The 56,973-nt window shown below is 68.2% G+C and carries 55 protein-coding genes, 1 tRNA gene and 1 pseudogene; 33 read left to right on the forward strand and 24 right to left on the reverse strand.

Going from position 1 to position 56,973, the window contains the following annotated elements; genetic code table 11:
* The 4 genes from ABZ420_RS28290 to ABZ420_RS28305 all read right to left on the reverse strand — a co-directional run.
* A partial coding sequence (locus ABZ420_RS28290; protein WP_357128817.1) for a hypothetical protein occupies positions 1-432 on the reverse strand: 432 nt, incomplete at its 3' end.
* Between the two features lie 14 nt (positions 433-446).
* Positions 447-767 carry a hypothetical protein gene (locus ABZ420_RS28295; RefSeq protein WP_357128820.1) on the reverse strand — a complete coding sequence of 107 codons (321 nt, stop codon included), beginning with the start codon at positions 765-767 and terminating at the stop codon, positions 447-449.
* Positions 768-1,271: 504 nt separating this feature from the next.
* Positions 1,272-1,517 carry a hypothetical protein gene (locus ABZ420_RS28300; protein ID WP_357128823.1) on the reverse strand — a complete coding sequence of 82 codons (246 nt, stop codon included), beginning with the start codon at positions 1,515-1,517 and terminating at the stop codon, positions 1,272-1,274.
* 487 nt (positions 1,518-2,004) lie between these two features.
* Entirely contained in the window at positions 2,005-2,364 is a 360-nt protein-coding gene (locus ABZ420_RS28305) for a hypothetical protein (RefSeq protein WP_357128826.1), read from the reverse strand.
* Between the two features lie 183 nt (positions 2,365-2,547).
* Here ABZ420_RS28305 and ABZ420_RS28310 point away from each other — a divergent pair, with 183 nt between their 5' ends.
* Positions 2,548-3,048, forward strand: a complete 501-nt coding sequence (locus tag ABZ420_RS28310; protein WP_357128829.1) for a hypothetical protein — start codon at positions 2,548-2,550, stop codon at positions 3,046-3,048.
* A 49-nt stretch (positions 3,049-3,097) separates the two neighbouring features.
* Here the strand turns inward: ABZ420_RS28310 and ABZ420_RS28315 are convergent, their stop codons facing one another.
* The 3 genes from ABZ420_RS28315 to ABZ420_RS28325 all read right to left on the reverse strand — a co-directional run bounded on the left by ABZ420_RS28315 (position 3,098) and on the right by ABZ420_RS28325 (position 6,186).
* Complete coding sequence (locus ABZ420_RS28315) at positions 3,098-4,393, reverse strand: bifunctional o-acetylhomoserine/o-acetylserine sulfhydrylase (protein ID WP_357128832.1); 1,296 nt, start codon at positions 4,391-4,393, stop codon at positions 3,098-3,100.
* A gap of 48 nt (positions 4,394-4,441) precedes the next feature.
* Positions 4,442-4,957 (reverse strand): OsmC family protein, encoded by a 516-nt coding sequence (locus tag ABZ420_RS28320; RefSeq protein WP_357128835.1) that lies wholly within the window; start codon positions 4,955-4,957, stop codon positions 4,442-4,444.
* Between the two features lie 83 nt (positions 4,958-5,040).
* Positions 5,041-6,186 carry an AI-2E family transporter gene (locus tag ABZ420_RS28325; protein WP_357128838.1) on the reverse strand — a complete coding sequence of 382 codons (1,146 nt, stop codon included), beginning with the start codon at positions 6,184-6,186 and terminating at the stop codon, positions 5,041-5,043.
* Positions 6,187-6,330: 144 nt separating this feature from the next.
* On the opposite strand from ABZ420_RS28325, the gene ABZ420_RS28330 reads away from it, so the two are divergent.
* A complete protein-coding gene (locus ABZ420_RS28330; protein ID WP_357128841.1) occupies positions 6,331-7,779 on the forward strand; it encodes an SDR family oxidoreductase in 1,449 nt (482 codons plus the stop codon).
* A 7-nt stretch (positions 7,780-7,786) separates the two neighbouring features.
* On the opposite strand, the gene ABZ420_RS28335 is transcribed toward ABZ420_RS28330, so the two are convergent.
* Positions 7,787-8,851, reverse strand: a complete 1,065-nt coding sequence (locus ABZ420_RS28335; RefSeq protein ID WP_357128844.1) for an alpha/beta hydrolase family protein — start codon at positions 8,849-8,851, stop codon at positions 7,787-7,789.
* Between the two features lie 232 nt (positions 8,852-9,083).
* Here ABZ420_RS28335 and ABZ420_RS28340 point away from each other — a divergent pair, with 232 nt between their 5' ends.
* The 4 genes from ABZ420_RS28340 to ABZ420_RS28355 all read left to right on the forward strand — a co-directional run bounded on the left by ABZ420_RS28340 (position 9,084) and on the right by ABZ420_RS28355 (position 14,506).
* Entirely contained in the window at positions 9,084-10,505 is a 1,422-nt protein-coding gene (locus ABZ420_RS28340) for a condensation domain-containing protein (protein WP_357128847.1), read from the forward strand.
* A complete protein-coding gene (locus tag ABZ420_RS28345) occupies positions 10,502-12,223 on the forward strand; it encodes an MFS transporter (RefSeq protein WP_357128850.1) in 1,722 nt (573 codons plus the stop codon). Before ABZ420_RS28340 ends, ABZ420_RS28345 begins: the two co-directional genes overlap by 4 nt.
* Positions 12,220-13,125: a glucosyl-3-phosphoglycerate synthase gene (locus ABZ420_RS28350; protein WP_357128853.1), complete on the forward strand. Its 906-nt coding sequence runs from the start codon at positions 12,220-12,222 to the stop codon at positions 13,123-13,125. The genes ABZ420_RS28345 and ABZ420_RS28350 overlap by 4 nt, the downstream gene beginning before the upstream one ends.
* Positions 13,126-13,210: 85 nt before the next feature.
* Positions 13,211-14,506: a VWA domain-containing protein gene (locus ABZ420_RS28355; RefSeq protein ID WP_357128856.1), complete on the forward strand. Its 1,296-nt coding sequence runs from the start codon at positions 13,211-13,213 to the stop codon at positions 14,504-14,506.
* Positions 14,507-14,616: 110 nt separating this feature from the next.
* Here the strand turns inward: ABZ420_RS28355 and ABZ420_RS28360 are convergent, their stop codons facing one another.
* Positions 14,617-14,892, reverse strand: coding sequence for a hypothetical protein (locus tag ABZ420_RS28360; protein ID WP_040865712.1), 276 nt, complete (start codon positions 14,890-14,892; stop codon positions 14,617-14,619).
* Between the two features lie 294 nt (positions 14,893-15,186).
* Between ABZ420_RS28360 and ABZ420_RS28365 the strand changes: the two genes are divergently transcribed.
* The 5 genes from ABZ420_RS28365 to ABZ420_RS28385 all read left to right on the forward strand — a co-directional run bounded on the left by ABZ420_RS28365 (position 15,187) and on the right by ABZ420_RS28385 (position 20,812).
* Positions 15,187-15,480 (forward strand): hypothetical protein, encoded by a 294-nt coding sequence (locus ABZ420_RS28365; protein ID WP_040865713.1) that lies wholly within the window; start codon positions 15,187-15,189, stop codon positions 15,478-15,480.
* Between the two features lie 207 nt (positions 15,481-15,687).
* The gene (locus ABZ420_RS28370) at positions 15,688-17,097 is read left to right on the forward strand and encodes a DUF1254 domain-containing protein (protein WP_357128859.1); all 1,410 of its coding nucleotides are present in this window, start codon (positions 15,688-15,690) and stop codon (positions 17,095-17,097) included.
* 164 nt (positions 17,098-17,261) lie between these two features.
* A complete protein-coding gene (locus ABZ420_RS28375; RefSeq protein ID WP_357128862.1) occupies positions 17,262-18,668 on the forward strand; it encodes a DUF1254 domain-containing protein in 1,407 nt (468 codons plus the stop codon).
* A 180-nt stretch (positions 18,669-18,848) separates the two neighbouring features.
* Positions 18,849-20,078, forward strand: a complete 1,230-nt coding sequence (locus ABZ420_RS28380) for a cytochrome P450 (protein WP_357129020.1) — start codon at positions 18,849-18,851, stop codon at positions 20,076-20,078.
* 8 nt (positions 20,079-20,086) lie between these two features.
* The gene (locus tag ABZ420_RS28385; RefSeq protein WP_357128865.1) at positions 20,087-20,812 is read left to right on the forward strand and encodes a TetR/AcrR family transcriptional regulator; all 726 of its coding nucleotides are present in this window, start codon (positions 20,087-20,089) and stop codon (positions 20,810-20,812) included.
* Positions 20,813-20,819: 7 nt separating this feature from the next.
* Here ABZ420_RS28385 and ABZ420_RS28390 read toward each other — a convergent pair whose 3' ends face one another.
* Entirely contained in the window at positions 20,820-22,847 is a 2,028-nt protein-coding gene (locus tag ABZ420_RS28390) for a TerD family protein (RefSeq protein ID WP_357128868.1), read from the reverse strand.
* An 85-nt stretch (positions 22,848-22,932) separates the two neighbouring features.
* Here ABZ420_RS28390 and ABZ420_RS28395 point away from each other — a divergent pair, with 85 nt between their 5' ends.
* Entirely contained in the window at positions 22,933-23,433 is a 501-nt protein-coding gene (locus ABZ420_RS28395; RefSeq protein WP_357128871.1) for a hypothetical protein, read from the forward strand.
* A 19-nt stretch (positions 23,434-23,452) separates the two neighbouring features.
* On the opposite strand, the gene pabB is transcribed toward ABZ420_RS28395, so the two are convergent.
* Positions 23,453-25,669, reverse strand: a complete 2,217-nt coding sequence (gene pabB / locus ABZ420_RS28400; protein WP_357128875.1) for an aminodeoxychorismate synthase component I — start codon at positions 25,667-25,669, stop codon at positions 23,453-23,455.
* Between the two features lie 80 nt (positions 25,670-25,749).
* On the opposite strand from pabB, the gene ABZ420_RS28405 reads away from it, so the two are divergent.
* From ABZ420_RS28405 to ABZ420_RS28415, 3 genes are all read left to right on the forward strand, one after another.
* Positions 25,750-26,814 (forward strand): phosphotransferase family protein, encoded by a 1,065-nt coding sequence (locus ABZ420_RS28405; RefSeq protein ID WP_357128878.1) that lies wholly within the window; start codon positions 25,750-25,752, stop codon positions 26,812-26,814.
* A 72-nt stretch (positions 26,815-26,886) separates the two neighbouring features.
* Positions 26,887-27,417 carry a DinB family protein gene (locus ABZ420_RS28410; protein ID WP_357128881.1) on the forward strand — a complete coding sequence of 177 codons (531 nt, stop codon included), beginning with the start codon at positions 26,887-26,889 and terminating at the stop codon, positions 27,415-27,417.
* A gap of 144 nt (positions 27,418-27,561) precedes the next feature.
* Complete coding sequence (locus ABZ420_RS28415; protein WP_062969657.1) at positions 27,562-28,692, forward strand: NDMA-dependent alcohol dehydrogenase; 1,131 nt, start codon at positions 27,562-27,564, stop codon at positions 28,690-28,692.
* Between the two features lie 6 nt (positions 28,693-28,698).
* On the opposite strand, the gene ABZ420_RS28420 is transcribed toward ABZ420_RS28415, so the two are convergent.
* A complete protein-coding gene (locus tag ABZ420_RS28420) occupies positions 28,699-29,046 on the reverse strand; it encodes a DUF1801 domain-containing protein (RefSeq protein ID WP_357128884.1) in 348 nt (115 codons plus the stop codon).
* A gap of 102 nt (positions 29,047-29,148) precedes the next feature.
* Complete coding sequence (locus ABZ420_RS28425; protein WP_357128887.1) at positions 29,149-30,342, reverse strand: serine hydrolase domain-containing protein; 1,194 nt, start codon at positions 30,340-30,342, stop codon at positions 29,149-29,151.
* A 42-nt stretch (positions 30,343-30,384) separates the two neighbouring features.
* Here ABZ420_RS28425 and ABZ420_RS28430 point away from each other — a divergent pair, with 42 nt between their 5' ends.
* The 3 genes from ABZ420_RS28430 to ABZ420_RS28440 all read left to right on the forward strand — a co-directional run bounded on the left by ABZ420_RS28430 (position 30,385) and on the right by ABZ420_RS28440 (position 32,172).
* The gene (locus ABZ420_RS28430; RefSeq protein ID WP_357128890.1) at positions 30,385-31,218 is read left to right on the forward strand and encodes a serine hydrolase domain-containing protein; all 834 of its coding nucleotides are present in this window, start codon (positions 30,385-30,387) and stop codon (positions 31,216-31,218) included.
* A 95-nt stretch (positions 31,219-31,313) separates the two neighbouring features.
* On the forward strand, positions 31,314-31,847 hold the full coding sequence (locus ABZ420_RS28435; protein ID WP_040865831.1) for a DUF3145 domain-containing protein: 534 nt from the start codon (positions 31,314-31,316) through the stop codon (positions 31,845-31,847).
* Positions 31,848-31,947: 100 nt separating this feature from the next.
* The gene (locus ABZ420_RS28440) at positions 31,948-32,172 is read left to right on the forward strand and encodes a hypothetical protein (RefSeq protein ID WP_357128893.1); all 225 of its coding nucleotides are present in this window, start codon (positions 31,948-31,950) and stop codon (positions 32,170-32,172) included.
* 46 nt (positions 32,173-32,218) lie between these two features.
* On the opposite strand, the gene ABZ420_RS28445 is transcribed toward ABZ420_RS28440, so the two are convergent.
* Positions 32,219-33,421, reverse strand: a complete 1,203-nt coding sequence (locus tag ABZ420_RS28445; RefSeq protein WP_357128896.1) for a helix-turn-helix transcriptional regulator — start codon at positions 33,419-33,421, stop codon at positions 32,219-32,221.
* Positions 33,422-33,668: 247 nt separating this feature from the next.
* Here ABZ420_RS28445 and ABZ420_RS28450 point away from each other — a divergent pair, with 247 nt between their 5' ends.
* Positions 33,669-34,043, forward strand: coding sequence for a hypothetical protein (locus tag ABZ420_RS28450; RefSeq protein WP_357128899.1), 375 nt, complete (start codon positions 33,669-33,671; stop codon positions 34,041-34,043).
* Positions 34,040-34,381, forward strand: coding sequence for a hypothetical protein (locus tag ABZ420_RS28455; RefSeq protein ID WP_357128902.1), 342 nt, complete (start codon positions 34,040-34,042; stop codon positions 34,379-34,381). Before ABZ420_RS28450 ends, ABZ420_RS28455 begins: the two co-directional genes overlap by 4 nt.
* Positions 34,382-34,393: 12 nt before the next feature.
* Here ABZ420_RS28455 and ABZ420_RS28460 read toward each other — a convergent pair whose 3' ends face one another.
* Positions 34,394-35,236: a methyltransferase domain-containing protein gene (locus ABZ420_RS28460; RefSeq protein WP_357128905.1), complete on the reverse strand. Its 843-nt coding sequence runs from the start codon at positions 35,234-35,236 to the stop codon at positions 34,394-34,396.
* 333 nt (positions 35,237-35,569) lie between these two features.
* Between ABZ420_RS28460 and ABZ420_RS28465 the strand changes: the two genes are divergently transcribed.
* On the forward strand, positions 35,570-36,388 hold the full coding sequence (locus tag ABZ420_RS28465) for a methyltransferase domain-containing protein (protein WP_357128908.1): 819 nt from the start codon (positions 35,570-35,572) through the stop codon (positions 36,386-36,388).
* Positions 36,389-36,509: 121 nt separating this feature from the next.
* On the opposite strand, the gene ABZ420_RS28470 is transcribed toward ABZ420_RS28465, so the two are convergent.
* Together ABZ420_RS28470 and ABZ420_RS28475 are read right to left on the reverse strand one after the other, a co-directional pair.
* Positions 36,510-37,232 carry a hypothetical protein gene (locus ABZ420_RS28470; RefSeq protein ID WP_357128911.1) on the reverse strand — a complete coding sequence of 241 codons (723 nt, stop codon included), beginning with the start codon at positions 37,230-37,232 and terminating at the stop codon, positions 36,510-36,512.
* Between the two features lie 81 nt (positions 37,233-37,313).
* Positions 37,314-37,895, reverse strand: coding sequence for a GNAT family N-acetyltransferase (locus tag ABZ420_RS28475; protein ID WP_357128914.1), 582 nt, complete (start codon positions 37,893-37,895; stop codon positions 37,314-37,316).
* 307 nt (positions 37,896-38,202) lie between these two features.
* Here ABZ420_RS28475 and ABZ420_RS28480 point away from each other — a divergent pair, with 307 nt between their 5' ends.
* The 3 genes from ABZ420_RS28480 to ABZ420_RS28490 all read left to right on the forward strand — a co-directional run bounded on the left by ABZ420_RS28480 (position 38,203) and on the right by ABZ420_RS28490 (position 40,268).
* Positions 38,203-38,670, forward strand: a complete 468-nt coding sequence (locus ABZ420_RS28480; protein ID WP_357128917.1) for a hypothetical protein — start codon at positions 38,203-38,205, stop codon at positions 38,668-38,670.
* A 387-nt stretch (positions 38,671-39,057) separates the two neighbouring features.
* Positions 39,058-39,531 carry a hypothetical protein gene (locus ABZ420_RS28485; RefSeq protein WP_357128920.1) on the forward strand — a complete coding sequence of 158 codons (474 nt, stop codon included), beginning with the start codon at positions 39,058-39,060 and terminating at the stop codon, positions 39,529-39,531.
* Between the two features lie 32 nt (positions 39,532-39,563).
* Positions 39,564-40,268: a hypothetical protein gene (locus ABZ420_RS28490; protein ID WP_357128923.1), complete on the forward strand. Its 705-nt coding sequence runs from the start codon at positions 39,564-39,566 to the stop codon at positions 40,266-40,268.
* Positions 40,269-40,448: 180 nt separating this feature from the next.
* Here the strand turns inward: ABZ420_RS28490 and ABZ420_RS28495 are convergent, their stop codons facing one another.
* The 5 genes from ABZ420_RS28495 to ABZ420_RS28515 all read right to left on the reverse strand — a co-directional run bounded on the left by ABZ420_RS28495 (position 40,449) and on the right by ABZ420_RS28515 (position 43,156).
* Positions 40,449-40,796, reverse strand: a complete 348-nt coding sequence (locus ABZ420_RS28495) for a hypothetical protein (protein WP_357128926.1) — start codon at positions 40,794-40,796, stop codon at positions 40,449-40,451.
* Positions 40,797-41,418: 622 nt separating this feature from the next.
* Positions 41,419-41,490, reverse strand: a tRNA-Val gene (locus ABZ420_RS28500).
* 17 nt (positions 41,491-41,507) lie between these two features.
* The gene (locus ABZ420_RS28505; RefSeq protein ID WP_040865836.1) at positions 41,508-41,972 is read right to left on the reverse strand and encodes a peroxiredoxin; all 465 of its coding nucleotides are present in this window, start codon (positions 41,970-41,972) and stop codon (positions 41,508-41,510) included.
* Positions 41,973-42,049: 77 nt separating this feature from the next.
* Entirely contained in the window at positions 42,050-42,472 is a 423-nt protein-coding gene (locus ABZ420_RS28510; RefSeq protein WP_357129023.1) for a DUF3052 domain-containing protein, read from the reverse strand.
* Between the two features lie 126 nt (positions 42,473-42,598).
* Positions 42,599-43,156: a hypothetical protein gene (locus ABZ420_RS28515; RefSeq protein WP_357128929.1), complete on the reverse strand. Its 558-nt coding sequence runs from the start codon at positions 43,154-43,156 to the stop codon at positions 42,599-42,601.
* 213 nt (positions 43,157-43,369) lie between these two features.
* On the opposite strand from ABZ420_RS28515, the gene aceE reads away from it, so the two are divergent.
* From aceE to ABZ420_RS28550, 7 genes are all read left to right on the forward strand, one after another.
* Positions 43,370-46,285, forward strand: a complete 2,916-nt coding sequence (aceE, locus tag ABZ420_RS28520; protein WP_357128932.1) for a pyruvate dehydrogenase (acetyl-transferring), homodimeric type — start codon at positions 43,370-43,372, stop codon at positions 46,283-46,285.
* Positions 46,286-46,296: 11 nt separating this feature from the next.
* A complete protein-coding gene (locus ABZ420_RS28525) occupies positions 46,297-47,631 on the forward strand; it encodes a helix-turn-helix domain-containing protein (RefSeq protein ID WP_357128935.1) in 1,335 nt (444 codons plus the stop codon).
* A 128-nt stretch (positions 47,632-47,759) separates the two neighbouring features.
* A complete protein-coding gene (locus tag ABZ420_RS28530) occupies positions 47,760-48,674 on the forward strand; it encodes an ACP S-malonyltransferase (protein ID WP_062969631.1) in 915 nt (304 codons plus the stop codon).
* Positions 48,675-48,794: 120 nt separating this feature from the next.
* A complete protein-coding gene (gene acpM, locus ABZ420_RS28535; RefSeq protein ID WP_357128939.1) occupies positions 48,795-49,094 on the forward strand; it encodes a meromycolate extension acyl carrier protein AcpM in 300 nt (99 codons plus the stop codon).
* Between the two features lie 10 nt (positions 49,095-49,104).
* The gene (locus ABZ420_RS28540) at positions 49,105-50,355 is read left to right on the forward strand and encodes a KasA/KasB family beta-ketoacyl-ACP synthase (protein WP_062969630.1); all 1,251 of its coding nucleotides are present in this window, start codon (positions 49,105-49,107) and stop codon (positions 50,353-50,355) included.
* A 122-nt stretch (positions 50,356-50,477) separates the two neighbouring features.
* On the forward strand, positions 50,478-51,911 hold the full coding sequence (locus ABZ420_RS28545; protein ID WP_357128942.1) for a carboxyl transferase domain-containing protein: 1,434 nt from the start codon (positions 50,478-50,480) through the stop codon (positions 51,909-51,911).
* Positions 51,912-52,101: 190 nt separating this feature from the next.
* Positions 52,102-52,587 carry a helix-turn-helix domain-containing protein gene (locus ABZ420_RS28550; protein ID WP_357128944.1) on the forward strand — a complete coding sequence of 162 codons (486 nt, stop codon included), beginning with the start codon at positions 52,102-52,104 and terminating at the stop codon, positions 52,585-52,587.
* A gap of 72 nt (positions 52,588-52,659) precedes the next feature.
* Here the strand turns inward: ABZ420_RS28550 and ABZ420_RS28555 are convergent, their stop codons facing one another.
* Positions 52,660-53,346, reverse strand: a complete 687-nt coding sequence (locus tag ABZ420_RS28555; protein WP_357128948.1) for a nitroreductase — start codon at positions 53,344-53,346, stop codon at positions 52,660-52,662.
* A gap of 174 nt (positions 53,347-53,520) precedes the next feature.
* On the opposite strand from ABZ420_RS28555, the pseudogene ABZ420_RS28560 reads away from it, so the two are divergent.
* A pseudogene (locus ABZ420_RS28560) lies at positions 53,521-54,096 on the forward strand (N-6 DNA methylase); the annotation flags it as partial.
* A gap of 1,209 nt (positions 54,097-55,305) precedes the next feature.
* On the opposite strand, the gene ABZ420_RS28565 reads toward ABZ420_RS28560, so the two are convergent.
* On the reverse strand, positions 55,306-55,929 hold the full coding sequence (locus ABZ420_RS28565) for a TetR/AcrR family transcriptional regulator (RefSeq protein ID WP_357128951.1): 624 nt from the start codon (positions 55,927-55,929) through the stop codon (positions 55,306-55,308).
* A gap of 225 nt (positions 55,930-56,154) precedes the next feature.
* Here ABZ420_RS28565 and ABZ420_RS28570 point away from each other — a divergent pair, with 225 nt between their 5' ends.
* Positions 56,155-56,967 carry an SDR family NAD(P)-dependent oxidoreductase gene (locus ABZ420_RS28570; RefSeq protein ID WP_357128954.1) on the forward strand — a complete coding sequence of 271 codons (813 nt, stop codon included), beginning with the start codon at positions 56,155-56,157 and terminating at the stop codon, positions 56,965-56,967.
* The last annotated feature ends 6 nt before the right edge of the window (positions 56,968-56,973 follow it).

The raw sequence follows: 56,973 nt of genomic DNA on the forward strand, positions 1-56,973 counted from the left end.
TTGGCTCACGAGGTGCTGGTAGAAGCTGTTCTCTGGCGACTCCAGCGAGATGCCCCACAGGCCGACGGTGACCTTCCGGCCGACTACCACCGAGTATCCGTCCTCATCGATGCCGAGATCCTCGACGATCGCTGGCACCAGTTCGTCGAGTTCGTCATCGGTCACGTAGACGGCGAGACGGCATTCAACTGGGACGCGCGCCGGATCGTATGCGTCGCCCCACGCGCGCTGAGCGAACTCATCGACCGCGGTGACCGGTCCGAAGCTGGTAAAGCACGGGATACGGTTCACCCCGCGGATCCGGTGGGTGCTCTCCTCGAGCGCCAGCGCGACCGGGTGGATGCCCTCGCCGTCGAGGGCGCCGGGCCCGGTCGCGTCCGGCAACCCGAGTCCTACCGCGAACTCCCACACTTGGCGTTCGTCGTCGTCCACGTACAACCTTCCTGCTATTTCTTCGATGAGCTCTCGACGCGGCAGTGCTTGACCTTCCGCCCCTTGGGCGCGGCCGCTTGCGCCTTGTTCCAGGCGTCCTTCTCGGCTGCGTCCTTGGTCTTTCCCGTTCCTGTGTACTTCTCCGGGCCGGTGGCGTCGGTCCGGTCCAGATTCTCGAAGTAGCAGGACAATGTCACGGTCCACTTGACGGTGAGTTCGAACTGCCAGTGCGGGTGCGCCGCGTCGACGGGTTCGGCCGCAATGGTCGGTGTCTCCGCCTGTGTGATGCCGACCCCAGCTGTTGATCCGCCTGCGATGCACGCTGCACTCAGCACGATCGCAGTCACAACTCGCCGCCCAGCCGAACTGGTTCGCATGTCGTCCCCCTTCGTTGCAGATATCTCCATCACTGCTCTTGGACGCCAGTGCCGCACAACAGGTTCCATTAGTGACTGGTGTCACAAGGTCACACCCCAGGTGCCGTAGACGAGGTAATGCCTGATAACTACCGTTATCGGGCAATATGCAGATCGGCGGCGCCGCTGGTGCGCAGTCCGGGTGCCGATTCAAGCCTCCGTCCAACGGGAGCCGGAGTGCGGAGCATTCTGAGCAACCGACCGGGATGAAAAGAGTTGCGTCGCTTCGTGTGTAGCGATCAGGGGCTGGTTTCAGGGGCATGGTGCTGTGAGGATCGGTGAACTGTGGTTCGGTGCCGTTTCGGGGTGGGAGGTCGGTGTAGTTTCAGGACAGACGGTGTCGCGGGTGGTGGTGCCCACGGCGTTCACCGCGGTGTTGTCGACGGGGCTGGCGGTGGCGGTGAACTACGCGACCGGCGGTAATCACTCGGTGTGGATGTGGGTGGCCGTGGCGGTGTTGACCGTCGGGGTGTTCGCCGCGTCGCTGTGGATGCAACGGGCCCGGTCCTCGGCCGACCCACAGCCGGCCAACAAGACCGCGCCCGCGACGACGCCCACCACGCGCAGCGACGCGCCTGGGCTCAAGCCCCCGTCGACGAACAACAGCGCCGCGCCGAACTTCCACCCGACCAGCTCGAGCGGGAAAACCGCGCCCGCGACGAGATCCACCCCCAAGACAGTCCCCCCGCCCTCGCGGGAGGAAATCGCCGCCCAGCGTGCCGAACAACAACGCCAGCAGCGTGAGGCCAATCGGCAACGCCGCGCGAGCGATGGGACACCCCGATCTACGACCACGGGCCCACTCAGAGCCCCGGATACGGCCTGTAAGCGTCGGTCGCCCCCCTCAGGTCGCCGCGCCCTCCCTCACGGGAGGGCTTGCCACACAACCCCGACCGCGCAGTAGGCCAGCTCGGAGAGACCCCGGCGAGCGAGCCATGGCCCACAACTGCAATGGATGCGCGGCAAGTAGCCGATGACGGCGCTGTAGCGTGCCATGCCGCACGCAGATGATGTGACGGTTACCCGGTCTCCGGTATCGGGTGAAACTCGCGGGAGATAGCGCGAGAGCGCCTAAGGGCTGGCCCGCCGCGCTACCTCCGAGATCCGTGTTCGGTTTCGGGGCACAGCCCGCGAGTACCACGATCCGATCTGAGAGTCAAAACCGCGTGAAACCTGTGAGCAGTGGCCGTACCGCCGCCTGGCCGGCCGGTCCGGAACGCAGCCCAGCGAGCACCTCCTCGGACATCTCACCGTAGGTCTCGAACGACTGCACTGTGCAGTGGGCCATCACGTCTTGGATGTAGGGATCAGACATCTTCCAGTGCGCGAGCACGGCTTCGGAGTCGGGATACAGCTGGAAGCTGTGGGCCAAGCCGCGTTCTTCGTCGAGAAATACCTGCACCATCAGCTGCGGGCCGTGTTCTTCGACGAACGTCACGGCCCGCCGCACGGCCGCCTGGAACTGTTCGAGGTGGCCGTCGGTGATCCGCATGGTGTTGTGAAACAGGATGCTCATTCCTCGATCATCAAACCTCGAGAACTGTTGAGGTCAAGCCGAACCGGCACCGAACTCCAATGATTCACTCCCCAGCGAAAGGCCGAGAACCTGCGCCGATACTTCAAACCATCCCCGCAGGCGATGCGCGAGCTGACCTCGATCCTGGGCCCGGGAGCCGAGCGCCGCCGCTGACCACAGCCGATGGGCACACTGGACCATCCTGCGGTCAGCGTGGCGCTCGATGCCCTCGCGGCCGTTGACTCGAGCCTCGCCCCGATCAGCGTCATCGTCCGGGAGGAGATCGTCGCAGTCCTCGTCGACGGCGACCGGGGCCGCTATATCGTGTTCGTCCACCCCGACGGCGACCAGTGGGCGACGCGCGGAACGATGTTCGGCGTGCCCCGTCCGGCCGGGCCTCGGCAGGAGCACACCCCGGCCTGGGAGGCGCTGCAACGACTCGGCACCCGGTTCCGGTCGGCCACCGCCGACCGGTTCGGTGATGGCTGGTACGCGGTGATCGGCCGAGCCGCCCACGACGCGGTGTACCTTTCGGTTACGTCCTCGTTCGAGGAATGCATCGTGCCGATCGGCGCGGATGGTCTCGCGTTCGCGGTCATCCGCGCGACCGGCAGCGAGACACCCCGGGTTACCGTGACCACTCGCGACGGGCGAGCGGTCACCGTCGCGCCGCTCGCGGCCTGACCGGAAGTCACCCGACGCCCCGGGGCCGATCACCCCGGGGCACACCGCGTCAGGAGGCTGCGGCGAATCCGGCGCGCAGGTCGGCGAGGATGTCGTCGATTCCCTCGATGCCGACGGCGAGGCGGACCAGGCCGGGGGTGACGCCCGCGGCCAGCTGCTCTTCTGGTGTGAGTTGTGAGTGGGTGGTGGAGGCGGGGTGGATCACCAGCGAGCGCACGTCACCGATGTTGGCGACGTGGCTGTGCAGCCGCAGTGCCTCGACGAACCGCTTGCCCGCGTCTACGCCGCCGGCCAGTTCGAAGCCGATCACCGCGCCGGCGCCCTTTGGTGCGAGGGCGCGGCCGCGCTCGTACCACGGGGAGGACGGCAGGCCCGCGTAGGACACCGAGGTGACTTCCGGACGGCCGGTGAGGAATTCGGCCACCGCCTGTGCGTTCTGCACGTGCCGTTCGATGCGCAGGCTCAGCGTCTCCAGACCCTGGCTGATCAGGAACGCGTTGAACGGCGAGACCGCCGCGCCGAGGTCGCGCAGCAGTTGCACGCGCGCCTTGAGCGCGTAGGCGGGTGCGCCGAGCTCGGCGTACACGACACCGTGGTAGCTCGGGTCGGGTTCGGTGAAGCCGGGGAACCGGCCACCGGTCCAGTCGAACTTGCCGCCGTCCACGATCACGCCCGCGATGGCCGCGCCGTGGCCGCCGAGGTACTTGGTGGCCGAATGCACGACGATGTCGGCGCCGTGGGCCAGCGGCTGGATCAGGTACGGCGTGGCGACGGTGTTGTCCACGATCAGCGGGACGCCGTTGTCGTGGGCGACGCCCGCGATCCCCGGGATGTCGAGGATGTGATTCTGCGGGTTGGAGATCGTTTCGCCGTAGAGCGCCTTGGTGTTCGGGCGGATGGCGGCCTTCCACTGCTCGAGGTCGTCGGGATCGTCGACGAAGGAGACTTCGATGCCGAGCTTGGGCAGCGAGTAGTGGAAGAGGTTGTAGGTGCCGCCGTAGAGCCGGGGACTGGAGACGATGTGGTCGCCCGCTCCGGCGATGTTGAGGATCGCGAAGGTCTCCGCGGCCTGCCCGGAGGCCAGCAGCAGTGCGGCGACGCCGCCTTCCAGTGCGGCGATACGCTGCTCCACCGCGTCCTGGGTGGGGTTCATGATCCGGGTGTAGATGTTGCCGGGCTCGGCCAGACCGAACAGCGCCGCCGCGTGCGCGGTGTCGCGGAAGGTGTAGGAGGTGGTCTGGTAGATCGGCAGCGCGCGGGCGTTCGTCGTGCCGTCCGGAATCTGTCCGACGTGGATCTGCTTCGTCTCGAAGCTCCAGTTCTGGGACAGGTCGGGTTCGGTCATCGGGGAGGTCCTCCTTCTGGTGGGTGATCGATCGGGGTGGGGCGGCGGCTAATCGGTGATCAGGGTGGTGTCGACCGGGGTGCGCCCGGTGGTGAGATCCAGCACGGGGCAGTGCGCGTCGACGGCCTGCTGGAGTTCGGCATAGCGCTGCTCGGTGTCGGGTCCACTGATGCGAACGGTCACCCGCACCGCTTGGAACCCGGCGCGGATGTTGTCATCCAAGCCGAAGAATCCGCGGACGTCGAGATCGCCTTCGGCGCTCACCGACAAATCATCGATCGTGATGCCGAGGCGCTGCGCCCAGAACCGGTAGGTCACCACTTGACACGAGATGAGCGACGCCAGATACACCTCGACCGGATTGGGCGCGGTGTCCGCGCCGCCGAGCGCGGGCGGTTCGTCCACACGCACGGTGTACTTGCCGAGGGTGATCGCACTGCCCACCGTCCCCTCCGTGGTTCCGGAGGCACGGAACACCACCAGCGCGTTCGCCGCGTCGTCCGCGACGGCCCTGGCCGTCGCGTCGGCGATGTCGTTGAGCGGGGTGCTCACATCAGTTGTCATGTCCACTGACGCTAGGAACCGCGGCGGGCGACGGCGAGAGTTACATTCGGACTGAGTGCAACGATGGCCTTCCCGCGACGCGGTCAGTCCGCGGTCTCGCTCTCCGGCTCCGGCTCCGGCGGCGGCGCGGTGGCCGCGTCGATCTGCTCGCCGACGTACCGCAGGACGACCGCGGCCATCGCGACCACGGGCACGGCCAGGAACGCGCCGACGATCCCGTACAGCGAGCCGCCGGCGGTGACCGCGAGCAGCACGATGACCGCGTGCAGCTGCATGCTGCGGCTTTGCAGCACCGGTTGCAGCACGTTGCCTTCCAGCTGCTGCACGGCGATGACGATGCCGAGCACGATCAGCGCGGTCACGAAACCGTTGCCCACCAACGCGACCAGCACCGCCAGCGCTCCCGCGACGAACGCGCCGACCATCGGGACGAATCCGCCGAGGAAGGTGATCACCGCGAGAACCAGTGCCAGCGGCACTCCGAGGATAACCAGCCCTGCGCCGATACACACCGCGTCGACCAGGCTGACCAGCGCCTGTGTGCGGATGAACCCGCCGAGCACGACCCAGATCCGGCCGAGCACCTCCTCCAGGTGCTTGCCGCCGCGGCTGCCGGAAACGCCGTGCAACCAGGGCAGGAAACGCGGTCCGTCCTTGACGAAGAAGAACACCAGCACCAGCACAAGGAACAGGGTGACCAGCACCGACGTCGCGGTGCTCACGCCGCTGAACACGCCGCTGGCGATCTGCTCCGAACTGGACTTGAGCCGGGAGACGATCGCGTCCACGGCCGAATCCAGTTGCTCGTCACGGATTCTCAGTGGCGGCCCTTGTAGCCAGTCGCGCACCTGTTCGACACCGGCGCTCGACTTGTCGGCCAGTTCCGGCGCCTGATCCACGACCGACGGCACGATCAGCGCGATGATGCCGGCCAGCACGCCGATGAAACCGAGCACCGCGATCGAGGCGGCCGCGGCGGGCGGCAGGCCGCGCGCGGTGAGCCAGCGCACGGGCGGCCACAGCACGGTGGCGACGACGATCGCCAGCGCCACCGGCAGGATCACCACCCACAGCCGGGCGACCAGGAATCCGAGCACCCACGCGCCCGCCGCGATGGCGACGATGCACAGCGCCCACTTGGCCAGCCACACCAGGCCCGCGCCGATGACGTCGCCGCGATCACGCGGTGCGGGCTTGTCCGGTCCGTGGCTTTTGCTACGTTCGCTCACCGGCCCAGTCTGGCACGTGAGGACCCGATCGATCAGGGCTCGCGGCCGCACCCGGGCCGCACAGCTCAGGAACGCGCTGTTTGATCCGGCAGCCCGGGGTCATCACCTGAGCAGGCCATCGAAAGGGCGGTTGCCGTGCGGTGTGTGGTGTTCGGTGCGACCGGCTACATCGGCGGCCGCCTGGTGCCCGAGCTGCTGCGCGCCGGGCACACGGTGCGGGTGCTGGCTCGCACACCGGGCAAGCTCGCCGACGCGCCCTGGCGCGATCGCGTCGAGGTGGTGGCCGGTGACGTGACCTCCGTCGCCGACGTGCGCGCCGCACTGGACGGCCAGGACGTGCTGTACTACCTGATCCACTCGCTGACCCGGGCCGACTTCGCCACCGTGGACCGGGAGGCCGCCACGCTGGTCGCGGCCGAGGGGGCGGACGCCGGGCTGACCAGGATCGTCTACCTGGGCGGCATCGTGCCGGACGCGCAACGGCTGTCGCGGCACCTGGCCTCCCGCGCCGAGGTGGGCGAGATCCTGCGGGCGGGCTCGGTGCCCGCCTTGGTGCTGCGGGCCGCGGTGATCATCGGTTCCGGCTCGGCCAGCTTCGAGATGCTGCGCTACCTGACCGAGCGCCTGCCGATGATGGTCACCCCGCGCTGGGTGCGCAACCGGATCCAGCCGATCGCGGTGCGCGACGTGCTGTACTACCTGACCGAAGCGGCGGCGCTGCCCGAAGGCGCCGGCGGCGCGTTCGACATCGGCGGTCCGGACGTGCTGACCTATGTGCGGATGATGCGCGGCTACGCCGAAGTGGCTCAGCTGCCGCGACGACTGATCGTGCCGGTGCCGGTGCTGACGCCGTGGTTGTCCGCGCAGTGGGTGAATCTGGTGACCCCGGTGCCCCGCGCGATCGCCGTGCCGTTGATGGAATCCCTGATCAACGACGTGGTCTGTCACGACCACGCGATCGCCGGCCTCATTCCCGACCCGCCGGAAGGACCGACCGGTTACCGGCGGGCGGTGATGCTGGCGTTGCAGAAGATTCGTGATCTGGACGTGCCGACCAGGTGGTCGGACGCCCGTTCGCCGGGCGCGCCGTCGGATCCATTGCCCACCGACCCGGAGTGGTCGGGCGGTTCGCTCTACCGGGATGTGCGCGAACGGCACACCGACGCCGACCCGGCGACGCTGTGGCGGGTGATCGAGGCGATCGGGGGCGAACACGGCTGGTATTCGTTCCCGCTGGCCTGGTCGCTGCGCGGATGGATAGACCGGCTGGCCGGGGGCGTCGGGCTGGGCCGTGGCCGCCGCGACCCGCACCGGTTGCACGAGGGCGAGGCGCTGGATTGGTGGCGGGTGGAGCGGCTGGAGCGACCGCGGATGCTGCGTTTGCGCGCCGAGATGCGGGTGCCGGGCCGCGCGTGGCTCGAGCTCACGGTCGAGCCGGACGGCCCGGGCGCCACCTATCACCAGTGCGCGTTGTTCGAACCGCACGGGCTGGCCGGGCACCTGTACTGGAAATCCATCGCGCCGTTCCACGCGGTCATCTTCGGCGGGATGGCGCGCAACATCACCGGCGCGGCGGAATCGTCCCGCACGTAACGACCCGCTAACCCGGAGCGGGGGAGTCCTCGATCGCCAGCGCCGCGGCGATCACCGGCCAGGAGTTGTGCAGGTCCTGCTGCCAGTAGCCCCAGGAGTGCGTGCCGAAGGGGCGGAAGTCGAAGGTGGCGGGGATGGCCAGTTCGCCCAACCGCTTGCTCAGGTCGTGTGCGCACCGGTCGATGACCGCCTCCAGAAATCCGCCGGTGACGAGCTGGCTGATCAATTTCTCGCCGTTGCCGTCGATGCCCGGCCCGTCGGGGGTGTCGAGCGGGCCGGGTATGCCGGTGCCGGTGGAGACGTAGATGGCGGTGCCGCGCAGTTGTTCGGCGTGCAGGTAGGGGTCGTTGGCGGCCCATTGCGGGTCGGTGGGCGGCCCCCACATGTTGAGTGTGTTGCCGCGCCAGCGGGTGACGACGGCGGTGACCATGGCCTGGCCTTGCGGGTCGCTGGTGCGCACGCACCCGCTGTAGGACCCCAAGGCGCGGTAGAGCCCCGGTGCGGCCAGCGCGAGCTGGAACACCGAGGTGGCCGCCATGGAGATTCCGGCGACGGCGTTGGCGCCGTTGCCCGCGAAGGTGGCGTCGATCAGGGGCGGCAGTTCTCTGGTGAGGAATGTCGTCCAGCGTTGCCGGCCGAGCACCGGGTCGTCCACCCGCCAATCCGCGAAATAACTTCCCTCGCCACCCATGGGCACGACGACGTTCACTTGTTTGTCGCGGAAGAAATCCTCGATATCGGTCTGCTTCGGCCAGTTGCTTCCTCCGGTGCCGCCGCTGGCTCCGTTGAGCAGATACAGCACGGGCGCCGGTCTCGAAATATCCGGCGCGCGAATTACTTTCACCGGGACCGTCGTGCCCATCGCGGCGGAATAGACCCGCACGTCGGTCAGGCGGCCGGTGTCCTGGCCTACTTCGAGCACCCGTGATCCGTCGGAGGTCACCGGATCGGACGGATCCGTCTGCGCTGTCGCCGCAGGCCAACTGGGTAACAGTGTTGTGGTGGCGAGCGCGAGCGCCACGGCGATCGAAGTGACGATCGCGCCCGGCGTGCTTGCCGTCCGAGCCCGCACGCGAGACCTCCGAATTCGGTTCGTGCACTGTAATGCTGGCGAACGTAGGGCGCGATCACGCTGTCCGGCAAGCGCGGACGCGCATTCTTGGGAAACTCGACGAGGCGCCGGAGCCGCGGTCTGGTGGTGGTCACAAAATTCGGCGGCAGCCATGGTGGTCCCATGATTTTTGTCGTTGACTTTCAAGGGGTCGGTCGAGGATTCTCCTCACCCGCACGAATCGAGAACACCTGTGGTCAATTTCGGTTTCATCGACGAATGGCATCCTGCGGCGGGAAAGCTCACCAGTTGGCGGGCGGCACCGGAATCGCTCGCCGCGGCTCGCCGCGCCCCGGCGCATCCGGCGCCACCGTCCCATCAGCAGGAGGAGTATCTGCGCACCGCGCACCGCAATGCGAACGCGGGCTTGCGCGTTTCGCGAGTGTGCATGATCGCGTTCACGATTCCCGGTGCGCCGGACCACGCCGCGATGACACGCACGGTCGAGGCCTTCCTGCGCAGGCACGACACGTTCTGGAGCTGGTTCGCCATCACCGCGGCGGATCGGGTGCAGCGCCGTGTTCTCGACCCCGGCGACATCCGGATGGTGCCCACCGAGCACGGTCTCTACGCCGACAGCGACGCCATCCGGGCGCACGTCCTCGCCGAGACGCCCGGTCCGCTGGACTGGGACTGCTTCGGTTTCGGGATCATCGAACACGCGGAGTCGTTCACGATGTACGCGGCGGTGGATCACTTGCATACCGATGGCGTGGCACAGGCGCTGTCGTGTGTGGACCTGTTGACGCTCTACGGCAGCGAATTGTCCGGCGGCAGCCTGACTCCCGCGCCGGTGACCGGTCACATCGCCTACTGCGAGCGGGAACGCCGCCGCAGCGCCGAGCTGACCGCCGAGTCACCGCAGATCGCGGTCTGGCTGGAATTGTTGCGGCGCAACGGCGGTGACGTTCCCGGCTTCCCCGTGGACCTGTGGGTCGACGACGACGAGCACGTCCGGGGTGCGCAGGTGACCACCGTCCTGATCGATGAACCGGGTGCGCTGCGTTTCGAGGAGGTCTGCCGGGCACACGACGGCCGGTTCACCGGCGGGCTGTTCGCCGCGGCCGCGCTCGCGGAGATCGAACTGGCGGGCGGCGATTGGTATTTCGGTCTCACACCGGTGAACACGCGCCGCACCGAGGGGGAGGCCGCCTCGGTCGGGTGGTACACGAATCTGATCCCGGTGGCTTTTCCGGTGGGCGCCGATCAGTCGTTCACACAGGTGGTCGCCGCTGCCCAGGCGGCCTACGACCAGGGCAAGGACCTGACCGACGTCTCCCTGCACCGCGCGTTGCAACTCGCGCCGCCCGGACTCGGGATCCGCACCCGGCCCGGTTGGACCGCCCGCATGCTGTCCTACCTGGACATCCGCAAGATGGCCGGTGTCGAGATGTTCGACAAGATCGACGGCGGCATGTTCGCCAACCGCGGCAGTTCGCGCGAGGTCTACATCTGGGTCAACCGGTTCAACGATGTCACCACGCTCAGTCTGCTGTTCCCCGATACCCCGCAGGCGCACGAGGTGATATGTCGCTACGTCACCGCCATGCGGACGATCGTCGCCGACGTCGTGGCGAACGGCGACCGCGCGGTGCGGGTCGGCGCCCTTCCATGAGCACGGGAGCGCGCATCGTCACCGGCCCGGCACCGGTGGTCGCCGGCTCGGCGGCGTGGGCAGCGCTGGGCGCCTGCCTGCTCGCGGTGTTCATGCAGATGCTGGACATGACGATCGTGAACACCGCTCTGCCCGGCATCGCGCGGGATCTGGCGGCGCCCGGTTCGGTCCAGGTGTTCGTGGTGGCCGGCTACAGCCTGGCTTTCGCGGGCACGCTGATGACCGCCGCGCGCATCGGGGAGTCGATCGGGCGGCGGCGCGTCTTCCTCGGCGCCATGGCGGGGTTCACTGCCGCCTCGGTGTGGTGCGGCCTGGCGCACCTGCCGGGCGAGCTGATCGCGGCGCGTGCCGTGCAGGGCCTGGCGGCCGCCGCGATGTCCGCGCAGGTGATCGCCATCATCAGCGCGGTGTTCCCGAAGGGCGAGCAGCCGTTGGCCTTCGGGCTCTACGGCGCGGCCGCCGGCCTCGCGGCGATCGCGGGCCCGCTGCTCGGCGGGGCGGTCATCGCCTCCGATCCGTTCGGTCTCGGCTGGCGCGCGGTCTTCCTGCTGAACGTGCCGCCGTGTGTGCTCGGATTGCTGCTGGCGCACCGGCATCTGCACGTGGGCAAGCCCGCGACCAGGGAACGGCTGGATGTCGCCGGCGCACTACTGGTGACATGTGGGCTGGTGGCTCTGCTGTATCCCCTCGCCGCCGGACGCGAACAGCGATGGCCGCCTTCGCTGTTCGGTCTGTTCGGTGCCGGGCTCGCGCTGCTCGCGGTGTTCGTCTGGCATCAGCGCAGGCGGCTGCGGGCCGGGGAGAGCCCGCTGCTGCGGATCGACCTCTTCGCGGACCGCGGTTTCGCGGTCGGCTCCGTGCTGACGCTGCTGTTCTTCGGAATCTTCACCGCGTTCTTGTTCACCGTGTCGGTGACGGTGCAATCGGGGCTGGGGTTCACCGCCCTGCGGACCGGAATCCTGGTGCTGCCCTTCGCGATCGGCGGGGCGTGCGGCGCGCTGGCCTCACCGATCCTGGTGACGCGGCTGGGCAGCCGTGGGCTGACCCTCGGTGTGCTGCTGTTCGCGGCCGCCATCGCCGTCGTCGCGCTCACCGTCCACCCCGCCGACGCGTCGATCGATCTGCGGCGGCTCGCAGTCCCGGTGTTCGCCGCCGGAGCCGGGATGGGACTGTTCGCCGCGCCGCTGCCCGCGGCGATGATGACGGGCGTCGCCGAGCGGGCGACCGGCTCGGCGTCCGGAACGGTGCCGACCGTGCAGCAGATCGGCAGCTCGCTGGGGGTGGCGGCGCTCGGCGCGCTGTTCTTCCGCCGGGTCGACGCCGACACCGACCTTGGCGTCGGGCACGCGAAAGCGGTTCTGGCCGCATCGCTGACGGATTCCCCGACGACGACCGCGCAGCGCGACCGAGTAGTGACCTCGTTCGCCGATTGCGCCGACACGGCCTTGCGTTCGCCGACCCCGCGGCTCGACGCGCACACCTGTCCTGGCGCGGGGGCGGATCTGGCCGGACAGATCGCCGCCGCGCACACCTTTCTCGCCGCCTGCGTCACCGTGCTGTGGGTGGTCGCGGGGACCGCGCTCGCGCTCGTCGTGCTCAGTCTGGCGCTGCCGCCGCGGAACGGGGAGTCGGGAGCGACGGCGCCCGGCGAGGTGGGGGACACGGCCACCGCGAACAACACGACGGGCCACGGTCCGGGAAAGGACGCTCCCACATGAGCTCATCGGCGTCCGGTGTCGTCCTCTACGACCGCACGTGGTCGTACGGCGAGTTACTCGACCGCAAGCGGCACCGCAGCGTCTCGGTGGTCATCCCCGCCCTGAACGAGGAAGGCACCGTGGCGGGCGTGGTCGCCTCGATCCGCGACCTGGTCGGCACGCTGGTCGACGAGTTGATCGTGCTCGACTCCGGTTCCACCGACCGGACCGCCGCCAGGGCGCGAGCGGCGGGCGCGACCGTCTACTCCCGCGAGCAGGCGCTGCCCGCCGTGCCGCCGTGTCCGGGCAAGGGCGAGGTGCTCTGGCGGTCGTTGGCGGTGGCCTCGGGCGACTTCATCGTGTTCGTCGACGCCGATCTCGTCGCTCCCGACCCGCGGTTCGTGCCATCGCTGCTCGCGCCGTTGCTCTCCGACGACGAACTGCGCCTGGTGAAGGGGTTCTACCGCCGCCCGCACGGTGACGCGCCGGACGGCGGCGGACGCGTCACCCAGCTGGTGGCCCGGCCGCTGCTCACCGCGCTCGCCCCGGAGCTCGCCGAGTTGCGCCAGCCGCTCGGCGGCGAGTACGCGGCCACCCGGGAACTGCTGCGGGCGTTGCCGTTCGCGCCCGGCTACGGCGTCGAGATCGGTCTGCTGATCGACACCTGGCGCAGGCACGGCGCGGGCGCCATCGCGCAGGTCGACCTCGGCACCCGCGCGCACCGCAATCGCCCGCTGCACGAGCTGGCCGAGATGAGCAGGCAGGTGATCGCGACGCTGCTCGGCAGGCTCGGCATCCCCGACTCGGGAGCGGCGCTGACGCAGTACCTCCCGCACGGCTCGAGCTGGCGCATGGCGCCCGGCGCGGTGCCCGCGGCCGACCGGCCGCCGATGGCGACGCTGACCGCTACGGGTATTCGATGACGCGGCGAACGCCCCGCATCCTTGCGGTGGTGGACTTACGCTGATCCCGGTGGCGATTTCGGAGTGACGACGGCTGGGAGTCTCGGTGGGCGCGGCATTGGTCAAAGGTCAGAACGGGGCATTGGATGTGGCGCGCGTGCTGGTGTCGGTGCGCACCGAGGCCGCGATCGATGTGTCGGCGCTGCTGGTGACCGAAGCGGGGCGGGTGCGCTCGGACGCGGATTTCGTGTTCTTCAGTCAGCCGAGCGCACCGGGCGTGTCGCTGGGGCAGGGAACGCCCGGCGCGCTGTCGGTTTCGCTCAGCGACCTGCCGGTGGACATCGCGCAAGTACGCGCGGTGCTCACTCTCGACGATCCGGCGCAGACCTTCGGCGGGTTCGCGCCTCCGGTCGCCACGGTCGCCGACGCGGCGGGAAACGTGCTCTACGAGTACCGCATCGAGGGCTTGGGCAGCGAATCCGTGGTGATCGCACTCGAACTGTATCGCCGCCAGGGGGGATGGAAGGTGCGAGCGGTCGGGCAAGGTTATGCGGGCGGATTCGCCGCGCTGGTCACCGATCACGGCGTGAGCGTGGACGACGCCCCGGCGGTAGAGGCCTTGTCCGCGAACCGAGCCGAGCCGGGCCGGGCGGCAGGGCCCACCCCGGCGACCGACGTGTTCACCGTTCCCGGCGAGGCGCAGCTCTCCTTCGAGAAGCGGGCGAAGCTGGACCTGCGCAAGCGCGAGGTCGCGAAAGTCCTCATCGACAAGAACGCTTTCGGCATCCGCGCGCGCGTCGTCCTGGTCGTCGACAAGACCGGCAGCATGAACCGGCAGTATCGCGACCAGGTGGTGCATCGCGTCGTGCAACGGATGATCCCGGTGGCCACCCAGCTCGACGACGACGGCACCCTGGAGGCGTACCTCTACGCCCGCTCCTTCGCCAAACTGCCCGACATCACGGTCGAGCGCTGTGAGGAGTGGGCACGAACCTATCTGCACCTCACCGGCACCCACGGCGGCATCGACTACGACGCGCTCGGCGCCCGTAACGAGGAGCTGCCGATCATGCGCGACATCATCGACTCGTTGCGCCCCGGCGGCCGCCCCACCCTCGTGCTGTTCTTCACCGACGGCGGCTTCGCCAAGAAGCGCGAGATCGCCACACTCATGCGGGAGGCCTCGCTGCTGCCCGCGTTCTGGCAGTTCGTCGGCCTCGGGCGCGCCAACTACGGTCTGCTGCGCACCCTGGACGAATTGTCCGACCGGGCGGTCGACAACGCGGGGTTCTTCGCACTCGACGACATCGATCAGGTCGACGACGCGCAGCTCTACGCCCGCTTGCTCGGCGAGTTCCCCGACTGGCTGCGCGCGGCGCGAAACGCGAACATCCTGCGCTGAACGCGCGTGAGCGTCATCGCCGCAACGGGCCCGCAGCTGCCCTGCCCACGGCGCATCACCCGCTCGTTATAGCGAGAAGCTATGTCAGGCGGTGATCGCTCCGCTGCAGCTCAGCCGATGACGGCGTTCATGATGGTGCCGGCGCTGGTGGCGATCACCCCGCCGATCATGGCTCCCGCCACCATCTTCGGCGACTCGAGCCCGCCGCCGGTCCACTTCTCCCAGGCGAAGCGCCCACCGGCGTAGATGATGCCGCAGATGCCCGACAGGAGTACGAACCACGTCAGGTAGCGGACCAGTTGGAGGAACTTGTCGGAGATCGGCGGCGCTTCTGGGGTGGGATTGCCGATCTGCGCCAAGGTGTCGAAAGCGGCGGCCATGATCATCGTCGTTCGCTCATTCTGGATTCGGGACAGGGGCAGGTGAATCGCTGAGAAGATCGTATCCGTTCGCTCGCCCCGATGCAGTCAGGTCGGTGCAGCGCAGGGAAGTTCGTGTTTTCCCTGCCCGCACCCGGGTAGCCGAACGCGTGTCCGGCCGCGGCGGATCCGCACCGTGCGCACACCGCGGCGGGCCGCATGCCCGTATCCTGGGCGTGGCCGAATTCATCGGTGGTCGAACAGTTTTCGCATAGCGGCTGGTCGACGCAGGGTTGCATTCGAGCGTAGAGGGAGTAGACGGTGAGCATCATTCTGGCGTCGGTCGGCGATTCGTTCACGACGTTGGCGCAGATCGGCAATCCGACCCCGGAGGCTCCGCCCCTGGCGGACAAGCTCTTACAGTTCGTGCGGTATCTGACCTGGTTCGCGCTCGCGTCCGGCATCGTCAGCATCATCTACGCGGGCGGCAGATTCGCCTGGGAGAAGTGGAGCGGCGGCGGATTGCAGTCGCCGAAGATGATCGCGGGGGCGATGCTCGGCGGGGTGGTCGCCACCAGCGCGGGCACCATCATGAACACCGTTCTGGAGTTCTGACCGCAGGCGGTCGCGGCGATCCTGGCGGCGCGCCTTCGTCGGTGACGACGAGCGTGCCGTGAAGGGATCGCCGCCACCGGGGACTCCGCCGAACTCGGCTCCTCCTCCTGCGATTGCCTCGCTGACCTGCGATTTCCGCTGCGGAGGGCGGTTATACTCCGGTGCGGATCTCGCGGTGCCCGATAGGATCGGAGGCGGAGCAGGATCATGGACGACTGGACCGAGGGCGAGCTCACGGTGTCGCGGCGCACGGCGCTGGGCATCGCGGCGACATCGGTGGCCGCGTTCGGATTGGCGGCATGCGGCGAGGCCGAGCACAGGAATCCCGTCCCCCGGGACGCCGCCACGATCGCCAAGGACGCCTACGAATTCGGCTACCCGCTGGTGCTGATGGACGTCACCCGGATGGCGGCGGAGGCCTCCACGCCCGTCAACCGGTTCGAGCACGCGTCGTCGTTGCCCACCCCGGCGCAGCGCGAGGTGGTGCGGCTGGACCGGGATACCTTGCGGTCGACCGCGTGGCTCGACCTGGCGAACGAGCCGATGGTGCTGAGCGTGCCCGCGATGGACCGGGGCCGGTTCTGGCTGGCGCAGGTGCTGGACGCCTGGACGAACAATGTGCACAACCCCAGCGGGCGTCGTCCACAGGCGCGGTCGGCGTTGCCGCCGTACACCTACGTGCTGACCGGCCCGGGCTGGTCGGGTGACCTGCCCGCTGATTTGACCCCGTTGCCGATGCCCACGCCGACGGTGTGGCTGATCGTCCGGATCCAGGTCGACGGCGAGAGCGATCTGCCCGCTGTGCGCTCCCTGCAACAGCGGTTGCGGCTGGCTCCGTTGAGCGCGTGGGTGGCAGGCACCGAGCCGCCGCCCGCCCCGCCCCGGGAGGGGATCGCGCAGCCACCGCCGGAATGGGTCGACGAGATGGACCCGAAGGTGTTCTTCGATCGAATGTGCGCGTTGATGGCGGTCGATCCGCCCGCGCGTGCGGACGAGCCCGCCATGCGGCGCTTCGAGACGATCGGCATCCGGCCGGGAGGCGCGGTCGAAGGCCTCTCGGACGTCGAACTCGCCGCCGCTGTGGACACCGCCCAGCAGCAGATCCCGGTTTATCTGGGCGCCCGGACGGTCAACGAGAACGGCTGGGTCATCGATCCCGATGTCGGCCGGTACGGCACCAACTACTTGCTCCGCGCCGCCATCGCCAGGGTGGCCCTCGGCGCCAGTCTGGCGGAGAACGCCTTCTATCCGACGCTGTTCGCCTCGACCGGCACCGGCGACGGCGGCACGGGCCGATTCCGGCTGCACTTCGCACCGGGCCAGCTACCGCCCGTCGACAACTTCTGGTCGCTGACCGCTTACGACGCCGACAACTACCTGGTGCCCAACCCCGCGGAGATCTACGCGGTGGGCCATCCGGAGCCGGTGACGCTCAACCCCGACGGGTCCACCGATATCGCGTTGCAGTACACCGACCCCGGCCCTGCTGTTCCGGCCGGGAATTGGCTGCCCATCCCCGAATCCGGTCAATTCTCGCTGACCCTGCGGATGTACGCGCCGAAGGAGGAGGCCATCCACGGGAGTTGGCGTCCGCCGCCGCTGGTGCCGGTGCTCTGACCCGCACTCCGCCCCGCCGCACGTCCCGGCCGCGCGCCGGTGCCCGGCGCGCTGCGACGCGAGGACCGCTCAGGGCGCTGACCAGCTATTTTCCCGCCGGAGGTGGTTATACTCCGGAACGGACCCGGCTCGGCGACCGATCGGATCGGAGACGGAACAGGATCATGGACGACCGGACCTACCGTGAATCCGCGCTGTCGCGGCGCACCGTGCTGGGGATGGCGGCGTCGGTGGCCGCGCTCGGCGCGGCGGCGTGTGGCGGATCGGACGAGGGCGACTCGGCCCACCCGACGGTGACCAGTGAGGCCGGAGCGATCGCCAAGGACGCCTATGTTTTCGGCTTTCCGCTGGTGCTGATGGACGTCGCCCGGATGGCCGCGGAGGCGTCCACGCCGGTCAACCGGTTCGAGCACGCGACATCCTTGCCGACCCACGAACAACGGAACGTGGCGCGGCCGGACCCGGACACGCTGCACTCGACCGCGTGGCTCGATGTGACGAACGAGCCGATGGTGCTGAGCGTCCCCGCGATGGAGGGGGGCCGGTTCTGGCTGGCGCAGGTGCTGGACGCCTGGACGAACAACGTGCACAACCCGAGCAGTGTCCGGCCGCAGGCGCGGTCGGCATCGGCGCCGTTCACCTACGTGGTGACCGGCCCGGGCTGGTCGGGTGCCCTGCCGGAAGGTCTCACGCCCTTGCCGATGCCAACGCCGACGGTGTGGCTGATCGTGCGTATCCAGGTCGACGGCGAGAAGGACCTCTCGGTCGTGCGCTCGATGCAGGAGAGGTTGCGGCTGGTTCCGTTGAGTGCGTGGAGGGCGGGCGCCGAGCCGCCCGCGAGCGCGCCGCCCAGCGGGCAATCGGAGACGCGACGCCCGGTCGATCAGGTCATGGGGATGAACGCGCGCGATTTCTTCGATCGGATGTGCGCGGTGCTTGCGGTCGATCCGCCCGCTCCCGAGGACGAGCCCGCCATGCGCCGTTTCGCGGCGATCGGCATCCGGCCCGGCGGCGCGGTCGAAGGCATCTCGGAAGGTGAACTGACCGCCGCGGCCGACACCGTGAAGCAGCAGCTCCCGGTGACGCTGGGCACGAATACGGTCAACGACAACGGCTGGGTCTCCGACCTCGGGGCGGGCCGGTACGGCACCGACTATCTGCTACGAGCGGTCACCGCGTTCGGCGTGCTCGGCATCCCGCTGCCCGAGGACGCGCACTACCTCTTCACGGCGGTCCCCGCCCGCTCCGGTCCCTTCCGGCTGCACTTCGCCTCGGGAGAGCTGCCTCCGGTGGACGCGTTCTGGTCGCTGGCCGTCTACGATGCCGCCGATTACCTGGTGTCCAATCCGGCCGGGATCTACTCGGTCGGTCACCATGTGCCCGTCGTGCTCAACCCGGACGGCTCCCTCGACCTCACGCTCCAGCACGATGATCCGGGTTCCGGCGTCCCCGACGGCAACTGGCTGCCCATCCCGGAATCGGACCCGTTCTCGGTGACCCTGGCGTTGTTCGCGCCGAAAGCGGCCGTCTTGCAGCGGCGTTGGCAGCCACCGCCGCTGATCACGCTCTGACGACCGGTCTGCGTGTCACCCCGGCGAGGCGATGCCGGGCGTTGGGCGAGGCAGAAAAAGTTAACAGGTTTTACTAAACACTGTTCACGAAGCCTGGTTCTGTGGTTGCATCTCCTTGACCGTGTCCTCTGCATCGTTGTCAGGTCTGCGCCCAGACCGCCGTAGGAGTTAGCCGTGACCGTGACCACGCCCTCGATCCCCACGGGATTCGACTTCACCGACCCCGACCTGCTGGCCACCCGCCTGCCCATCGGGGAGTTCGCCGAACTGCGCCGCACCGCCCCCGTGTGGTGGTGCGCGCAGCCCGATCGGGCCAGCGGGTTCGACGACGGTGGCTACTGGGTCGTGTCCAAGCTCGCGCACATCAAGGAGATCTCGAAGAATCCCGAGGTGTTCTCCTCGCACGAGAACACCGCCATCATCCGGTTCAACGAGGAGACCACGCGCGAGCAGATCGACATGCTCGGCGACATGCTGCTGCTCAACCTCGATCCGCCCAAGCACACCAAGACTCGCCGCATCATCTCCAAGGGCTTCACCCCGCGCGCGGTGGAGAGCCTGCGCGCCGCGCTGACCGAACGCGCCGCGCGGATCGTGCACGAGGCGAAGAAGTCCGGCAGCGGCGACTTCGTCGAACAGGTCGCCTGCGAACTGCCGTTGCAGGCCATCGCCGAGCTGCTCGGCATCCCGCAGGAGGACCGGAAGAAGATCTTCGACTGGTCCAACCAGATGATCTCCTACGACGATCCGGAGTTCGATGGCGATCACCACGCCGCCACCGCCGAGGTGATGGGCTACGCCTGGAACATGGCCGAGCAGCGGCGTGCCTGCCCGGCCGAGGACATCGTCACCCAGCTGGTCAACGCCGACATCGACGGCGAGCACCTCGGCTCGGACGAGTTCGCGTTCTTCGTCATCCTGCTGTCGGTCGCGGGCAACGAGACCACGCGCAATTCGATCACCCACGGCATGAAAGCGTTCGTGGACCACCCCGAGCAGTGGGAGATCTACCGGCAGCAGCGCCCGCGCACCGCGCCCGACGAGATCGTCCGGTGGGCCACGCCGGTCACCGCGTTCCAGCGCACCGCGACCCAGGACACCGTGCTCGGCGGCCAGGAGATCAAGAAGGGGCAGCGGCTCGGATTGTTCTACAGTTCGGCCAATTTCGACGAGGAAGCCTTCGCGGATCCGTTCACCTTCGACGTGCTGCGCGATCCCAACCCGCACGTGGGTTTCGGTGGCACCGGCACGCACTACTGTGTCGGCGCGAACCTGGCCAGGCTGCAGATCGATCTGATGTTCAACGCCATCGCCGACGTGATGCCCAACCTGCGGCAGGTCGCCGAGCCGGTGCGGCTGCGGTCGGGCTGGCTGAACGGAATCAAGCGCTGGGAAGTCGAATACGCTTGAATCGATCGGTGCAACAGTCCAAACCACGGGGTCGGGCGCCGGTGGTGACCGACACCGACATCCGGCGGGTGGCCAGCGCGCTGCTGGTCGAACGCGGGCCCGATGCGGTCACCCTGCGCGCCATCGCGCGCGAACTCGGTGTCACCGCGCCCGCGCTGTATCGGTACTACAACTCGCTGGAAGATTTGCTGGAGCGACTGCGGCTGGACTTCTGCGCCGACCTGGCGGCGGAACTGACCGCCGAGATCGCCACGCTGCCCGACGACGGCGCCGTGCAGTTCTTCGCCATCTGCCGTGGCTTCCGGCGCTGGGCGCTGACGCACACCAGGGAGTTCACCCTGGTGTTCGCCTCGCCCGGCGCCGGGCAGGCCCGCGCGCTGCGCCGCTTCGACGAGCCCTTCGGCCGGGTCTTCCTGGCCGCGGCGGGCAGGCTGCTGGCCACCTACGACATCGTCACGCCGTCCACCGACGTCATTCCGCCGGAGCTGCGCGAGGACCTGGTGCACTTCCAGACCGAACTGCTGGCGGCGCTGTCGGAGTCGAGCCAGAAATTCCCCGCCGAGAAACTGGATCTCGGGGTGACGTATCTGATGATCCAGATCTGGGCGCGGCTCTACGGGCACGTCACACTCGAGGTCTTCGGGAACTACCCGATCCCGCTGGACAATCCTGAGATTCTGTTCGACGCGATGCTCGCCGATCTGGGCCGCACGGCGGGCTTGCTCACCGAGTGAGACCGGGCTAGATGCGGGCGCCCTTGGCCCGGTTGCACGCGCGGCACAGGATCTGGAGGTTCGCCGCACTGGTCGCGCCGCCGCGGCTGAGCGGGATGATGTGGTCGAACTCCAGGTAATGCCCGTCGCCGCATTCGACGCACCGGCCGCCGTCACGCTGCCACACCTGCGCCTTCACTTCCTGCGAGATGCTGCGGGTATCACGCTGGCCCGGAGTGAGGACGAGACGTTTGGCCACGCGCAGCGCGCCTTCCAGCGCGGCCGAGACGTAGTCCGGATCGTCGACGGCGAACGTCGCGCCGCCGCGCGCCGAGGTGGCCGCGATCACCACCGCGCCTTGCTCCGTGTGCACGGAAACCACCCGTGACCAAGGCATCTCGATACCGGTGTCGGCGCCGACGAAACGCAGCTTCTTGTTGCTGCCGATCAGCCTGCCCTCGGTGAGCTTCGGACCGCGCGCGAGCTGACGGACGTGCGTCGCGGGCAGGTCGAGGTGCACCGTCTCCTCAGGGTCCAGGTGCAGCCCGGGCGTGCGGACCACCGGCAGGTCGCCCGTGCGCAACCGATAGAGGGTGTTGCCGCGATGCATCCGTCTGCGCAGGTCATCGATCAGCGGTCCGCCGAGGCCGAGTTCGGTGACCGCCTGCTCGAACAGTTCCAGCTCCGCGTGCCTGACCTCACCGTCGGCGAAGGCGAAGGTGACCAGCCGCTCCACATAGCTGAGCGCCGCGTCGCGCAATGCCGCGCGTCCGGCTTCGGCGTCGATCCGCTGATAACGCAACGACGCCCACAGCGCCGCCCACTCGGGGCCACGCGGACCGTGGCCGGTGAGCACCCGCCAGGCCCGGGTGTGCCAATGGACGAGGTATTCCTCGATCTCCTCGGCACACCTCTGGCACGGGGCGAACCCGCCGAAGAACTTGCGGCGCAACGGGCTTGCGCAGCGAGCGCAGTGGCGGTCGCCGCGCGGAGGGGGCAGATACCGGTCCTCGGTCCATCCTGCGCCGTCCCACCAGCGCATGCGCTGCGGGTTCTCCGGATCCGGGTGCCAGTCCGCGCGTTCGGGGTCCGGGGGCGGTGGGGGAGGTGCGCTTTCGGGGGTGTAGCGGTTGAGATCGACCGGACGGGGAGTGTGCGGGAGGGGAGCGGTGTCCGCGCGGCCGAGCACTTCGGTGCGTGGCCATGCGGGTGTGCCGGGGCGTGGCGCTTCGGGTCCTTCGGATCGCCCGGGTGGGTTCTCGGCCTGGTGGTCGTGCTCGCGGACGCGTTGCACCGGAGCGTGTTCGGCGGCGACGTTCGGTGCGTCCGTTCGCTCGGCCGCGGCGGATTCCCCGTTCCTGCGCGACTGGCCGGAGGAGAACGACCCGTGCGGGACGTGCCGGGGCTGAGCGAAGTCGTGGCGATCGGCCCGTTCGGCCGAGCCGAGGCCGGAGTCGGCGGCGGCCTGAAATCGTTCTCGAGCCGGTGCCACCGCGGCCGATCGGTGCACCCGGAACGGGTTGGTGGGATGGGTGGTGCGCGCGGGCGCCGACGGGTCGTCGACCCGCACGCCGAACTCGCCGACCAACCCGGCCAGCCCACTGGACCAGCCCTGGCCGATCGCGCGGAACCGCCACTGCCCGTCGCGGCGGTAGAACTCGCCGAACATCAGCGCCGAGACCGCGTCCGCGTCGTCGATCTCGAACGCCGCGACCACCCCGTCGACCGAGTGCACGGCGACGGTCAGCTCCCGGATGTCACCGAAGGTGCTTCCCTCCACCGATCCGGAGACGACGATGCGCTCGACGTCCGCTTCGGTGCGCGGCAGCGAGACGCTCAGCCGCGCGGTGCCCGGCGCGGGTTCCTGATCGAGCGTGACGGCCTGGGAGACGTGCCGCGGCGCGTTGTAGAACACCAGGTCCCGATCCGAGCGAACCGTGCCGTTCGCGTCCAGCAGCAAGGCGTGCGCGTCCACCGCGTGCTCCGATCGCCATGAAACAACCACGGCTAGAAGGGATGTCGGTACCGCTGCGTTCGCGCCCTTGCTGAGTTTCATTGTGCTCGAACTATGCCACGCCCCTCCGACACGCCGAACGCGCGAGGGGAGGTCCTTCGGCGGGGCGTGCGGCACAGTGTTCCCCATGACGAACCCGAAACGCCCGGGTCGTAAGCCGCCGACCCCGAGACTGCCCAGCGGGCGCGTGCCCGGCCCCGCCGACGTCCTCGCCGCCGCCCAGGCGGCGGTCGAAGCGGCGCAGACGGCCGCGGGCCAAGCACTGGAAGCCGCCCAGCTCACCGCGACCTCGGCGTTCGACACTGCGGTGCGGCTGCCGCCCGCGTCCGCGCAATTGGCCGCGCAACTGCCCGGCCTCATCGAGAACCTCTCGACCGCGATCGAGCGGCTCAACTCCACCATCGATCGGCTCGACCGCACCCTGGCCCTGGCCGATCCGGCCTTCGCGGCCTACGACCGGCTGCTGCCCCGGCTGGAAGCGATGATCTCGCTCGGTGAGGACGTGCTCGGGCGGCTGGCGAAACTGCCCGGCATCGCCTTGCTCGGCAAGCTGGCCGGCCTGAGCGCAGCCGAGGAACAACCCGCCGAGCAGCCCGCCCGGCGAAAACCGACGAAGCGGCGCAAATAGTCGAGAAGGACGCTCGCGTTCAGCGGTGCGCGTAGTCGGCGGCGGCACGCAACGTGGCGGCCGCCTTGAGCAGGACCTCGTGGTACTCGTCGGCCGGTTCGGAGTCGAGCACGATGGCGCCGCCCGCTCCGATCCGCCAGCGTCCGCCGTAGCGCACGGCGGTGCGGATCACGATGTTGAGGTCCGCGGTGCCACCGAGCCCGAGGAAGCCGATCGTGCCCGAATAGACCCCGCGCGCTTCGGTTTCCAGCTCGTCGATGATCTCCATGGTGCGCAGCTTCGGTGCGCCGGTCATCGAGCCGCCGGGAAAACAGGCGCGCAGGCAATCGACCACGCCGATCTCCGGGCGCAGCCTGCCGCGCACCGTCGAGACCAGTTGGTGCACGGTCGCGTACTGCTCGGTGGCCATCAGCTTCGGGACATACACACTGCCGATCTCGCAGACCCGGCCCAGATCGTTGCGCAGCAGATCGACGATCATGAGATTCTCCGCCCTGGTCTTCGGGCTGTCGGCCAGCTCGCGGCGCAGGCGCTCGTCCTGCTCGGGTGTCGCGCCGCGCGGCGCGGTCCCCTTGATCGGCTTGCTCTCCACGATGCGGCGGCGGTCGACCTTCAAGAAGCGCTCCGGCGACGAGCAGGCGATGTCGAGGTCGTCGAAGCGAAGGTAGGCGGCGTACGGGGCGGGGTTGCACCGGCGCAGCGTGCGGTAGAAATCGAGGCCGTCGGCCGCGGCGGCGGGGATCGTGGCGCTGTCGGTCAAGTTGATCTCGTAGGACTCGCCGGCGTGCAACCGCTCCTGGCAGACCGCGATGTCGGCGAGATAGCGCTCCCGGCCACGGGTGAGCAGTGGCTCCACGGCGTCATCGTCCGGCGGCACTTCGAGCGGCGGCGGATTTGTCCAGGTCGGGAGGGTGTTCAGGGTTTCGCGGGTGTCGCGCAGCCAGTCGGCGGCGGATCGGGCGGTCTCCACGTCGTCGCTCAGCGCCAGCAGGTGCGTGCGCCCGCCGACGTGGTCGACCACCACCATCCGGTCGGCGAAGATCCACTGGGCGTCCGGGGTCGGGGCGCGGTGAACCGCGTTCCCGCCGCAGTCGGCTTTCACCTCGTAACCGAGATAACCGACGTAGCCGCCGACGAAATCGAAGGGCAGATCGGGCAATTCGAGCCGGCGCGCGCGCAGCTCGGCGGCCAGGAAATCGAGGATGCCGCCCGGCGCGGTGCGCCGATGCCCGTCGGAGGACTCGACGGTCACCTCGCCGTCGCCCACGCGATAGCGCAGCACCTCGGCCAGTGGACCGCTCGCGTCGCCCAGGAAGGAGAACCGGTCGGCTCCGGGCTCCACATGCTCGCTGTCCAGCCAGAACGCCGTCGGGGAGTTGCCGTACAACTGCACGAACGCGCGCTCGGTATCGATCGGCCGTTCGAGCACGGCCCGCTGGAGCCGGTAGGTCCGCGGCACGGAACGCATCGGGCCCGTGCGCCCAGCGGATGACCCGCGATCGAGTTCGACGGCCGCGGCGGGAAACTGCTCGGCCGCGAGCGGCACGGGCGAGGCCGCGTCGGGAAGGGGGAATCGTGCCGCGACCGGCTCCGCCACGCGATCACGCGCCGGGGCGATCGACGGGTTCCCCACCGTGGAGGCACGCCTGCTTCGATGCGCGGCGGTGAGCTTCGCGAAGTTGCGCAGCAGCGCCGCGCCGAACTCGCTCGCGATCGATTCCGGATGGAACTGCACGCCCCACTGCGGGCGCGCGCGGTGCCGAACACCCATCACGACGCCGTCACCGGACAGCGCGGTGACCTCCAGATCGTCCGGCAGCGGTCGCAGCGCGCACAGAGAGTGATAGCGCACCGCGGTGAAGCCCTGTGGAATCCCGGCGAACAGGTCGCGGTCGTCGTGCTGGATGCGGTCGAGATAGCCGTGCCTGGCGGCGGGCGCCTCGGCGACCACGCCGCCCGCCGCGACCACGATGCCCTGGTGGCCCAGGCACACCCCGAGCAGCGGCAGGTCGCTCTCGCCGATCACCGCCGCGGAGATGCCCATGTCGCGTGCCACGCCCGGCCGTCCCGGTCCGGGCGAGACCACGACGTTGTCGAAGCGGCCCAGATCGAGTTCGGCGACCGTGCGCGCCTCGTCGTTGCGCACGACCGCCGGCTCGGCGCCGTTCACCTCGCTGATCAGCTGGTAGAGGTTGTAGGTGAACGAGTCGTAGTTGTCGATCAACAGCGTGTGCATGGTTCTGGAAACCCTACGCCGCACCGGTCGGAGCTAACTGTTGTCGTCTGCCTTCAGTTGGGGTCGGCGGGTGGTGCACAATGTGGGGCATGTCTGTTGCGCAACCGGTCGATGTGGATCCCGCCGTCGTCGACTTCGCCGTCGTCGGAAAGTGGATGGATGAGCAGGGTCTGTCCGGGGATGAGTTCGAGGATGTGATCGCGCTCGGTGGCGGAACGCAGAACATCATGCTCCGCTTCACGCGCGGCGGCCGCACGTACGTACTGCGCCGTGGCCCGAAGCACCTGCGCGCCAAGAGCAACGACGTGATCCGGCGCGAGGCCAGGCTGCTCGGCGCGCTGGGCGGCACCGAGGTCCGCGCGCCGAGGGTGATCGCGGCCTGCGCCGACGAGTCGGTGCTCGGCGCGGTCTTCTACCTGATGGAGCCGATCCACGGCTTCAATCCGCAGAACGAACTGCCCGAGTTGCACGCGGGCGATCCGGAAGTTCGCAGGCAGATGGGCCTATCGGCGGTCGAAGCCATCGCGCGGCTCGGTGCGCTGGACTACCAGGCGCTCGGCTTGGCCGACTACGGCAAGCCGGAGGGCTTCCTGGAGCGCCAGGTGCCGCGCTGGCTCGGTGAGCTGGAGTCGTATTCGGCCAACGAGGGCTACCCCGGTCCGGAGATTCCCGGCGTGGCGGCGGTGGGCGAGTGGCTGGACCGCAATCGCCCCGCGCGGTGGACCCCCGGCATCCTGCACGGTGACTGCCACCTGGCGAACATGATGTTCGAGTTCGACGGCCCGCAGGTGGCGGCGATGGTCGATTGGGAGATGTCCACCATCGGCGACCCGCTGCTGGACCTGGGCTGGCAGATCGCCACCCGCCCGGAGCCCGGCACCACCGGTGCGGCGCTGGTCGGCAAGCTCGGCGCGGTCGGCGGTCTGCCGACGGCCGAGGAGATGATCTCGCACTACGGGCAGTTCTCCGATCGCGACCTGAGCGCGATGCCCTGGTACACCGTGCTGGCCTGCTTCAAGCTCGGAATCGTCCTGGAGGGCACGCACGCCCGCGCCTTCGCGGGCAAGGCCCCCAAGCAGGTCGGTGACTTCCTGCACGCGATCACGCTGGAACTCTTCGAGCGAGCGCAGCGGCTGACGGAGTGACTGTCGGGATGTGCCCGATAGTTGACCGGATATCGGTGGAAGGCGCTGTCCGGCCGCGCCTAGGTTGAGCGCATGCCGATCGTTCCCGATGTCAAGGACTGGACCTGGGTGCTGAGCCGCCCCTGTCCCGAATGCGGTTTCGACGCCGCCGCGACCGCCTACGAAGCCGTGCCCGCGCTGATCCGGGAGACGGCCGTCCGTTTCGCCGCGGTGCTCGACCGCCCCGGCGTGCGCGCGCGGCCGGACGAATCGACCTGGTCGGCGTTGGAATACGGCGCGCACGTGCGCGACGTGTGCCGCATGTCCGCCACTCGCCTGGGCCTGATGCTGACCGACGACTCCGAGGGCGAGCCGCCGCGTTTCCCGAACTGGGATCAGGACGCGGCCGCGGTCACCGACCGCTACAACGAGCAGGATCCGGCCGTGGTGGCCGGGGAGTTGGCCGAGGCCGCCGAGCGGGCGGCGCGGGCTTTCGAATCGGTGCCACCCGAGCGGCGCGGCCTGCGCGGTGCGCGCAGTGACGGAGCGGAGTTCACGGTGGAGTCGTTCGCCCGGTACATCCTTCATGATCTCCTGCACCACGTGCACGACGTGCAGGGGTGAACGCAGCGCCGAACTGTAACGCGTTCGGCGTCGATGTCACGCTTTGCCGACGAATTTTCCGACCGGCACTAGAACGCGTTACATTTTTCTCGTACTGTGGGTGCAGTCACATGAAAGCACGTGCATGCGAGAGGGTCGACAGGAATGAAGACGAAGGGCGCGATCCTGTGGGGGATCGACCAGCCGTGGTCGGTGGAGGAGATCGAGGTCGGTGACCCGGTCGCCGGCGAGGTGCAGATCCGGATGGAAACCGCCGGGATGTGCCACTCCGACCACCACATCGTGACCGGCGCGACCCCGATGCCGTCCTTCCCCGTCATGGGCGGGCACGAGGGCGCGGGCGTGATCACCAAGCTCGGCCCGAACTGCCCGGCCGACCTACAGGTCGGCGACCACGTGATCCTGTCGTTCATCCCCGCCTGCGGCCGCTGTCCGGCCTGCGTGGCAGGACACATGGCGCTGTGCGACCTGGGCGCCGGCCTGCTGATGGGGCAGGCGATCAGCGACGGCACCTACCGCATCCAGGCCCGCGGCGAGAACGTCATCCCGATGTGCCTGCTGGGCACCTTCGCGCCGTACATGACGGTGCACCACACCTCCGTGGTGAAGATCGATCCGAGTATTCCGTTCGAGGTGGCCTGCCTGGTCGGCTGTGGCGTCCCCACCGGTTTCGGCTCCTCCACCCACGTGGCGCAGGTGGCGCCGGGCGAGACCGTGGTGATCGCGGGCATCGGCGGCGTCGGCATGAGCGCGTTGCAGGGCGCGGTGCTGTCGGGCGCGTCGAAGGTGGTGGCCATCGACCCGAACCCGTGGAAGCGCGAGCAGGCGCAGAAGTTCGGCGCCACGCACACCTACGAGAGCATGGCCGCCGCGATCATGCCGCTGCTGGAGGCCACCGAGGGCCGGATGGCCGAGAAGGTCATCCTGACCATGGGCGAGATGCACGGCGAGTACATCGAGGAGGGCCTGATCCTCACCTCGAAGGCGGGCACCCTGGTGGTCACCTCGATGGGCCGGATGGACGAGAACGACGTCAAGCTGAACAGCTTCCTGCTGTCGATGTTGCAGAAGACGGTGAAGGGCTGCATCTTCGGCGGTGGCAACGCCCGCCAGGACGCGCCGCGCCTGCTGTCGCTGTACAAGGCCGGCCAGCTCAACCTGGACGACATGGTCACCCGCAGCTACTCCCTGGAAGAGATCAACCAGGGCTACCAGGACATGCTGGACGGCAAGAACATCCGCGGAATCATCAAGTACACCGAAGCCGACTGGTAGAGCGCCTCACCGCCGCTCGGCGAGCGCGGTGACGATCCGTGCGATCAGGTCGTACGGCACCGGTTCGCCGAGCCGGAACCGCAGCGTTCCCTTGCCCGCCCGGTACGGCTCGAGCTCGCGTGTCAACGCGGGATCGCCGCCCGGGATCGGGTAGAGGCTGACGTGCTGCTTCCACCCCGCGAAGTGCACGACGTTGCGGCCGTGCAACCGGAAGGTGGGGATGTCGTAGCTGATCGCCTCGGTGGCCTCCGGCAGGGCGTCCTGGATGGTGCGCCGGATCGCGTCGAGGATGCCGCGCGCGTCGTCGGGGAACGCGGCGAGATACGCGTCTACGGTGGCCGGTTGTTCTGCCACGAGATCCCTCCAGGTCGGTAACTGGTCGGCCCGTGCTTCCCGAGTGTAGGCAGCCTCGTGCACCGGACAAGGGATCGCGAGCGGTCCGGCGCGCCGCCGGGCTCAGATCCGGCAGCGCAGCAGGGCTTCGCGCAGGTTGCGGCTGCGGATGTCGTCGAGGACGGCGAGGCCGAGCCGGTTCATCGTGTAACCGAAGCCCAGGCCGGTGGCCGGGTCGGCGAAGCCGAACGAACCGCCGAGGCCCGTGGTGCCGTAGGCGCGTTTGTCGGAGCCGAAGCGGAAGCTGCCGCGCGACTTGCGGAAGCCGAGGTGGTAGCGGCTCTTGGTGTGCAGCACCAAATCCTCGGCGGGGACGTCGTCGGCCGTGCGGTCTGTGGCGAGCCGGTCCAGCAGCGCGTCGTCGATCGGGAGCGCGCCGGTGCGACCGGCGGCCGCGCCGTACACCTTGGCCAGCGCGCGGGCGTTGCCCACCCCGTTGGATCCGGGTAGTTCCACCTCGAGGAACTCGCGCCGGGTCGCCCGCGCCGGAGCCCCGCAGCGCGGGTTGGTCAGCGCCGCGTGCGACAGCCCGCGTCCGGCGTAGATCTCCGCGCCGATGCGCAGCGGGAGATCGCGCTCGTAGCGCAACACGTCCAGGCCGCGGGTGGCCGACATCGCGGCGATCCGGTCAATGCTCTGCTCGGCGGGCAGGCCGATGCAGAAATCGACACCGAGCGGTGCGGCGATGTCCTCGGCGAAGATCCGTCCGAGCGTGCGATGGTGCGGGTCGACGCGACGCAGCAGCTCGCCCTGGTACAGGCCGAGGGTGATCGCGTGATAACCGTGCCTGGTGCCGGGCCGCCAAGCCGGTTTCTGCGCCGCGAGAATGCGTGCGAGGCCGTCCAGGTCGGCGATCTGGGGCAGCCGCACGACCTCGCCGAGGCCGGACAGCCCGGCCTGGTGGTCGATCAACTGGCGCACCGTGATCGCGTCCTTGCCGTGGGCGGCGAACTCCGGCCAGTACTTCGCGACCGGCTGCTCGTAGTCGAGCAGACCCTTGGCTACCGCGGTGGCGACGGTGAACGCCGCCATGCCCTTGGTCGAGGAGAACACCGGAACGATCGTGTCCCGCTCCCATGGCAGCGTGCGCCGGCGATCACGGAAGCCGGCCCACAGGTCGACCACGGGGCGTTCACCGGCGTAGACCGCTACGGCGGCGCCGATTTCGCCGTGGCGCTCGAAGTTGCGGCGGAAGGCGTCGGCGACCGGTTCGAAACCTGATGCGACCTCGCCGTGAACAGTGGGCTTTTCACTCATGGCGAGTCGATGGTAGCTACCCGGTTCTCGTAGGCTCGCAGGGTGCGTTCACTCGAGCAGATTCGGGAATGGCCGGTTCGGCACGCGGCGGCCGCGGTGGTCACCGCCGACGGCGGTGTCGCGAGCGAGGGCGATGTCGAGCGGGTGTTCCCGCTCGCGTCGGTGACCAAGCCGCTGGTCGCCTACGCCGTGCTCGTCGCGGTGGAGGAGGGCGCGGTCGACCTCGACCAGCCCGCCGGACCGCCCGGCGCCACGGTGCGTCATCTGCTGGCGCACGCCTCCGGGCTCGCGTTCGACACCACCGACATCCAGGCGTCGCCCGGCTCCCGGCGGATCTACTCCAGCGCGGGTTTCGAAGTGCTCGCCGAATTCCTCACCGCGCAGACCGGGATCGCGTTCGACGAGTACCTGCGCGACGCCGTGTTCGAGCCGCTGGGCATGACCGCGTCGGTCCTGGCCGGTCCGGCCGGGCACGCGGGGCGGTCCAGCGCGACGGACTTGGCCCGCTTCGCCGCCGAATTGCTGAACCCCCGGTTGATCTCGGCGCAGACGCACGCGGAGGCCACCTCCGTCCAGTTCCCCGGCCTGAACGGCGTACTGCCCGGCTACGGTTCGCAGCGCCCCAACGACTGGGGACTCGGCTTCGAAATCCGCGACGGCAAGTCTCCGCACTGGACCGGTGGCACGAATTCGCCACAAACCTATGGACATTTCGGCCAATCCGGGACATTTTTATGGGTTGACCCGAAAACAGGGTTGGCGTGTCTCGCCCTGAGCGACGAGAATTTCGGCGACTGGGCGCGGGCGGCCTGGCCACCACTGAGCGACGCCGTGATCGCGGAGGCGACAGCCGGACGCGACACGGTCGCGAAGTAACACGTGTAACTTCGGGCACTCCAGTACACTCAGGCAACGCCAGTCCGACGAATCGTTGGGGAAGACGGTCCTCGTCGAAGCTGGAGGTATTGGTGGTGCGCGCATCGAGTCAGTTCGCGGACGCGACGGCGGGTGTGGTCTACATCCACTCGTCGCCTGCCGCGCTGTGCCCGCATGTCGAGTGGGCACTCACCTCGGCCCTGGGGGCCCCGGCGAAGCTGCGCTGGACCGCCCAACCGGCCGACGGCCAACTGCGCGCCACCAGTGAGTGGATCGGTCCGGTCGGCACCGCCTCGAAGATCGCCCAATCGTTGCGCTCCTGGCCCGTTCTGCGCTTCGAGGTGACCGAGGACCCCAGCGACGGCGTGGACGGCGAACGCTACAGCTTCGTCCCCGGCCTCGGTCTGTGGCACGGCTCCACGAGCGCCAACGGCGACGTCATGGTCGGCGAGATGCGCCTGCGCGCCATGCTCCAGGCCACCCGCGAACTCGGCAAGTACTCCGCCTATGACTTGGCCGCCGAAATCGACCGCGCCCTCGGCACCGCCTGGGACGAGGACCTCGAAATCTACCGCTACGGAACGGAAACCGGCGCCGAGGTCACCTGGCTACGCCGGGACGTGGGGTAAGTGTCACGGCTCCGGTAGCCACCGGAATTGGCGGCTGCCCGGGTTTCGCCGACGAGGATAGGGTCGTCACACGGTCGGGGCCGAGAACGAGGAGTCGACCATGAAGCATGCCGGTATGCGCATCATCGCCGCCACAGCGATCGCCCTGACGGCCGCGACGGCTGCCCCTGCGACGGCAACCGCCGAACCGGTCGCGGCGGCCGTGGAAGTGCCCCCGGGCGTCGTCGACGCGGTACGAGGCGCGATCGCCAGCGTCCTGTTCTTCGGCATCGTCGGCCTGTGCGTGGTGCGCGTCCTGCCACCCGACCAGTGCCATCTGTTCTGAGGAGAGCAAAGGCGGCACCGCTACCGGCTGGGGACGAGTGGCTCATTCAGTGCGCTGCGATGCCGACTCGGTCGCACAGAGCTCGAACGTCCTCGCCCATTCCGGACGGCGGTCGCTTCCGTAGCGCGTGCAGCATGTCGCGCGCATAGCCGTTGTACCGGATCGTCTCGGGTGCCGTGCGTTCGGACTTGTCGAGCATCGCGAGGGCGGCTGCGAATTCGTCACGCTGGTAGTGGGCGCGGGCCACCTCGATGAAATGACGGCTGCGGCGTGGGACGGAAGCTATCCGGTCGGCGTCCAGCGCGTGGGCCGCACGGAGCCCTTCACCCGTTCGTCGCAGTTCGACTCCGAGTGTCGTTGCGTGCGCTTGTATCACCGGGATGGAGAACGATGTCTGGATGTGCCGGTAGGTAGGTCCGAGTCGCTGGGCGATCCGATCGGCCGATTCCCAGTACGCCCACGCTTCGCCGTAGCGGCCGCGACGGGCATGTACATAGGCGATTTCGGCCTGCAGAGCCCCCGCGATCCCGTGCCAGTCGTCCGACGTGCCCTCCCGCTCCAGGTACGGTTCCAGCTGCGCGACAGCCGTGCGGGCCAGAGCGATTCCTTCCTCCCAGCGGCCGGAGTCCCGCAGCGCCTGAACCATCGACCACGCACTGCTCGCGATCAGGTACGGGTCGTCTGCCTCATACCCCTCGTTCAGAGCGCGATCGGCGACGAGCCAGACGAGTTCCGGAGCAGGCTGGTACGCCACGAAGAAATCCGCGAGCTGGTACACCCCGGCCAGAACACGCCGGGCCGCCCGGCGATCATCGCCGCGATTGCGCACGGCGTTCTGCGCGTCCCTGATCAATCCAGGTAGTAGCGAACCGAGTTGCGTGCGGTGATCGGGGCTCGCGTGTCGCACCTGCCACGCCTGCGCCAGTCGCAAAGCCAAGTGCTCGGTACCCGCCGAGTCGTCCGCAGCCGCCAGGCGATAGTCCGTCAACGCCGACTGCACATCGGTCAGGGCCGCATGGCGTTCGCCGGCGAACACCGCGACCGGAACCGCATGCCCATCTCCGGTCAACTCGGCCAGATCGTTCAGTTCCAGGGCACGGGCGATCCGAAGCAACATCGGTAGGCGCGGACTCTGCAGCCGACCGTTCTCCACGGCCTTCAACCACTCGGCGGAACGGCCGACCAACCCCGCGAGAACCGGGCGCGACATACCGGCCCGCTCACGGTGCCGCCGAATCCGCGCGCCCACCGGGGCATCATCAGAGCTGTACACGGCTGTCCCCTCTCGCCGCTGGTTCGATGAATCAAGCGTAGCCGGACGATCTCGGCCGCAGAGGGGTGAATCCGATGTCCGCTGGACAGTATCGGGTACGAACCGTACCCGGCGACATCTCCGTAGCTACCTAGCGTGCTGCGCAGCCCACCGTGAGGTTGATGCTCTTCATGCGTCTCTGGCGGCTGGTGCCCACCGATAGGTCGAGCAGGGGAGTCAGGGGATGTATGGAGAGAACTGCTGTGACACAGAGTCTCTGAGGCCGAACGCGCTTGGCATCATTCGGCGCGAGGTTTCCGGTGCGGACGAGCAACGCGATGAGTGGCTGATCCGTGAAATAGCTGCTGCACGTGATTATTTCGTGGTGGAGCTGATCGTCTTCGCTACGGCGGTCCGGACGACGGCTCTGCTGGCGGTCGGGCATATCCGGGTGGCGGATGCGGTCGCGGTGATCGTGCCGGGGCTGGCTCATGTCGAGCCGTTCGCCCGTGCGGTCACCGAACTATGCGACTTGATCACTCCGGAGCAGACGTATCCGCGCGGGTATCGGTGGCCGTCGCTGCTGCCCATTGATCACCCGTACCGGAGGTTGCCGTGACCGGGTGGCAATTCTTTGCGGTCGCGATCGGTGCGGTGCTGCTCACCTTGCTGGTCGGCATGACCTTGTGGCTGTGGCCTGTTCGGTTACCGGAGGGGCGCAGCGTGGACGAGATCACCCGGCGAGTGGAACGGGAGCGCGGAGACATGGACACGACGGTTTGGCCGATGGGTTTCCCGCATGACGCTCCCGATCACGCGATGGGCGTGGGGGAGGCGCAGATGACCATGCAACGGCACCGTGCTTGTCGCGTAGGGGAATGTCCGCGCAAGACGGCTGCGTGGCGGGTCCTCGTGGAGGCCGGGCGTATTCGGCCGGATGCGGGGCGACAACGGTGAGAGCCGGGCGGCTCACTCTCCTCGGTGGCCGAGCACGGCGAACATGGTGACCGAGAGGTGGTAGTCGCCTCTGGCGATGCCCGCCTCCATGGTGGCGGCCAGGTCGTCGCGTTCCTGCTCGGTGATCACGCCGTCGGCGCGGGCGCGCTCGGTCATCTGGGCGAAGAGGGGGCGGATGGTCTGCGGATCCCAGATCACCGCCTCCGATCCGATGTCGTCGATCGCGAAACCGGCGGCGGTGAGCAGGCCGCGCAGCCTTCGGCCCGACTTCGGATTCGGGGTGGTCGCGAGCAGCGACGTGGACAAGCGGGCCATCACATCGTCGTCGCCGGGATGCGCTATGGCCGTGTGCCAGTCGCTGTCGATGAGCAGCACGCGCCCGCCCGGCCGCAGGACCCGCGCGATCTCGGCGGTGGCGGCGGCCGGGTCGTCGAGGTGCTGGTAGACGCGCTCGCAGCGCACCGCGTCGAAGGAATCGTCCGGGAACGGCAGATGGTAGGCGGTGCCTTCGACGAAACGGGCCCGAGAGTCCGCCGTCTCGGCGCGCCCCCGGGCGATCGCCAGCATCGCGGGATTCGGGTCGACGCCGATCGCTTCACCGCCCGGCCCGACTCGGCGGGCCAGTTCGATCACCTCGGTGCCTGTTCCGGCGCCGATATCCAGTGCGCGCTCGCCGGGTCGGACGGCCAAAACCTCGTGCGCCCACGCGCGCATGCGCCGAATACCCGGCAGCGCCGCTTGGAGATCCAGAATGCCGACCAGCACGGCCATCGGGTCGTCGGTAGTAGGGCGAGAAGCGTCGGGAATCGCGTTCACATGGAATGAGGGGATGGACGGCGCGGGCTCGCTCGGCATATCCCGACAGTAATCCCGGCACCCCGGCAGATGGCAACACGTTCTTCGCTCGCCCGGCGACTGCCGTGGTCTCGACCGGGCCGGATATCTCCCAACGGGCCGCACGAACTCTGCCGACAGCGACTCCACGGCAGTAGCTGACCTGTCACGGCAGGTGGCTCCGTTTGTTGCGACCTTTACCGGGTAACACTCGCTCGGCTCACGGTTTCGATGAGCCGCGCTGATTCGTGAGAATGCACTCGCCCACAGTCAGCGAGAGCGATCGTGACCGGCGCGGAAGGTTCGCCGGCCATTTCGGCAGTGTTCACGAGCCCGACTACAGAGGAGCGTCAGATGACCGAATCCGGCTCCGCTGATCTCAAGCGGCGGCATCGCGCGATGTGGGCTCTGGGCGACTATTCGTCCATCGCCGCCGAGGTCATCCCGGGGCTGGGTCGTCGTCTTGTCGAGGTCTGCCGTATCGGCCCGGGTCAACGGGTGCTGGACGTCGCGGCCGGGTCGGGGAACGCCGCGATCCCTGCCGCCGAGGCCGGTGCGGATGTCGTGGCGAGCGACCTCACGCCGGAACTGTTCGAGGCGGGTCGGCGCATCGCCGCCGACCGGGGCGTCGACCTCCAGTGGCAGGAAGCCGATGCCGAGGCATTGCCCTTCTCCGATGCCGAGTTCGACGCGGTGATCTCCTGCGTCGGTGTCATGTTCGCGCCGTTCCACCAGGCGGCAGCGGACGAACTGGTGCGCGTGGCCAAACCGGGCGGCACGATCGGGCTGATCAACTGGACGCCGTCCGGATTCATCGGGCAGATGTTCGCCACGATGAAACCGTTCGCTCCGCCGCCCCCGCCCGGCGCGCAGCCGCCCCCGCTGTGGGGCGACGAAGCGCATGTCCGGTCGCTGCTCGGCGATCGCGTCGCCGACCTGGAGCTACGCCGCGAGAACGCGGTCATCGACCGTTTCGCCGACGCCGCCGAGTTCCGCGACTTCTTCAAGACGTACTACGGACCGACGGTCGCGGTGTTCAAGGCCATTGCGGGGGAGCCCGACAAGATCGCGCAGTTGGACCGGGCACTCGCGGAACTCGCGGCTAAGCACGACCTGGGCGATGGACGGATGGAGTGGGAGTACCTGTTGGTCACCGGACGCCGAGCGGGCTGACTGCTCCACGGGCTATTCGTTCGGCGTCCGCGCCCGGTCTACCCGGGCATGGGCGCGATGGGCCGACCGCAGGTGTCCGGCGGTCCGGTGAAACCGTTGAGTAGCCGAACCGGCGCGGCCGTCATGCACCGGGGCGGGCCGGGTGATGGCGCGTCGGATCGTATTGTTCGAAATAGGACTCGCCCACGGCGAACATTCCGCGTTGCGGTAGCCAGAAGTCACCGAGTTTGGCCTGCTCGGCCAGCGGTCCCGGAGGACCGATATCTATTCCGTCGATCCGGGCAGTGCTGTTTTCGACGGTCCACAGCATCCGGGGGTTGGCCCGGAACAATTGACCGTTCGGCGAAGTACCGCTGAGCTGTACCCGCCCCACGCCGAGCGCCGGGCCCGCCGCCCGCGACATGAGCGACAAGACGGCAGGACGTCGCCACAGAGCGGCGGGCATCAAGCGCCCGAGACCCGTCATCGCGGCTGTCGCCACCGATCGTCCCAGCTGGAGATCCCACACGATCTTGTCGCCCACCCGCACTGTGAAGGTGGCGGGGCCGGTCCAATCGACCGAGATGTCTTCGGTTCGCGCGTCTTCGAGTGCTGCTCCGAAATAGCGGGCGCAGCTGGTGGCCGGGGAGACACTGCTGTGGATCACCCATTTGCCGTCGGGGTCACGATGCCACACCGCGTCGTACCCCGCGCCGACCGAGCTGGCGGGGAAGTGCCGCAGCGCCAGGTAGTGACCGCTGGCGAACGGCATTCCCATCACTCCGTAGCCGGAGAATCGCTCCTCATCCGTACCCGAAGGGAGCGCCTTGTCGGTCGCGGCAATCGATCGTGGGCTGTCGGTCATCGCCGACCTCCTCGAGGAGTGGACTCGTGCCGATTATTTTACGTCCGCAGGAGGGAAGGCCGGTAAAACAGGGAGCCGCACTCATGGGCTCGAGGTGGCCGTTGTTTCCTGTCGGCCGCAGCGGTCGGGCCGCTGGTCATCGACACCGGTCTCGACCCAGTAACGCCGTGCCGGACCGAGTTGGGTGTCAACGATGCGCTCGAGGACGCCGCCGCAGCGCTCGATGGTCTTCGCCGAGGCGATGTTGTCGGCCGCGCAGACGATCAGCACTCGATCCATGCCGAGTCTCCGCGCCTCGTCCAGCATCCGGCCCAGAGCCCAGCCGGCCAACCCGCGCCGGCGCGCGGACGGTCGGATGCCGTAGCCGATGTGGCCCGCCCACCGCACGAAGTCGTCGAACTCGTGCCGCAAAGCGATCCCGCCGAGCACTCGGTCACCCTCGACGATCCATCGGTAGGTGCACCGCGCCCGGCCCGTCTCGGCCACCGCCCGACCCGATTCGTGGTCCAGCCGAGCCACCCAGGCCGCGAAACCCGTCGGCGATTTCACGTCATCGGACGGCCGCAGTCCGAAGCCGTCCTCGTGCGGGCCGGGCCCCCACTCCGCATGCGCCTCGAGCCATGCCGTATGCAGACGTGTCGTCGGAGCGATCAACGCGGGCATATCGCGACGATACCGACCCCGCTGCCTGCGATCATGGCAATGACGAGCCGCGAACGCGCGGCGCGCCTGTTCCGCATCGCCGCCTGCCTGTCCACTACGGCTCGTCCTTCGAGGGCGACAACCCCATCCGGGTGGACTGAGACGGCGGCGGGCCGGCACCCCGCTGATCCTGCCGCACGGCCATCTCGCGAGGCCGGGTGAGACAAGAAACGCCGTCACATGCCGCGGTGGCGGCCCGGGGCGGCGAGTGCCGGATATCTTGTGCGGCTGTACCGCTTCATACCGAACCGCATCGGAAGGTCTGCGAGTGGCGAACAGGATTCAGGGCGGGGCGATCGCCGTGGTCGCGGCCGCGGTGGTAACCGGCCCGGCGGCGGCATCGGCGGCCGCTGAGGTGATCGAGTTGACCACGATCGAGACGAGTTCCTCGTTTTTCGACCGGGATGGCGACAAGCGACTCGGTCCGGGCGATCAGGTGACTCACATCGATGATCTTCGGCGCGACGAGGCCGGGTTCGGCCGCGGCTCCGGGGTTTGTACGGTCGTGTCCATCGCCGAAAACGCTTCGGTGCGGATGCGGTGTGATGGCGCGCTGTCGCTGCCCGAGGGCCGGATAACCACCAAGGGCACGGTGACCGATCCCCGCACGCCCGGCGCGAGCGCCTACGACATCGCGATCACCGGGGGCACCGGCAAGTACACGGCGGCACGGGGTTACATCCATGTCGAGGTCGTCGCCGCGGACCGGACCCAACTGACCCTCCACCTCACCTGACATCGACCGGATCCCCGGCCTCGACTTGTCCGGGTATGGGCTACCTCGGCAAGCTCTACTTCTGTGGCCTAACGCTCCACAACCCGAACACTCTGACAGTCGGGGGCCGACGATTCGGATCGGCGTTGTGTGGCGCAACCAATACGCTTGTACCGCATTGGTTGCGCTTGGCGCGGCGTATGGATCGAAGTCCAGCGCGGTCGGTTTCCGCTCGGCGCCGTGGGTTGTGATCCGGAACTCGCCTTGCTTCGTTGCCAACCATGCTCTAGCAAGGTAACTTGATCATCGGTCCGGGGCACGAAACGTTGCGATTCGCCCGGGGCAATCATCAAGGGGGGAAATATGAAACCGAATAGATTTGTCGTGTCGGGGGAATTCGCTTTACCGATGTCAACTCGAAGTCTACTGTTGGCCTTATCAATCGCGCTACTCGCTGCGTTTGGGGCGACGGCGACGCTTTCAGCAGGATTTGCCAACGCGGCGGATCGGTCTGACATTCTAGCGGAAGCGAACGACGCCAACGAGGCAACTATTCCGATTCGCGCCGGAAACGCTGACCTGGGATTCGATCACTATGCGCAGAAGCACAATCTAACCAAATATTACGTCATTCAGCATGCCATCCGTACTGCAAAACCCAAGACTTCGGGCGCGCGTGTGGAGTACCTCGTGGAGTATAAACACGCGAAAAGCAAAGGGAAAGTTGACGATCGCGTGACCCTCCATATAGTTGCCCAGGCGGCCACGCGAACAGATGACGGCAGATATAAAACACCCGACAACAAGAACATCGGAGTTATCACGGCGTATTGCGAAGGTCGCAATACCTGCCCTGACTGGTTGCGCGATCTGTCAGGCTGACCATGAAAGAATCGAATCGGGAGGTGCGGGCCATGACAGTCGACGCAGGTGATCATGCGTTCGGTTTTCTGCTCCGGACGATGATTCCACTGATTGTCGCACCCATGGGCCCACTTCCGCCGACGGGTGTCCAGTTGCGCGGAGTCGTTCGAGCGAACGACGAGCGGGTACGGGTCGCGTTGTCGGATGGAGCACGGATGTTGTCGGGTCTCGCAGTGGAATTCGACCTTGCGCGGGATGCCGACGCGTCGTCCGTCAATCCGATCATGGACCATGTGCGTGCCGATGTCGCACCACGAATGACCCAACTGATGGCGACACACCCACAGACTAGCGACACTCATTCGAATGTCGTTATCCAGGCCTCCGCCACCGGCTTCGACCCCTCTGCTGCCCCATTGCATTACGATCAAGGATTGTTCAGCGTCTTCAGCCTGTTCGTGCACGGTGGCGGTTTTCCATGGTTCGAGGAGGATTACACCTTCGGCGGGTTCATGTTCCGAAGCGATCACACATGTCGCATATACATCCGAATCACCGCGACTGACGAAGTCTACGGATTCGATGCACCGATCAACGGGCCACATGGACCGGGGGTTTTCGGATACGGACTCTTGCCGCAAGAACTTGCTCCGCTGGCTAGTACGGGGGATCTCGCCTCGAAAACGATCATCGATGACACCGACGAGTACTGCCTTGCTGTGGTCGATCTCTCGACCTGGGTTACCAGGGATTGACCCAACCGGCGCGATGTCCTGAAACCGCGGAGGTTGTTCGAATCGGTGGCACTAGCGCCACTCGTTCGAATGTCTTTATCCAGGCCTCTGCCACCGGCTTCGATCCTTCTGCTGCCCCTTTATATTACGATCGGCGACTTTCCAAGGATGCACGCCGGGTGATCGGTGATCTGAACCGCGTCAGAACCTGCGTTCGGCGGGGCGGAAGGTCTCGCTGAGTCTGTTGTAGGCGTTGCGGACATCGGCTGGGATGTCTTCCTGGATGATGTGGCCTTCGCGGGGGTATTCGTCGAGGCGTTTGATCTCGCCCATGGTGATTGCGACAATCGACTTCGGGTGCGGCGCCGTTGTGGCATCGGGGCGGTTCCCGTATTTCATGTAGTTCTCGAGCGAGACGTCGGCGGCGGGTATGCAGACGTGCTCGACGTCTGGACACTGTTTCCTGAGCGTGCCCCATACGCGCCGTGCTCGGAAGGGAGTGCACACTGCGATCACGGAGCCGACGTCGCGGCCGTGCTGCTGGAGCATCTGGACCGAGTAGGCCGCGTTCTGGCCGGTGTTCTGCGCGGAGGTTCCTCGATGAAAGCTCGGCGATCTCTCATGCAGCGGCAGTCGCTGCCCCAGCGGCACCTGGCCCGAACGGCTCGGTCACCCTTTCCTTCAGTAGCCCTCGCGAGCAAGACCGACGTTATGAAACCGCCGGCACCCTGACCCACTGGATTCCGACCGTGGACGGTGACTGGCTCGGCGGGGTGGGCTATACGCTCCGGTACGCCGATGGCCGGGAGCCGCTGCGGTGCACAACCAACTGGTGCCCGCCTACGCGCTACGCCCGCGTGGCGTCGACTGACCGTTCGCGTATCGTCCGCTGCGACCGGGTGCCCGATCGCGCGCCTCTCGAGCTTGCGGTCTAGCTCGCCGAGTCTCCGTGGAGAGTGGGCCTGTAGCTCTCGCGATAGGTAGCGATTCGGAGACGCAGACCTCGAGCTGCGACGTTCCCCCTCTTTTCAGGAAGTCGGCTACGGACAGCATGTTCAACTGTGCGCGTCGCACGCCCTGTTGGGCTCGCCGTCGTTTGCGGATGCCGATGCGGAGTTCCCGGGGCAAACTTCTGCGGCCGTCATCGGCTCGCTATCCGCAACTTCTTCTGTGGGCGCAGAGGGGATCGAACCCCCGACCGCTGGTGTGTAAAACCAGTGCTCTACCGCTGAGCTATACGCCCGGACCGTTACCGGCGGCTTATGAATCTAGCGCGGCGAGCGCTTTCTCCCAAGCCGCCTGGTCACGGGGCTCCCCGGGGCCGTTCATCTCGGCGAAGCGGATGAAGCCCTCGCGGTCGACGACGAACGTGCCGCGGTTGGGGTAGCCGGACTTCTCGTTGAAGACGCCGTAGGCCTGGGCCACCGCGCCGTGCGGCCAGAAATCCGACAGCAGCGGGAAGGTGTAGCCCTGTTCGGCGGCCCAGATCTTGTGCGTGGGCGGCGGGCCGACCGAGATCGCCACGATCTCCGCGTTGTCGTTCTGGAACTTGGGCAGCTCGTCGCGGACCTTGCACAACTCGCCCTGGCAGATCCCGGTGAAGGCGAGCGGGTAGAAGACGATGAGGACGTTCTTCTTCCCGCGGAAGTCCGACAGGCTGACCTCCTGGTTGTTCTGGTCCTTCAGCGTGAAGTCCGGCGCGACAGTGCCAACCTCGAGCGGCATAGCGAATCCTCCATCGTGTCGGGTCTCCACCGGGCGGGCGTGCGACACCGCCCTGGTGGAAACCATAGCGCGGTGGCTCAGCGCTGCTTCGAGGGCGCCTTGGGCTGTACCAGCCTGCTACCCGTCCATGAGCCGAGGCTGATCGCCGAGGTCTGGGTCAGACCCGCGGTCGGTGCGGATTCGGCGATTTCGCTCGGCTCGACGTGGCCCGGCTGTCCGGTCTTGGGGGTGAGCACCCACACGAAACCCTCGTCGGCGAGGGGGGCGATGGCGTCCATCAAGGCATCGACCAGATCCCCGTCCCCATCGCGCCACCACAGCAGCACGACGTCGATCACCTCGTCGGAGTCCTCGTCGACGAGCTCGCCGCCGATCGCTTCCTCGACGTCGGCTCTCAGGTCGTCGTCGACGTCCTCGTCCCAGCCCAATTCCTGGACAACCAAGCCGTGTGAAATGCCAAGCTTCTGAGCGTAGTTCTGCGCGTCCGCCGCGGCGACCACGGTGGTGTCCTCCTCAACTCCCGACAATGGATAGTTGCAAGCGAACATGGTTATGGGCTTCAGCGCAAGCCGATCCGGCGAAATAGCTACCGAATGTCGCGTTGCGATGGTGTGTCAAGGGCTTTCTCAGCGCTTCGGGCACGAGTCGCGGACGGCGTTGCGCGCGTCGTTGACCCGCTTGCTGGCGTCGTTGAGCGCCGCGACGGGGGCGGTGTAGGTCATCTTGCGCGTTTCGGCGGCCAGCACGCGTGCCGCGTTCACGTACTCGGTGAACAAGCCGGCCAAGTCCACGGGCAGCGCGTCCCTGGCGGAGTTCACGCCGCTTTCCACCTTGTTGGCGGCGTCCTCCAGGGTCTGCACCGCCGAGTCGCGCTTGGCGTCGTAGTCGGGCGCGTTCGAATCGTGCGCGTCGACGAAGTCGTTGTACTTGCTTACGCCCGCTCCGGTGATGGTGGGAAACTGACCGCAGTTGTCGGAGATGGCCTTGCCCTGGGCCGCCGCGCGCCGGGAGGATGTCGCCGCCGCCGACGAGGACGCCGCCTCGGTCTTGTACGCCGCCAGATCGCTCGCGTTCGGACCGGCCACGCCGTCCACCCGGTTGGCGCATCCAGCGACGACCACCCCGATAGCGACCGCGCCGGTGGCGCACACCATTCCGAACCCGCGTGGGTTCAGCAGCTTCATCGTCCTCCCGCTCCTCAGGGCTGCCACGCTCTCATGCTCACCTTGCCTGTCGAACCGTACTGGATTTCCGGCTGACATGATGATTTGGGACGCGCCATCGGCAAGGATGGATGGTGCGCCCGAACCTTTCGTAAACGGGCGGTCCGCCAACCAGCGAACCCGCCCGGGGATACCGACGCCATCAGCATGTCCACCCCTGTACGAGGAGCAGATTTGACCGACCTGATCCACTCTTCCGCACCGGCGAAATCCGCCGGAAACAGCTCCGCCCCCGCGCCCGCCGCGAGCAGCGATCCCAACGGGTCGCACGCGCCGCAGCCGGGCGGACGGGTGCGGGTGATCCGCGAAGGGGTGGCGTCCTACCTACCGGACATCGACCCGGAGGAAACCAGCGAATGGCTCGAGTCGTTCGATGAGATGCTCGACCGGGAGGGCCCCGGCCGGGCGCGTTACCTCATGCTCCGCTTGCTGGAGCGGGCCGGTGAACGTCGTGTCGCCATCCCGTCGTTGACCTCCACCGACTACGTCAACACCATTCCCACCGAGAACGAGCCGTGGTTCCCCGGCGACGAGGAGGTGGAGCGGCGCTTCCGCGCCTGGATCCGCTGGAACGCCGCGATCATGGTGCATCGCGCCCAGCGCCCGGGCATCGGCGTTGGCGGCCACATCTCGACCTACGCGTCCTCGGCGGCGCTCTACGAGGTCGGCTTCAACCACTTCTTCCGCGGCAAGGACCATCCCAGCGGCGGTGACTCGATCTTCATCCAGGGCCACGCCTCGCCGGGCATCTACGCCCGCGCGTTCCTGGAGGGCAGGCTGTCGGCCGATCAACTCGACGGGTTCCGGCAGGAGTACAGCCACGGCGGTCCCGGCCACGGGCTGCCGTCCTATCCGCACCCGCGGCTGCTGAACAACTTCTGGGAGTTCCCGACGGTGTCCATGGGCCTGGGCCCGATGAACGCCATCTACCAGGCTCGCTTCAATCACTACCTGAACGATCGCGGCATCAAGGACACCTCCGACCAGCACGTATGGGCGTTCCTCGGCGACGGCGAGATGGACGAGCCGGAGTCGCGCGGTCTCGCGCACGTAGCGGCCATGGAGGGTCTGGACAACCTGACCTTCGTCGTCAACTGCAACCTGCAGCGCCTGGACGGGCCGGTGCGCGGCAACGGCAAGATCATCCAGGAGCTGGAGTCGTTCTTCCGCGGCGCGGGCTGGAACGTCATCAAGGTGATCTGGGGCCGCGAGTGGGACGCGCTGCTCGGCGCCGACCGCGACGGGGCGCTGGTGAACCTGATGAACAGCACGCCCGACGGCGACTACCAGACCTACAAGGCCAACGACGGCGCGTACGTGCGCGACCACTTCTTCGGCCGCGACCCGCGCACCAAGGCGCTGGTGCAGGACCTGTCCGACCAGGAGATCTGGAACCTCAAGCGCGGTGGCCACGACTACCGCAAGGTGTACGCGGCCTACGCGGCCGCGATGGCGCACAAGGGCCAGCCGACGGTGATCCTGGCCAAGACCATCAAGGGCTACACCCTCGGCAAGCACTTCGAGGGCCGCAACGCCACGCACCAGATGAAGAAGCTGACCCTGCAGGACCTCAAGGACTTCCGCGACCTGCAGCGGATCCCGATCAGCGATGCCGAGCTGGAGAAGGATCCGTACCTTCCCCCGTACTACCACCCCGGTATGGAGGCTCGCGAGGTCCAGTACATGCTCGACCGGCGCAAGGCGCTCGGCGGGTTCCTGCCCGAGCGGCGCGCCGCGGCCAAGCCGCTGAAGCTGCCCGGCGACGAGGCCTACCGCTCGGTACGCAAGGGTTCGGGCAAGCAGAACGTCGCCACCACGATGGCGCTGGTGCGGCTGATGAAGGAGCTGCTGCGGGACAAGGAGATCGGCAAGCGGATCGTGCCGATCATCCCCGACGAGGCCAGGACCTTCGGTATGGACTCGTGGTTCCCTTCGTTGAAGATCTACAACCGCAACGGCCAGTTGTACACATCGGTCGACGCGGAATTGATGCTTGCCTACAAAGAGAGCACCGTCGGGCAGATCCTGCACGAGGGCATCAACGAGGCGGGGTCGACGGCCTCGTTCACCGCGGCGGGCACCTCGTACGCCACGCACGGCGAGCCGATGATCCCGCTGTACATCTTCTATTCGATGTTCGGCTTCCAGCGCACCGGCGACGGCCTGTGGGCTGCGGCCGACCAGCTCGCCCGCGGCTTCGTGCTCGGGGCGACCGCCGGGCGCACCACGCTGACCGGTGAGGGCCTCCAGCACAACGACGGGCATTCGCTGCTGCTGGCCTCGACCAACCCGGCCGTGGTGACCTACGACCCGGCGTTCGCGTTCGAGATCGCCCACATCGTGCGCGACGGCCTGCGCCGGATGTACGGCGGTGGCGCCGCGCCGAAGGGCGCCGCGCCGCTGCCCGGCACCCATCCGCACGGCAGCGCGGGCGAGTTCGGCGGCGAGGACATCTTCTACTACATCACCCTCTACAACGAGCCGTACCCGCAGCCTGCCGAGCCGGAAGGCCTCGACGTCGAAGGTCTGCTCAAGGGCGTCTACCTGTACAAGCGCGGAGGCGAGGGCCAGGTGCGCGCCCAGATCCTGGTCTCCGGCGTCACCGTGCCGGACGGCTTGCGCGCGCAGGCGCTGCTCGCGCAGGAGTGGGGCGTGCAGGCGGACGTATGGTCGGTGACCTCCTGGGGCGAACTCCGCAAGGACGCGCTCGACAAGGAGATCGCCGCGCTGCGCGATCCGGGCACCGATCCCGGCCTCCCGTACGTCACCGAGGCGCTCTCGCGCGCCGAGGGCCCGTACGTCGCGGCTACCGACTGGATGCGCGCGGTGCCCGACCAGGTTCGCAAGTGGGTGCCCGGCGACTTCACCACGCTCGGCACGGACGGGTTCGGCTTCTCCGACACCCGCCCGGCCGCGCGACGGGTGTTCAACGTCGACGCGCAGTCCATCGTGGTGGCGGCGCTGGCCGGCCTCGGCCGCACCGGCAAGCTCGACCCGGCCAAGGCCGTGGAAGCGGCGGCGAAGTACGGGATCGCCGACGTGGACGCCGCGCCGAAGGCAGCGGTGAGTTCGGACGAAGACCTCGCGTAGCGGAATATTGGATGGTGGACCGTAAACCGCCGCGGCCGCGACGGATCTCCGAAGGCTCTTCCGAGCACGAGGTGTATCTGCCGACGGGCGCGCTCTCCCCGAACCGGCAGACCCGCGACCCCCTTCCGGACACGCTGCTCAAACGCGTGAAGCAGTTCTCCGGCCGCCTCTCCACCGAGGCGGTGGGGTCGATGCAGGATCGGTTGCCGTTCTTCGCCGATCTGGACGCCGCGCAGCGGGCCGGCGTGCAGATGCTGGTGCAGACCGCGGTGGTGAACTTCCTGGAATGGCTTCAGGACCCGGACAGCGACATCCGGTTCAGCCTGGACGCCTTCCAGGTCATTCCGCAGGATCTCGCGCGGCGGTTGACGCTGCGCCAGACCGTGGACATGGTGCGCGTCGCCATGGAGTTCTTCGAGCAGTGGCTGCCCGCGCTCGCGCGCAACGACCGGCAGCTGGTCGCCCTGACCGAGGCGGTGCTGCGGTACGGGCGCGAGCTCGGGTTCGCCGCCGCCTCGGTGTACGCCAGCGCCGCCGAGTCGCGCGGCGCGTGGGACACCCGGCTGGAGGCGCTCGTCGTCGACGCCGTGGTGCGCGGCGACACCGGTGCGGACATGCTCTCCCGGGCGGCGACGCTGAACTGGGACGCCACCGCACCGGCGACGGTGCTGGTGGGCACCCCGCCCGGCGAGCAGGGCGTGTCGTCGGTGGGAGCGGTGCATTCCATCGCGGCGCGGCACGGCCGTGCCGCGCTCGCGGTGGTGCAGGGCGCGAGGCTGGTGATGGTCGTCTCCGGGCACCTGGGGGAGACCTCGCATGTCTCCCCGTTCCTGGCCGATCTGCTCGCCGAGGTGTTCTCCGACGGCCCGGTGGTGATCGGGCCGACCACCCGCACCCTCGGCGCGGCGCACGCCAGCGCGGTGGAAGCGCTGGCCGGGATGGAGGCCGTGGTGGGCTGGCGCGGGGCTCCTCGGCCGGTGCACGCGGCGGAATTGCTGCCGGAACGCGCTTTGTTGGGTGATCGAGCTGCGATCGACGCGCTGAACGAGTACCTTGTCCTACCGTTGGCCGCGGCGGGGTCGTCGCTGGCGGACACTCTCGACGCCTATCTGGATTGCGGCGGTGCGGTCGAGACGTGTGCGCGCCAGCTGTACGTACATCCAAATACGGTCCGGTATCGCCTCAAGCGCATCGGCGAGATCACGGGCCGTGATCCGCTGAATCCGAGAGACGCGTATGTGCTCCGGATCGCCGCCACAGTAGGTCGCTTGACACGAACCCGTAACGAATCGTCGTCTCCTGCCCCACAGGTAACTCCGGTCGCGTTCAGCCCCGAGGGCTTGTAACGCATCCGAGGAATCGGTCGATTCGGACAGCCCACATGGTCTTTTGTGGAACTCCCACAAAAGCGCTTCCGAACCTTCATTCGCGTCGACATCTCGTGCGGCCCGCCTCACAGTGTTTTCTTAGAGGCGTGATCGCGTTGTTCGCCCCTGGACAGGGCTCTCAGACACCCGGCATGCTCGCGCCTTGGCTCGACCTCCCCGGCGCGGCTGAGCGCCTGACGCTGTGGTCCAAGGCCTCCGGCCTGGACCTGGTCCGTCTTGGTACCACCGCGACGGCCGAAGAGATCACCGACACGGCCGTTACCCAGCCGCTGGTGGTCGCCGCGGCGCTGCTCGCGTTCGCGGAGATCTCGCCCGACGAGCTTCCCGCCGCTACCATCGTGGCCGGACACTCGGTCGGTGAACTCGCCGCCGCCGCGGTCGCCGGAGTCATCTCCGCCGACGACGCGGTCCGGCTGGCCGCCATCCGCGGAGCGGAGATGGCCAAGGCGTGCGCACTAGAGCCGACGGGGATGTCCGCGGTGCTCGGCGGCGACGAAGCCGCCGTGCTGGAACGGCTCACCGAACTCGACCTCGTCCCGGCCAACCGCAACGCGGTGGGTCAGATCGTGGCCGCGGGTCGGTTGGACGCTCTCGCCGAGCTCGCCGCGAACCCCCCGGAGAAGGCCAGGGTTCGCGCGCTGCCCGTCGCGGGCGCGTTCCACACGGCGTTCATGGCCTCGGCGCAGGATGCTGTGACCGATGCCATAACGAAGATCACGCCGAACGAGCCGACCAGGACCTTGCTCTCGAATTTCGACGGCAAGCCTGTCGCCTCCGGACGTGACGCGATAGATAAGCTCGCCGCGCAGGTCACTCGGCCAGTTCGCTGGGACCTGTGCACCGAGACCGTCCGGCAAGCCGGCGTCTCGGCAGTGGCGGAGCTGCCGCCGGCGGGCACCCTCGTCGGCATCGCGAAACGGGAGCTGAAGGGCACGCCCACGCTGGCCCTGAAGACCCCGCAAGACCTCCCCGCGTTGGCTGAGCTGACCGTATCCGGCTAGCTTTCCTCCGCGACCATGCATTCAGATGCGAGGTCGTGACCGAGAGGCGGTAACCATTTCCGCGCTCGATCCGAAAAAAACCAGTAGAGCCCTACAAAGTATCAAGAAGGGAGCCACGAAGTGGCCGCTCTGACCCAGGAACAGCTCATCGAAGAGATCGGCAAGGTCATCGAAGAGGTTACGGGTATCGAACCCTCCGAGGTGACTATCGAGAAGTCCTTCGTCGATGACCTGGACATCGATTCGCTGTCCATGGTGGAGATCGCCGTGCAGATGGAGGACAAGTACGGCGTGAAGATCCCGGACGAGGATCTGGCCAGCCTGAAGACAGTCGGCGACGCGGTCGCCTACATCCAGAAGCTCGAGGCCGAGAACGCTGAAGCGGCCGCGGAGCTCAAGGCCAAGTTCGACGCCGAGTAGGGCCGAAACAGTGACCACTCCTTCCACCTTGAACGGGAATTTCCCCAACGTCGTCGTAACCAGCCTTGCGGCGACCACGTCGATCGCGGGTGACGTCGATGCGACGTGGAAGGGACTCCTCAACGGCGAGAGCGGCATCGACGTTCTCGAGGATTCCTTCGTCGAGGAATACGACCTTCCGGTCCGCATCGGCGGCCATCTGAAGGTCCGGCCCGACACTCTGTTGTCTCGTGTCGAATGCCGACGCATGGCCTACGTCGAGCAGCTCGCGACCGTGCTCGGTCGCGAGGTGTGGCGGAACGCGGGCAGCCCGGAAGTCGACCCGGAGCGGCTGGGTGTGGCCATCGGCACCGGATTGGGAGGCGGCGACGCCCTCATCGATTCGGTGGACAAGCTGAAGAACGGCGGCTATCGCAAGATCTCGCCGTTGGCAGTGCAGATGGTCATGCCGAACGGCCCTTCGGCCGTTGTCGGTCTCGAATTGAAGGCCAGGGCAGGAGTGGTCACTCCGGTCTCGGCATGCTCGTCCGGCTCCGAGGCCATCGCCAACGCCTGGCGCATGATCGTCATGGGTGACGCGGACATCGTCGTCACCGGTGGCGTCGAAGGCTTCATCGACGCGGTGCCGATCGCGGCGTTCACCATGATGCGCGCCATGAGTACCCGCAACGACGATCCGAAGGGCGCGTCGCGTCCCTTCGACAAGGATCGCGACGGCTTCGTCTTCGGCGAGGCGGGCGCCCTGATGGTCATCGAGACCGAAGAGCACGCGAAGGCTCGTGGCGCGACCATCCACGCGCGCCTGCTCGGCGCGGGCATCACCTCCGACGGCTTCCACCTCGTCGCCCCCGATCCCACGGGTGACGGCGCCGCGCGGGCGATGACCAGGGCGATGCAGTCCGCGGGTTTGACCAAGAAGGACATCACGCACATCAACGCGCACGCCACCGCGACGCCGATCGGCGACACCGCCGAGGCGAACGCGATCAACAAGGCCGTGGGCAGCCACGCCTCGGTGTACGCGCCCAAGTCGGCGCTCGGCCACTCGATCGGCGCCGTCGGCGCCCTCGAGTCGGTGCTGACCGTGATGAGCATCCGCGACGGCATCGTTCCGCCGACGCTGAACCTGGAGAACCAGGATCCGGAGATCGACCTCGATGTGGTGCGGGGCGAAGCCCGTCGCCAAGAGATCGAGTACGCGATCAACAACTCCTTCGGATTCGGTGGGCACAATGTGGCGCTCGCCTTCGGTCGGGCATAGCCGCGCGATCGACTGCACAACGATCCCGGCGGGGTCGGCCAGCTGAACTGGCCCGGCCCCGCCGTGGTTCGACATACGCAGCCGCAGCAGCGGCACACTCATCGAGGTGAGGAGACCACGCGATGACAATCATCGCTCCCGCGTTGCATCAAGAGACTGCGACAGACCCGCGTGATCCGCTCGGTCGACTCCAGCGCTTCTTCGATCCCGGCACCATTCTTCCGCTCCACCCGCGCGACAAGTCAGGTGTGCTCGCCGCCATCGGCGAGGTGGACGGCGTCCGCACCGTGGCCTACTGCTCCGACGCGACCGTCATGGGCGGCGCGATGGGCGTGGAGGGTTGCAAGCACATCGTCGACGCCATCGACACCGCCATCGACTCCGCCGTCCCCGTGGTCGGCCTGTGGCACTCCGGCGGCGCTCGCCTGGCCGAGGGCGTCGAGGCGCTGCACGCGGTCGGCCAGGTCTTCGAGGCCATGGTCCGCGCGTCCGGCCTGGTTCCGCAGATCTCCGTGGTGCTCGGCTTCGCCGCCGGTGGCGCCGCCTACGGTCCGGCGCTGACCGACATCGTGATCATGGCTCCGGAAGGCCGCGTCTTCGTGACCGGCCCGGACGTGGTGCGCAGCGTGACCGGCGAGCAGGTGGACATGGCCACCCTGGGCGGCCCGGAGACGCACGGCAAGAAGTCCGGCGTCACCCACATCGTGGCCGACGACGAGTCCGACGCGCTGCACCGCGCGCGCCGCCTGGTGTCGATGTTCGCCGAGCAGGGCGAGTTCGACCTGGTCGCGGCCGAGCACGGCGACGTGGACCTGAAGGCCATGCTGCCGGAATCGGCCAAGCGCGCCTACGACGTGAAGCCGATCATCCACGAGCTGCTCGACAACGTCGACGGCGAGTCGTCGTTCGAGGAGTTGCAGGGGCTGTACGCCCGCAGCATCGTCACCGGCATCGGTCGTCTCGGCGGACGCACCGTCGGCGTGCTGGCGAACAACCCGATCCGCCTCGGCGGCTGCCTGAACTCCGAAAGCGCGGAGAAGGCGGCGCGTTTCGTGCGGCTGTGCGACGCGTTCGGCATCCCGCTGATCGTGGTCACCGACGTTCCGGGTTACCTGCCCGGTGTCGGCCAGGAATGGGAAGGCGTCGTGCGGCGCGGTGCGAAACTGCTGCACGCGTTCGCCGAGGCGCGGGTACCGCGGGTCACCCTGGTGACCCGCAAGATCTACGGCGGCGCCTACATCGCGATGAACGCCCGTTCGCTCGGCGCGACGGCGGTCTACGCGTGGCCCGGTTCCGAGGTGGCCGTCATGGGCGCCAAGGCCGCGGTCGGCATCCTGCACAAGAAGGCCCTGGCGGCCGCGCCGGAGGAGGAGCGCGAAGCGCTGCACGAGCGGCTCACCGCCGAACACGAGCGCATCGCGGGCGGCGTGGAGCGCGCCATCGCGATCGGTGTGGTCGACCAGGTCATCGACCCGGCGAAGACCCGCAGCGTCATCGCCGCGGCCCTCGCGGCGGCCCCGGCCCGCGCCAGCCACCACAAGAACATCCCGCTCTGATCCACCCACCGAAGCGGGCCCCGGCACTGCCGGGGCCCGCTTCGCGTTTCCCGGCTGCCCGCAACGGGTCGGCGAACCCGTCCGGCGGCGCGCGCCGATTCGGTGGCTTGGAAGGTGTACGTGCCCGGGCAGGCGGAGGTCGTGAAGTTTCACGGGGCGAGGGTGGCTCGGTGGTCGGTAGCATCGGGAGGTGCGCTACGAAGAACTGGCCGACGTGCCGTGCTCGATCACGCGCCCGCTCGTGATCTTCGGTGATCGCTGGACTCTGCTGATCCTCAAGTCCTGCTTCTCCGGTATCCGGCGGTTCAACGCTTTCCAGAGCGCACTGGGGATCTCGCGAAGCAGGTTGCAGGATCGGCTGGACCGGTTGATCGACAACGGCATCCTCGTCAAACAGAAGGCCGCCGTGGGCGCGCACGAGGAGTACCGCCTCACCCCCAAAGGCCACGACATCTACCCGATTCTGCTGGCCATCCGCGATTGGGGCGACACCTACATGGCGCCCGAAGGGCCTCCGGTGCGCTACGCCCATCGCGATTGCGCGGGCGAGGCGCACATCAAGCTCGAATGCGATTCGTGCGGAGCCGAACTCACCGCACGGGAGGTCACCCCGGAACCGGGACCCGGTTTGCTGGGTGTCACCGGTAGCGAGGCCGCCGCGGGTCGCGCGCGCTAGCGAAAGCGACGGCGCGCGCAGCGGAACACTCCGTCGGCACGACCTCGCCGGGCGAGGCCGCGCACGGCGGCATCAGTCGGCGAACCAGGTCGCGACGTCGTCGGGCTCGGCCCGGGTGGTGCGGAAGCCGTTGACCGGATGCTCTAGGTCGGGGTATCCGAACGAGATTCCGGCGACGACCTTGCGCTGCTCCGGGATACCGAAGTACTCCCGGATGAAGGGGGAGTAGGTGGCCAGCGCGGCCTGCGGCGCCGCGCCGAGGCCGAGGCTCTGGGCGCCCAAGAGGAAACTGCCGATGTAGAGACCGCAGTCCACCGCTCCGTATATGCCCAGATCGGCTTCACTGGTCACGATCGCCACATGCGGCGCGTCGAAGAGTTCGAAATTCCGCACGGCCTGGCGCATGGTCTTCTCGTGATCGCCTTTGGCGATGCCGACGCTTTCGTAGAGTTGCTTTCCGCACTCCCGCCTGCGGTCCCGGTACGCCCCGGTGTATTGCGCCGGGAACTCGAAATCCGGTGCGGGCGTGGCGGTCGCGATGTGCTCGACGAGTTCCTTCCGGAAACGATCCGTGCCGGCCCCCTCCGTCACCACGACCTGCCAGGGCTGGGTGTTGCACCAGGACGGCGTCCGCTGGGCCAGCCGCAACAGGGCGTGGATGGTGTCGCGCTCGACCGGCTGCGGATGGAATTGCCTGCAGGTCCACCGTTCGTCGAGCACCCGGCTCAGCGCCGTGAAGTCGTCTGTCGCCACTGTCATTCCCCCGCCTCCTTTATCAGTCTTCTTTCGAGACCAGACGCTAGCACCGAACACCCCGCCGCGAAAGCCGCGCGGTCAGCCGGGAGGGGCGAGTCGGCCGCGACGCGCGCGGTCCCGCGATCCTGTTGTCCGAGTTACGGCGATCGGCACGGCGCGACGAGGCAGAATCCCGATATGGCGTCCGAAGCTCCCGCCGCGCGGGACCGCAAACGGCACGGCAGGCATTACACGCCCCCTGTGCTGGCCCGGTTCCTGGCGCAACGGCTGCTACGCCATGTCGAGTTCTCGGACGCCGGCGTCCTGCGTGTGCTCGATCCGGCCTGCGGCGACGGCGAATTGCTGTTCGCCGTGCACCACGAGGTCGCGACCCGGTTCCCCGGCCTCCGCCTGGTGCTGGTCGGCTACGACCTGGATGCCCGTGCCCTCGCGGTCGCCCGCGAGCGCGCACGGGCGGCGGGGATCGCCGCGCAATGGCGCCGGGCCGACTTCCTCGCGGTGGAGGCCCAGCTCGCGGACGGCTCGTTCGACGCGGTGATCACCAACCCGCCGTATGTGCGCACCCAGCAGCTGGGCGGATCGACGGCGCAGCTGCTGAGCAAGCGGTTCGGCCTGCGCGGCCGGATCGACCTCACCCATCCGTTCGTCGCGACGCTGCCGCGGCTGCTGGCCGCGGGAGGCGTGCTCGGCCTGTTGTGCGCCAATCGGTTCCTGACCACCAAGGCAGGAGCGAACATCCGGCGGCTGCTGGTGACCGACCTGGTTCCGGTCGAGCTGTACGACCTGGGGGACACCAAACTGTTCACCGCCGCCGTGCTCCCCGCGATCGCCATCGCGCGGCGCGCCGGGCACGGCGACGGCTGCCGCTACGTCTCCGCCTACGAGGCCACCGGCGAAACACCCGGTGCGAAGACGCTGTTCGAGGCGCTGGTCGACCCGGGTGGCTCGATCGTCGAGTACAACGGCCGGACCTTCGTCATCGAGGTCGGTGAGCTGGCGACCGAATCCCAGGAGTCGACGTCCCTGGACTCCGCCGGAGCCGGCCGCGGACGCGACGGCGGTTCGACCGGCGCGGCGACGGGCGACGGGCCACCGGAGCTCACGGCGGAACGAAGGACTCGCCGGGGTGTGGCGCGGGAACAGGATGTCGCGTGGCGGATGTCGCACGACGCGATCGATTCCTGGCTGGCGCGGATAGCGGAGACGACTTGGCGCAGTTTCGGCGATGTGGCGCGCATTCGAGTGGGCATCAAGACGACCGCCGACCGCGTGTTCATCTCCGACAGCTGGGATCGGGTCGAGCCCTGTCCGGAGTCCGAATTGCTGCTCGACCTGATCACCCACCACGATCTCGCGCCGTGGCGGACCACCCGCGCCCGCGAGGTTCGCGTGCTGTATCCCTACGACCTGGGCAGTGCACGCCGCACGCCGATCGATCTCGACCAATATCCCGCCGCGGCCGCGTATCTGCGGTCCCATCGGGAGACGCTGGCCGGCCGCCGCTACGTCACCGAGAGCGGTCGCGCCTGGTACGAGATCTGGGTCCCGCAGCGGCCGCACCTGTGGCGCGAGCCGAAGCTGGTCTTCCCCGACATCAGCGACCGGCCGCGTTTCGCGCTGGACGGCTCGGGCGCGGTGGTCAACGGCGACTGTTACTGGATCTCGCTGCCCGATCTGGCGGATCTGCCCGCCGAGGCGACGCGCTTGGGTTATCTGCTGATGGGGGTGGCCAATTCGGCGCTCGGGTTGCGGTTCTACGACGTGGTCTGCGGCAATCGGCTGTACTCGGGCAGGCGTCGGTGGATCACCCAGTATGTGTCCCGGCTGCCGGTGCCCGACCCGGCGGCCACCCGGTCGGCGGGTGTGATCGATCTGGTCCGTGAGTTCGTGGAGGGCCGGGTGCCGGATCTCGCGGCGCAGGCAGAGCTGGACGAGCGGGTGGCCGCCGCGTTCGGTGTCGGGCTACGCGCTGACCCGGACGCCGACCATCGGCAGCAGGGTGCGGCGGGCGAATTCGCGCGCCGCGTCGCGATCGCTGACCGGGATCAGGCCGTCGGGGGTGAGAGCGAGCGACAGCGCCAGCCGGGCCATGATCTCGGCGACCAGATCGGCGTCGAAGTCGTGCGTGCCACCGGCATCCCGTAGCTCGCGCAGCTTCTCGGCCAGGTAGTCGCGGCCGACGGTCAGGATAGGCCCCGCCTCGGTGGTCAGCCGGGGCAGGATCAGGTCGGGCTCGGTCCGCAGCAGCCTGCGCAGCAGTTCGTTGCCCGCGATGGCTCCGATGAACGCCACGAAGATCTCCACGAGCTGATCGTCGTTGCCCGAGACGGTGCGCACCTGCTTCTCGATCGAGGCGACGAAGCGCTGCGCCTCCCGCACGCTGACCGCCTCGACCAGATCGTTCTTGGACTCGTAGCGTCGGTACAGCGTGGCCGGGCTGATACCCGCGCGGCGGGCGATCTCGCCCATGCTGGTCCGCTTGATGCCGAAATCCAGGAACGCCGAGAGTGCGCTTTCCAGGAGCTTCTCGCCGTCGGCGACCGGTTTCTCGAGGATGCGCTGCAGCATGGGCGAGATGGTTGGCATCGGATCTCCAGTGGGTTCGGCGCGGCGGCCGGGCCGTGGCCGGTGGGCGCGGCGTCGCGACGGTGCGGACGGGAACGTCCATTATTTCATCGAGTGGGCGAAGCGTGAGCGGGCATCGCCGGACGGGGCGGTCCCGCCGAGTAGGTCGCGTGTCCATGTTCGACTGGCTAGCCTGTGGTCGGCGTCCGGCCCTGACCCTCGGCCGGTGCGGAAAGGGGTTGAGCCATGGGGTATTTCGCGGATCGAGTCGTGGCGATCACCGGCGCGGGTTCCGGTATCGGCCGGGAATTGGCCGTGGCATTGGCCGGTGCTGGGGCATGGCTGGCACTGTCGGACAAGTCGGCGGAGGCGGTGGCCGAGACGGGGGCGTTGTGCGCGGCCGCCGGACGGGAGCCGGAGGTGAGCACGGTGGACGTCACCGACCGCGCGGCCGTGCTCGCGTACGCGGAGCGGACCGTCGCGCGCTTCGGCCGGGTGGAGGCGCTGTTCAACAACGCGGGCATCCTGCACGTCGGCAGCGTGCTCGAGTCGCCGTTCAGCGACTTCGAACAAGTGATGGCCGTCGACTTCTGGGGCGTGGTCAACGGGACCAAGGCCTTCCTGCCGCATCTGCTGGCCGCCGATCGCGCGCATGTCGTCAACATGTCCTCGGCCTTCGGGTTGGTGGCCGTGGCGCGGCACGCGCCGTACAACGCGGCGAAGTTCGCCGTGCGCGGTTTCACCGACTCGCTGCGCCAGGACATGCGGGCAGCGGGCGGCTCGGTGCGGGTCACCGGGGTGTACCCCGGTGGCGTGCTCACCGGGATCGCCCGGTCGGCGAGCGTCGCGCCGGGGATCGACGCGGAGGAGGTGGTGCGCCGATTCGAAGGGCACGTGGCGCGGACCAGTCCCGCCGCCGCGGCGCGGACGATCCTGCGTGGCGCCGCGCGGGGCGAGGCCAAGATTCTGGTCGGACTGGACGCCATCGCTGTGGACCTGGTCACAAGAATCGCCGGGTCGTACCACGAGAAGGTGCTGGACATGGTATTCCGTTCCTGATCGCGG

The organism is Nocardia sp. NPDC005745, assembly GCF_040630775.1.
Classification (GTDB): Bacteria; Actinomycetota; Actinomycetes; order Mycobacteriales; family Mycobacteriaceae; genus Nocardia.

Coding starts and splice junctions, on each gene's coding strand:
- ABZ420_RS28305 (WP_357128826.1), bottom strand. CDS start 2,364: ATGAGCATCCTGTTTCACAACACCATGCGGATCACCGACGGCCACCTC.
- ABZ420_RS28310 (WP_357128829.1), top strand. CDS start 2,548: ATGGGCACACTGGACCATCCTGCGGTCAGCGTGGCGCTCGATGCCCTC.
- ABZ420_RS28315 (WP_357128832.1), bottom strand. CDS start 4,393: ATGACCGAACCCGACCTGTCCCAGAACTGGAGCTTCGAGACGAAGCAG.
- ABZ420_RS28320 (WP_357128835.1), bottom strand. CDS start 4,957: ATGACAACTGATGTGAGCACCCCGCTCAACGACATCGCCGACGCGACG.
- ABZ420_RS28345 (WP_357128850.1), top strand. CDS start 10,502: ATGAGCACGGGAGCGCGCATCGTCACCGGCCCGGCACCGGTGGTCGCC.
- ABZ420_RS28350 (WP_357128853.1), top strand. CDS start 12,220: ATGAGCTCATCGGCGTCCGGTGTCGTCCTCTACGACCGCACGTGGTCG.
- ABZ420_RS28360 (WP_040865712.1), bottom strand. CDS start 14,892: ATGATCATGGCCGCCGCTTTCGACACCTTGGCGCAGATCGGCAATCCC.
- ABZ420_RS28370 (WP_357128859.1), top strand. CDS start 15,688: ATGGACGACTGGACCGAGGGCGAGCTCACGGTGTCGCGGCGCACGGCG.
- ABZ420_RS28375 (WP_357128862.1), top strand. CDS start 17,262: ATGGACGACCGGACCTACCGTGAATCCGCGCTGTCGCGGCGCACCGTG.
- ABZ420_RS28390 (WP_357128868.1), bottom strand. CDS start 22,847: ATGAAACTCAGCAAGGGCGCGAACGCAGCGGTACCGACATCCCTTCTA.
- ABZ420_RS28395 (WP_357128871.1), top strand. CDS start 22,933: ATGACGAACCCGAAACGCCCGGGTCGTAAGCCGCCGACCCCGAGACTG.
- pabB (WP_357128875.1), bottom strand. CDS start 25,669: ATGCACACGCTGTTGATCGACAACTACGACTCGTTCACCTACAACCTC.
- ABZ420_RS28405 (WP_357128878.1), top strand. CDS start 25,750: ATGTGGGGCATGTCTGTTGCGCAACCGGTCGATGTGGATCCCGCCGTC.
- ABZ420_RS28410 (WP_357128881.1), top strand. CDS start 26,887: ATGCCGATCGTTCCCGATGTCAAGGACTGGACCTGGGTGCTGAGCCGC.
- ABZ420_RS28415 (WP_062969657.1), top strand. CDS start 27,562: ATGAAGACGAAGGGCGCGATCCTGTGGGGGATCGACCAGCCGTGGTCG.
- ABZ420_RS28425 (WP_357128887.1), bottom strand. CDS start 30,342: ATGAGTGAAAAGCCCACTGTTCACGGCGAGGTCGCATCAGGTTTCGAA.
- ABZ420_RS28440 (WP_357128893.1), top strand. CDS start 31,948: ATGAAGCATGCCGGTATGCGCATCATCGCCGCCACAGCGATCGCCCTG.
- ABZ420_RS28450 (WP_357128899.1), top strand. CDS start 33,669: ATGTATGGAGAGAACTGCTGTGACACAGAGTCTCTGAGGCCGAACGCG.
- ABZ420_RS28460 (WP_357128905.1), bottom strand. CDS start 35,236: ATGCCGAGCGAGCCCGCGCCGTCCATCCCCTCATTCCATGTGAACGCG.
- ABZ420_RS28465 (WP_357128908.1), top strand. CDS start 35,570: ATGACCGAATCCGGCTCCGCTGATCTCAAGCGGCGGCATCGCGCGATG.
- ABZ420_RS28470 (WP_357128911.1), bottom strand. CDS start 37,232: ATGACCGACAGCCCACGATCGATTGCCGCGACCGACAAGGCGCTCCCT.
- ABZ420_RS28475 (WP_357128914.1), bottom strand. CDS start 37,895: ATGCCCGCGTTGATCGCTCCGACGACACGTCTGCATACGGCATGGCTC.
- ABZ420_RS28485 (WP_357128920.1), top strand. CDS start 39,058: ATGTCAACTCGAAGTCTACTGTTGGCCTTATCAATCGCGCTACTCGCT.
- ABZ420_RS28490 (WP_357128923.1), top strand. CDS start 39,564: ATGACAGTCGACGCAGGTGATCATGCGTTCGGTTTTCTGCTCCGGACG.
- ABZ420_RS28495 (WP_357128926.1), bottom strand. CDS start 40,796: ATGCTCCAGCAGCACGGCCGCGACGTCGGCTCCGTGATCGCAGTGTGC.
- ABZ420_RS28505 (WP_040865836.1), bottom strand. CDS start 41,972: ATGCCGCTCGAGGTTGGCACTGTCGCGCCGGACTTCACGCTGAAGGAC.
- ABZ420_RS28515 (WP_357128929.1), bottom strand. CDS start 43,156: ATGAAGCTGCTGAACCCACGCGGGTTCGGAATGGTGTGCGCCACCGGC.
- ABZ420_RS28525 (WP_357128935.1), top strand. CDS start 46,297: ATGGTGGACCGTAAACCGCCGCGGCCGCGACGGATCTCCGAAGGCTCT.
- ABZ420_RS28545 (WP_357128942.1), top strand. CDS start 50,478: ATGACAATCATCGCTCCCGCGTTGCATCAAGAGACTGCGACAGACCCG.
- ABZ420_RS28555 (WP_357128948.1), bottom strand. CDS start 53,346: ATGACAGTGGCGACAGACGACTTCACGGCGCTGAGCCGGGTGCTCGAC.
- ABZ420_RS28565 (WP_357128951.1), bottom strand. CDS start 55,929: ATGCCAACCATCTCGCCCATGCTGCAGCGCATCCTCGAGAAACCGGTC.
- ABZ420_RS28570 (WP_357128954.1), top strand. CDS start 56,155: ATGGGGTATTTCGCGGATCGAGTCGTGGCGATCACCGGCGCGGGTTCC.